Raw genomic sequence first — 57335 nt, 5'->3', positions numbered from 1 at the left:
GCCTGGCGGGTGCCGGAGCCGAGGATGCCGTCGATCTTGCCGACGTCATGGCCATGAGCGTCCAGCTTGGTCTGCAGCTGTTTCATCGCTTCGACATCGAGACCTACTTCCGGCGTGGTCTTCTGGTAGGGCGGGGCGCCCGACAGACGGGTGGCGAAATAGGCGGCCGAGGTCGTGTAGATGAACGACTGGTTCCACTGCAGGTAAATGCCGAAATTCGGATAAGCGAGGAAGGCCGGTCCCTTGCGGCCCTGCGGCAGGATCAAAGCTGCGGGCAGGTTGCCGAACTTGGTATCGCCGTCGCGGGGCGTCACTCCGTAGGAGAACCATTCGGATGCCGGGATCTCGTTGCCGAGGCCGGATTTTTCAAAGGGCAGGGTTTCGGGAAGGGTAACTTCCTGAACCCAGGGTTCACCCTTCTTCCAGCCCATGCTCTGGATGAATTTTGCAGCCGTCAGGACGGCGTCCGGCGAGCTGCCCTTCACATCGATATGGCCGCTGTTGTCGCCATCGACACCGTGGGCAATGATGTCTTCCGGTAGCATCTGAACCTGGCCGATTTCGCCGGCCCATGCACCCGTATTGGTGGACGGGTTGAGGTCGCCGTGCTGGACCATCTCGATCAGCGCGATCAGCTGCGGACGAAACAGTTCCGGGCGACGGCAATCGTGCGAGAGCGTGACGAGTGCGTTACGGGTATTGAAATCACCCTGGACGGCGCCGAAATCGGTTTCCATCGCCCAGAAGGCGGTGATGACGCCGGCCGGAACGCCGTATTCGCTGTCGGCGCGGGCGAAGACATCGGCGAATTGCTTGAGCTTCTGGCGGCCGATATCGAGGCGGGCCTGACTGACGGTGCGCTGGGAAAACTCCAGGAATGTCTGGCGGAACACGCCCTGGGCGCGGTCACGGGACAGGACCTTCGGGTCAATCTGCGCGCCGGCAAGGGCTTCGTCGGCGGCTGCTGCCGGGATGCCCTTGGAGATCGCTTCCTGCTTCACGCCGGCGAGAAAGGCGGTCAGATCACCACCGCAGGCAGGGACGGCTGCCGCGGGGGCTGTCTGGGCGAAGGCGGGGACGGACAGTCCTCCGGCAATGAGTGCTGCAAGGGCAAAGCTTCGGCTGTCGAGGAATGACATATGGCGATCCTGGCGATCTGTGGCGTGTCTGGGGATGATCTAGAATAGAGTGTGTGAAATCGCGGCGCTTATCCGGCGTCACGACCGTCGGCTATTTAGCGCACTCGCATTCACAATGCCAGTAATAGGAATGGGCCAGGCTACAAATCGCCCGAGGCTTGCATTCAGTCGTTTGCCGCTGCGACCCAGGAGTTCCAGTTCCGGGCGCTGCCGGAGAAGACGTTAATGTCCGTTTCGCCCTTGATGCCGGGGACTATGCCGGTTGCGGTATATTGCCAGAAGGTCCATTTGCGGCCGGTATAGATCTCGCTCGGGTGAGCGGCCACCGAGCGAACCCAGAAATGGTGGTCGTTGAAGGCGCCGACGAGATTGTCACGGTGGAAATCGACCGAGGTGTAGATGATCGGCTTGACGCCGTAATGGGCCTCGATACGGGCAATGTAACGCCGCATCACGTCGCGTACGGTTGCCGCATCCGGCCTCAGCTTGCAGGTCGGCGAGGCGGGGTTCCATTCCATGTCCAGGACCGGTGGCAGCATGTTGGCTTCCTTCGGCACGTTGGCAATGAACCAGTCGGCCTGATCTTCCGGTGTCGAGCAGAAATAATAGAAATGGTAGGCGGAATGCGGAATGCCGGCATTGGCCGCGCCACGCCAATGGGTCCTGAAGGCCGGATCGATGCGGTCCTTGCCTTCCGTTCCCTTGATGAAGACAAAGGCGACGTCTGACTTCTTGACCGTCTGCCAATCGATGTCGGTGCCGTTCCATTTCGACAGGTCGATGCCGTGGACTTCATGGCGGCCGGGATGGTTGCGACCGAAATTCTGCAGGTCATTGTCCTTGAACTTCGTGCCGCTGATCGATGCCGTGTCCATCAGGTCGCTGGTGGACGTGCAGGAACTCGCCATGAAGGCCGTGAGAATAAGGGCGAGAAACTTGCGTGGCATGAGGTATCCGGGTTGAGCTGCAACGATGGCGCTGTCGGCCGGAATCAGGCCGGGCGGCATTCGACGCTCCCATTTACCATAGTGCCGCCAGGATTTGGTAAGCCGAAATGATCCGAAGAGTAACGAGTGTGTCAGCCTCTCTTGCGGATCACTGCGTGCCAGGCATACCCTCGCCCGATATCCTCGAAAGTCATCTCGGCATCGGCCGCATCGAACCGGGCTTCAAGAATTTCCCGAAGATTGGCCCTCGGGGTGACATGGAACCGCCGGAGCCATGCCTGCAGCATGTGGCGGAACCAACCGGGGAGGCGCTCCTGCTGGCCGAAGTCGACGATATGTAGTGAGCCTTTCGGATTGAGCGCCGCGAGTGCTGCGGTGATCGCATCTTCCCATGCCGGGATCATCGAGACGGCATAGGAGATCATGATGCGGTCGAAGCCGTTCACACCAAAATCTTGAGGGCGAAAGGTCGTGGCGTCTGCAACGATCAGGGTTGGCTGCTGCCGGCTGCCAGCCAGATTGGCATGTGCCGTCTGCAGCATCTCGGCAGAGATATCGAGGCCGTAGAGTTTTGCCATCGGATAATGGCGGCGAGTGAGGACCAGGTTGCGGCCGGTGCCGCAACCGACTTCCAGAATGCTGCCTCCATCCGGAACATCGAGGCCGGCGATCGTACGGTCTCTGCCGAAGAGGTAGTATTTTCGTGTCAGGTCATAGATGTGCCGCTGATAGCGGTACATCCGGTCCATATGGGCGGCGTGGCTCTGCGCCGTTGCACCGGCGCTCACTGGCCGGCCTTCACGTAGATGTGGAAGCCGCCATAGATGGCCGAGCGGTCTTGCTGGTTGAGTTCGGCGGAGCGTTCCGCAAGATAGGTCCATTGCTGACGAAGCGTATCGGACAGGCGGCCTTCGATGACACTCTTTTCGGCTGCTGTTCGGAAGATGACCCGGGCGTCCGGTGCGGCGGTGCGGTTGATCTCGCTCCACAGCGCGTTCAGCTGCTCGTCGTTCATCCAATCCTGGGCATCCAGCAGCACGAACCGATCGACAGAAGCGGCAGGTTTGCGGGCCAGAAGGCCGGTGACGCTTTCATGGTGGACCGCGACGCGATCGGTATTTCGCCGGATGGCCTGATAGATTTCGGCGCGAAGATAGTCGGGCAGATTGCCTTCCTCGGGGCGCGGATAACGGCGCGCGAAGGCCTGCCAGGCGAAGTAGTTGTCGTTCAGCGGGAAATGGCAGGCGAGCTTTTCAAGACGTTCGCGCAGCACCGGTGCGATCGAACCGTTGGGCGCCAGGCTTGCCAGTTCATCATATTGCTGCGGCGGAATGCCGAGACCGAAGAGAGAGCTTTTGCGGCTGGTGACGAAGCGTATCAGAGGGCGATCGAAGAGCGGAGCAATATTGGCATCGAAGAACTGCCGCTGTTCGCGAAGCGAGCGTGCTTCCACGAATTCTTTCAGGTCGACGCCATGGAGGCGGGCAACGATGTGACCGGCGGCGATGAAGCGACCGAGCAGGCCGGTGCGATAGATGTTCCTGTTGAAGACCTCTACCCGGCGGCGACCCGTCAGCGAGCGCTTCTGCCAGTAGGTTCTTGTCTGTTCGTCGAGGTTTCCGGCAATGTGCTGATCGAATGCGGAACCGTTGGCCTTCAAGCCATGCATTCCGAGATAACGCACCACGTCGGCATGGGAGGGAAGGTGTTTGAAGGCTGCGAGCTTCAAACGGTTGAGGGCGATATGGTGGCGATTGAGATCGACCACGTCGATTGCCTTCGGCGAGCACGAAAGATAGGCGAGCATATTGCAGCCGCCGGAGCCGATCGTGACGATCGAATGTCCCTCCGCCAGTTCCATCGCTTCCATGTCGACAGCCGGGTCTTCCCAGATCTGAGGGTAGACGAGGCCCGAGAAGAGCAGGCCGAACAGACGTTCGGAAAGACCGTGCGGTGACAGTGCCTTATGCTGGAGTAGAGCGTCCTTGAGCTTGCGATTGCGCTGCAAGCCACGTTCTTCGACGATATCTGCCATGACCAAATCCTGCCTCATCATGAGTTTCGAGGCGTTTAGCCGCTTCGTGCTACAGCTTCGTGACGCGGATTGTGACTTGCCTCATCGTGAACCCGTCTATCGCCAAGGGGGCTTTCCCTTGCTCACGGATTTTGCTTTGCATGAAGTGGAGAAAAGGGAGGCGTTGGTGCTGAAACGAATTTTTCGCCGTATGGCCGTGTTTCTGCTCATTACGGCGATCGGGATCGGTTTGTGGCTCTATTTCATTCCACCCAACCTTTTGCGCGTCGGCAGCGGTTATGCGGCCAAGATCGTCTGCTCCAACGTTTTTATCGCGGATCGTGATGTTGACGACGTATTTTTCAACGACGTTCAGGCGCCCGGAAATCCACTGCTCAGGCTTATGCGGGTCAATGTCGACCGCGAGACGCAGAGTGTCGATGCTGGATTGTTCGGGCGTATTGCGCCAAGCCGCGCGGTCTATCAGCCGGGAACCGGGTGCGCGGTGGTTGGCGATGATGTGACCGTCGCGCATTCCGACATTCATCCGATAGCCGTCCCCGAGAACGACGACAGGCTTTGGCCTGAAGGTGAGAAGATCGAGTCGGACGAATCGCTTGCGGCATTACTCTCAGATGCCGGATTAACCGGGCCGGGTATGCGCGGTGTCGTTATCGTGAAAGGTGGACGGATTATCGGCGAGGCCTATGGCGACGGATTTTTCAGCGGCACGCCGCTTCTCGGCTGGTCGATGACCAAGACCGTGAATGCTGCAATCATCGGACGGCTCGTTCTGGAGGGGCGTCTATCGCTCGACGAGAAGAGCCTGTTTTGGGGCTGGAGGGACGATCGGCGTGCATTGATCCGTATTTCCGATCTCATGGGCATGGAGAGCGGACTGGCCTTCAACGAGAATTACGGCACGGTGGCCGATGTCACGCGCATGCTGTTTCTCGAACCGGACATGGCACGTTTCGTCGAAAGCCTGCCGCTTGAGGAAGAGATCGGTTCGCGTTTCACCTATTCGTCCGGGACGTCGGTGCTGCTTTCAAGGATTTGGATGGACCGGATAAGCAGCAAGGATGAAGCGCTGACCTATCCCCGGAAGGCGATATTCGAGCCGTTGGGCATGCGATCGGCAATCTTGGAGGCGGATGCGGCGGGCACGTTTGTCGGCAGTTCCTACATGTATGCCACCGCCCGCGACTGGGCGAAATTCGGGATGTTTCTGGCTCGCGATGGCGTGTGGGATGGGCAGCGTCTTCTGCCGGAAGGTTTTGTCAGGCAGATGCACGAGGCGAACAGGAGTTCGAGCGGGCGTTATTCGAAAATGCAGACATGGTTGCCGAGGCCCGATGCAGGCTTGCCTGCCGATGCATTCGTTCTGAGCGGGCATGACGGGCAGAATATTTTCGTCATCCCTTCGCTCGATCTGGTTATCGTGCGACTGGGGCTGACGCCGCGCTCCATGGGCTATGAGGCGATCGATCTTGCTGCCGCGGTGGTTCGCCAGCTTGGGCCGGAGTGACCTTTATTTCTGCAGGACGTGGAGCATGTCCTTGCGCTTGGCATCGTAATAATAGCCGCGCGCATAAAGCCGGATGGCGTTGTCGTTCTGATTGTCCGCAACAAGCCAGGCACCGCGGAGGTATTTGATCGCGTATTTCAGGTTGGTCTCTGCATCGAGAAGACCTTCCGGTGGGCCTTCGTAACCCATGGACTTTGCGGTCGAATACTTGATCTGCATGAGGCCCCAATAGCCGTTCTTGTGATAGGCCTTGGGGTCGTACTTGCTTTCCCGGTGCACAACGCGGTGAACCAGCGATTCCGGCACGCCATAAAGGCCGGCGTAGCGGTGGATCAGTTTTTTCAGATCGGAAGGCGCGCCGGATGCGGTTTCCGGCATCGGCTCGCCGGGTGCTGGCGGGAATTCCAGCTTGCTGTCTATGGCCGACAATGCGGCGACAGCCTTTGGCTGGGCTGCGTAGGCCAGAGTGGTTGTCGTCGTTTGCGGGCGCGGGATCGGGATGACCGACTGTAGCGCTACCATGTCCGGTGTCAGTTCAGGCTCATCGAGAGCAATGGCCTGGGCCGCTGCCGGCTGGATCTGTCCCGACTGCACGGCCGGAGCGACCGGCGGCGAAACGAGACGGCTGCCTTTCGCTGTGCTGTGTACGGCTGGCGAGGCGGAAGCGACGATCACCGGTGCTGCCGCTGCCGGTGTGGCTGCGGTGGCTGGCTGAAACGCAACGAACGGCGCCATGGCAGGCGAAGCCATTGCTGCGGTCTGAATGCTGGTTGCTTCGGAAACTGTCGGGACCGGAACAGGCAGACGGCTGGTCTTGACGAGCGTTACCGTGTTTTCCGAGCCTGGCTGAGCAACTGCAACACCATTTTCCGCGGTCTGAGCAATATCGGCGGTCTGCTGGACGGCTGCATCCTGCGCATCAGTTGCAGCGACGTTGTTGGAGTGGTCAACGCTGGAACAAGCGGCCAATGCGGATGACATGGCGAGAACCACGGCAGCCCTACGGCCCACAAATCGCATCATTGCCATTGGGTCGCTCTCATCAAAAATCGTTGCCCAGAACGTTAACAGGATCAGTGAAACTGCATCCCAATTAACTCATTCGAAAGAGATCGACAAGCCATCTACAGGTCGCAGCGCGTCAGGCGGCTATGCGGCGATATCCTGCGCTGACGGCGCGGCGTGCAATAAAGCGTGTTCCTGGGCGATAAGGGGCCTTGCTTCGGGCGCTGGGACGGCGGCGCTTACGGGCAAAAAGGCTGGGGAGAACAGCGTGGGCGAGGGTGGCCAACATCGCCGACGCGGCCAAGGCAGAAATCATATTCAAATACTGTTCCTGCGGTGAGAGCGACGAGTTGAAAAACTGTATGGCAATTGCCGCCGTGAGCGCGAAGTAGCGAATACTCCTGAATGTCTTCAGGATGAAATAGCCGAAGATGCGCAACGGGCGCGTTTCCGGAAGGTTGTCGTTGTCGGCCGGCCCGTAACGCAATTGCGGGTCCTGATAGGCGTAGAGGACATGCAGCATCAAATAGGAAAGTCCTATCCACGACAGGACACCGACGGCTGCCGGCCACAGGAATGCGACCAGGAATACGCCTGCCGTGACCAGAATGGCTCCCATAAGGAAGGCGAGAACGAAAGCCGGGATGGTGACGAACGCACTTGTGCGTCCCCAGGATCCTGAGAACGCTGCGGTCAGCGAAGCAATAGGATGAGGCATGAGAAGCACGGCAGTTGCCGTTGCCGCCAACGCGAGCCATGTCTCTACGGTCATCATCACCCTCCCAGGCGCCACGGCACCCGTCATTTCTCCATCAGGCAGGCTTGAAAGACTGTCCGATGGACTCCATTACATCGCCGAACCATCTTGCCGTCATATCGAACGGTTTACCACCCTTGATGCGCGGAAATTCGATTGTTCTAAGCTTCCCATTCTGTTCTTCGTCATGCCCGGTTACGCCGGAGATCTTGTTCAGCGCACTTTCGACGGCAAGATCGACCATGCCCTGGATCAATCTGAGGTCGTCGCCGTTTGCCGGTGCGGATCTGGCGAAATAACCGGACTTCTGTACCAGCGATCGTTCTGCGTCGATCCTTGCCGCAAATTGCTTCTGAAACCAGCCTCCGACGTTGATCGTGTCGAGCTTGACGTGGCCGAAGGCGTCGCGGGCAATGTTTTCGCCCGCAGCTTCCCGTTCGGCGACGATCGCATCCAGGCAAGCTCCTTCCGACACAAAGATCGTTGCAAAGCCGCGCTTGTCCATGACTTCCCTCAAGCGTGCCGCTTCCTTTTCCGCATCAAAGGCCATTTCGGGAAGATAGAGGCCGTCGATGCCCTTCATTTCCTCGTTCATCAGAAAGCCTTCGATATAGTCGTTCGATCGGCTTTTCTGAATGTAGGCGCGTGCGGTTGCGGCAGTAAGCCAGCCGCAATGGCGGCCCATGACTTCATGGATGATGAGGGTGCGCGGTGCGGCCGTCTGTTCGTTGGAAACGTTGTCGAAGAATGCTGCGCCGACTTCCGCCGCAGTCCAGGCGCCGAGCGACTGGCGGATGGGCACGATATCGTTATCGACCGTTTTCGGCAGGCCGACCACCGTCAGGTCGTAGCCATTGGCGGCAAGATAGGCTGCGAGATCGGCTGCCACGGTATTGGTGTCGTCGCCGCCGATCGTGTGAAGGATGGTGACGCCGTCTTCTGCCAATTGTTCGGCTGCGACTGCCAACGGATCCTGCCCCTGCTTGATCAGTCCGCGCTTCACGCAATCGGCGGCATTGGTCAGCTTGACGCGGCTGTTGCCGATCGGCGAGCCGCCGTAACGATGAAGGAGGTTGGCCTGTTCCCGCATTTCGGGCGTGATGCCGATTTTATCCGACAGAAGGACGCCCTGATATCCGGAGCGATAGGCGATCAGTTCCGCATCCGGAGCCACGTCGTTATAGCGCTGGATAAGACCTCCCACGGCCGACGAGAGACAGGGGGCAAGGCCGCCTGCGGTCAGCATTGCGACTTTCTGTTGGGCCATGGTTCCTCCGTTGCGCGCAAGCGCCTTCCCTGCAGTTTTAGGGGATATGGATGCGATAGACAGTAAGCCGTGTAAAGGGCATATCTTTGCCCATTTCGCCGTATGTATTGCTATCTCAGCGGGAATAACGCCACGTTTTCAAGTGGATGCTTCGGCGCAATTGGCGAGATCACATATGAAGGAAACGCGTGCCTGCTGTGGGGGCGGTGGCTTATTATGTGCGAGCTCTGTCTAGCTCAAGCCTTGCCTTCAGGAGTGTTAATCGAGCCGATTGTTCGAATAACATGAACATAGTTTAATCCACGGCTGACCACCCGATGCGTTGCATTTTTTGCTGTAATCTGGTCATTTAAGGGGATGATATTCGATTTTTCCTGTCTGCAGATTTCTTCGCTATGGGAGCGACTCGTCAGCGCAATAGGCGACGCTGCCGGTAATGCGCTGGGCCGTGTCGTCGAGGCCATCCGTACTCTGTTCGAAGGTGATCCGGAGACCCGTAGACAGGTGTCCTTCTCAGTCGCCATCATTGCGCTATCCGCGAAGATGGCGAAGGCCGATGGCATCGTCACGGAAGCGGAAGTGAAGGCTTTCCAGCAGATTTTCGACTTTCCAGATGAGGAAGCCCGTAACGTCGCGCGCCTTTACAATCTCGCGCGTCAGGACGTTGCAGGTTACGAGGCCTATGCGACGAAGCTCTCCGGTCTTTGCAGTTCAGGAGCGTCCGAGAACTGCCCGATGCTCGAGAGCGTCGTGGACGGGCTGTTCCATATCGCAAAGGCGGATGGCCTTGTGCATGAGAAGGAATTGCTGTTCCTTGGCCGCATTGCCGACATTTTCAGGATAAATGACGAGCATTTTCGCCGAATCATGGCGCGGCATGTGCATCTCGATGGTCAGGACCCGTATCTCGTGCTTGGCGTTTCGCCGGAGGATGATTTCGCTGCGATCCGCAAGCAATACCGTCTGCTGGTCTCGGAACATCATCCCGATCGTCTGATCGCCCGTGGAGTGCCCGCCACGCTGCATGCCGCCGCCAACGAGCGGATGGCTGCGCTGAACGCGGCTTATAAAGCGATCGAAAGAGAGCGCCGCGCAGCATGAGCGATTTTGTTGCGGACTATGCGGGGGCATCCGTCCGTCCCTCTCCCAATCATGGGGAGCGTGTTTCCGGCCGCAATCCCGATGCGATCATCCTCCACTATACCGGCATGCCGGATGCGGATCAGGCGCTGAATTGGCTCTGTAACGAGGAGAGCCAGGTTTCGAGCCATTATTTCGTCCATGAGGATGGGCGGGTCGTACAACTCGTGCCGGAGGGGCGGCGTGCCTGGCATGCGGGCAAGAGCGCCTGGGCCGGAGAGGTCGACATCAATTCCTGTTCCATCGGTGTCGAAATTGCCAATCCCGGTCATCCGGGCGGACTTCCCATGTTTCCGTCGGTTCAGATCGATGCGGTTATCCAATTGTGTCTGGATTGCGGCAATCGGTGGTCGATCCGACCGGAACGTGTGCTCGGGCACTCCGATGTGGCACCGATCCGCAAGGTTGATCCGGGCGAAAATTTTCCATGGAAGACCCTGCATGATGCGGGCGTCGGGCATTGGCTTGACGCCAGCCCGATAGCCGGTGGTCGGTTTTTCCAATTGGGAGAGGCGGGGCAGCCGATCGAGGCGTTGCAATCGATGCTGTCGCTCTATGGCTACGATCTTGAGATAACAGGTAATTTCTGCGAGCGGACGAAGGGTGTGGTGGAAGCGTTCCAGCGGCATTTTCGCTCGGCGCTGGTGGATGGAATCGCCGATTTTTCGACGATAGACACTCTGCACAGATTGCTGACTTCGCTGCCGAAATATAGGCAGCCTGAAAGCTGAAGCCTTGCGCGTTGTAAGGTAGAAAAAACGACGTTTTGCTGCGCCGCCACAGACTTTCCTTAATAACCGGGTTTAAGCAGTGGCTCGCGCAATCGCCTTGTAGGCGGGGATTGCAAAGAAAAACGAACAGGTTTCGTCAACAGTTGCATCGTCTTTCCGGCGGTACTTCTGAAGGATCGGTATGTGCCGCCCGCGAACCTTTCAGGTCCAAGAGTTGAAGGACCTTACCCGGAGACTGACTTACTTCATGAGAATGCTGGCTATTGCAGCCGCAGCGGGCATGGTCGTGCTTGCTGCGGGTACAGATTTCGTGCGCGCCGAAGATGGTGGGGAGACGACGAACTCTATCGAAAAACGGGTCATCAAGCCCTGGGAAACGCGCGAAACCGATACGCAGGCCAACACGCCTCAGGATCAGCTTGCCATTCGCCAGGCGCATTACGAAGGATTGATCCGTCAGTATGCCGATCAATACGATGTTCCGGTCGAGCTTGCGATGGCGGTTGTGCGGATCGAAAGCAATTTTCGTCCGACAGCGAAAGGGAGTGCCGGGGAAATCGGTCTCATGCAGATCAAGCCTGCAACGGCCAAGTTGATGGGATACAAGGGGCGTGCGTCCGGTCTCTACGATCCGGAGACGAATATCCGCTTCGGAATGAAATATCTTGCCGGAGCGCATGAGCTCGGTGATGGCAAGCTCTGCCGTACCATCCTGAAGTACAATGCCGGTCATGGTGCGAAGCGCATGAACCCGGTGTCGCAGCGCTACTGTAACAAGGTCGAGGTGGTGATTGCCTCCATGGATATTGCAAAGCCGGCAGAGGCTGCCTCCTATGCTACGGTGGCTCTGGACTACGGGCGGACCTTTCCGTTGATGTTCTGATTCCGGAAATCGACCGAAGCGCTTTGCATTGCTTGTCATTTGGATGAATTCTTTGCCTTGTGCTGTGGTCTTTGCGGATCAAACCGTTTATGGAGCCGGTGCCAGTTGGCCGGGCAGCCGCGCTTTACCAATGCCGAAAGGCGGTAGGGTGAGGAAAGTCCGGGCTCCACGGAAACACGGTGCCGGATAACGTCCGGCGGGGGCGACCCCAGGGAAAGTGCCACAGAAAGCAAACCGCCTCGCTATATGCGGGGTAAGGGTGAAAGGGTGGGGTAAGAGCCCACCGCGCCTCTGGTGACAGCGGCGGCAAGGTAAACCCCACCGGGAGCAAGACCGAATAGGGATGATGCGGAGCGCCACAAGCGCTTACAGCCTGTTTCTGGGCCAGTCATCCGGGTGGGTTGCATGAGGCGATGTGCAAGCATCGTCCCAGATGAATGGCTGCCACGTTCCGGTGCATGCATCGGAGCCATACAGAACCCGGCTTACAGGCCAACTGGCGATTCTGACTTTGCTGCGGAGGGAAGGGGAAGTCCCTGAAATCACTGAGGGGCATCCCTGCTCCTGTTTTCCTTTTTGATGATATGATATGTTTTTTATTTCAATGGCTTGACTGATATTTCTATGACGTTGTCAGGCCGCGATCTCCTGCCGTTAGATCGGGCGCGGTAATGTTTTGTTAAACTTAACGGGTCATAAATAAATGCTTGTCGGGAACGGCTTTCGAGGTCTGTTCCGCGGGCGTCTGTCTGGTCGAGCGTCAGTTCATTTTTCATGCTGCTATGGAGGCGATGCTCTGCCTCGCAACTGGGCGCTTCAGTCCCTTGCGGATGATCGGAATTGCGGGTGCGTGCCGGCGGAGAAGTTTCTGTTTTCTGCTCTAATTGCAGCGAGAGTGCGGTATGGTGAATAGATCGGGTGGTGCTGAGGTTGAGGCCGAAGGTGGGCCGGCTCGCCATGTTCCGGTTATGCTCGAGGAAGTGGTTCGTGCGCTTCAGCCTGAGGCGGGCAAGATCATTCTTGATGGCACATTCGGTGCGGGTGGCTATACGTCTGCGCTCCTTTCTGCCGGCGCTTCGGTAATCGCCCTTGATCGCGATCCGACTGCAATCACTGCGGGGCAGGCGCTGGTCGAAGCGCAGCAGGGGCGGTTGTCGCTCATTCACACTCCGTTTTCCCGGTTGGCCGATTTTGCTCCGGACGAAGGCCTCGACGGCGTTGTTCTCGATATCGGCGTGTCTTCCATGCAGATCGACGAGGCCGAGCGTGGTTTTTCGTTCCAGCGCAATGGGCCGCTCGATATGCGTATGTCGTCTTCGGGCGTTTCGGCGGCGGATGTCGTCAATCGGGCGAAGGTCGGTGACCTGATCCGTATTTTCGGATTTCTTGGAGAGGAAAATCAGCCGGGGCGTATCGCGCGTGCCATCGAGAAGCGCCGCGCTACGCAGCCTTTCGAGACGACGCGCGACCTCGCCAATCTGATCGAGAGCGTCAATCCGCGCAAAGCCAAGGACAAGATCCATCCGGCGACCCGCGTATTCCAGGCGCTTCGCATCTTCGTCAATGATGAGTTGGGTGAATTGGCTCGCGCGCTCTTTGCTGCCGAGCGGTCGCTCAAGCCTGGTGGACGTCTTGTCGTGGTGACCTTCCATTCTCTTGAGGATCGCATCGTCAAGCAGTTCTTCTCCGATCGTTCCGGCAAGGCTTCCGGATCGCGGCATATGCCGGCGGTCGAAGTTCGCTCCGCAGTCTTCGAGTTTCCGGGCAAGCAGATGATCGCGGCCAGTGAAGCTGAAACCGAGATCAATCCGCGCGCCAGGTCTGCCAAGCTGCGTATGGGGGTTCGGACTGAAGCGAAACCCGGCGCCGATGATCTGTCTATTTTCTCGCTGCCCGATCTGGCCAGCCTTGCGACCATGGGGGGCTGAGGATGCTGAGGAGTTTCGATCTCGTCCTGATCGGCGTGATGACCACGATGGCGGTCGTCACCTATACGATCAAGCATAAGGCGGACGAGAAGCTGGCCGAGGTTCGCCGGCTCGAGTCCGAGATCAGGCTTGAACGCGATACGATCGATCTTTTGAAGGCGGACTGGGCTCTCGTGACGCAGCCGAACCGCCTGCAGCCCTTGATCAAGAATTACGATTCGGAACTCGGTCTCGTTCCCACGCTACCGACACAGCTTGCCATGCCGAAGGAATTGCCGATGCACAGGTCGCAACTTCCGCAACCCGATACGACGATCGAGGATATTATTGCAGGCAAGAATGGCGAAGTCGCTGCCGCACTCAAGGGTGTCGAGCAGGCCAAGGCGACGCCGGCTCCCAAGGTTCCGCTGCCGCTGCCGCGTGGCTGGGCACCCGATAACATGTCCACTGGCTCGGTGAGGCGCTAATGTCTTTTCTTTCTAGGGTTATGGTGGTCAAGCGCCGGGCACATTTTTCGTCCGACCGCAAAGGCAGGTCTTCCGTCGGCGGGGCCGCATTCGAAGGATCGCGCAAGAAGAAGTCGGCGCAGGCCCGCAACCGTGTCGGTCTGTTGATCGCCGGTTTTGCCGTGGTCTACGTGGTGGTCGGCGGACGTCTTGTGCAATATGGCATGGCGCAGCCGGAGATAACGTCGAGCATTCTGCCTGCCGACCGTCTTATGGCGTCGCGACCGGATATCGTTGATCGTAACGGCGCTATCCTTGCTACGGATATTCGCACCGTCTCGCTGTTTGCCGAGCCGCACAAGATCGTCGACGCTGACGAGGTGGTCGAGAAGCTTTCGACCGTGCTGACGGATCTCGACGTCAGGTCGACTTATTCCAGGCTCAAGTCCAATTCACGCTTCCAGTGGCTGCGTCGCCAGTTGACGCCGAAGCAGCAGAGCCAAATTCTTGCGCTCGGCATTCCCGGTATTGGGTTCCGACCTGAAAAACGTCGCTTCTATCCGGGTGGCCGCACCGCTGCTCATATTGTCGGTTACGTGAATATCGACAATCGCGGCGTGGCCGGCATGGAACGTTACATCGACAGCCAGGGACTTGCCGATCTCGCGTCTGTCGGCATGACCTCGAACCAGCCGCTTGAGCCGGTAAAGCTTTCGATTGATCTCAGGGTTCAGGCAATCGTTCAGGACGTCGTTGCCTCGTCGATCGGCAAATATCACGCGATCGGCGCGGGCGCTGCGGTTGTCGATGTTCATACCGGCGAAATTCTAGGCCTGGCTTCTGCGCCGGATTTCGATCCGAACGACCCGAATGGCGTGGACGCCGAGAAGGGCTGGATGAACCGCATGACGAACAGCACGTTCGAGATGGGGTCGACCTTCAAGTCCTTCACGCTCGCCATGGGTCTCGACGACGGCAAGATGAACATCAACAGCACATTCGATGCGCGCTTCCCGATCCGCATCGGCGGCTTCACTATTAAGGACTTCCACGGCAAGGGGCGCGTATTGAGCGTGCCGGAAATCTTCCAGTATTCGTCGAACATAGGTACGGCAAAGATCGCGGACGCCGTCGGGATCGATGGCCACAAGGACTTTTTGACGCGTCTCGGCCTTTTGTCGAGGATGAAGACGGAGCTTCCTGAAGTCGCCATGCCGAGCCAGCCACGACAGTGGAAGAAGATCAACTCGATCACCATTTCCTTCGGACATGGCGTATCCACAACGCCGCTGCAGACGGCTGTTGCCGGTGCGGCACTGGTCAACGGCGGCAAGCTAATCGAGCCGACTTTCCTGCCCAGAACGCAGGAGCAGGCTGATCAGATCGCAACCCAGGTGCTGAAGCCGACGACGAGCCGGGACATGCGTTATCTGTTCGAGTGGAATGGAGCCAATGGTTCGGGCCGCAATGCGCGCGTCGATGGTTTCGATGTCGGTGGCAAGACGGGTACTGCCGACAAGGTCGTCAACGGCCGCTATGCGCATGACAAGAATTTCAATGCCTTCCTGTCGGCATTCCCGATGGACAATCCACGCTATGTGGTCCTGAGTTTCAGCGACGAGCCGAAGACCGACAAGGGCAATGGTGCTGCGCTTGCCGCCACATCGGCGGCGCCGATGGTCAAGGAGATCATCAGCCGCTCTGCTCCCATTCTCGGTGTAAAGCCGAAATTCGGCAATGACGGTTCTGCCCTGCTTGTGTCTTATTGAGCGACAACAACTCGAGCGGCGATTCGTGAACGCCGCTCGAAAGATGGAATGAACAGATGAAACTGCGCGATCTTGCCGGTCCGGATTTTCCGGAAGTGAACGACCTTCTCGCTGGTCCCCTCGGAGACCTCGAGATTACCGGGATTTCCTTGGACAGCCGCAAGATCAAGCCAGGCGCGCTTTTTGCGGCTCTGGCCGGCGTGAAAGCTGACGGACAGAGATTTATCGGTGACGCCGCGGCTGAAGGTGCGGTCGTTGCGATTTCTGCTCACCCGGCAGAGGCTGACATTCCGGTTCTCGTCGTGTCCAATCCACGCCGTTTTGTCGCTCTGGCTGCGGCGAGGTTCTTCTGCAAGCAGCCGGAGACCATGGTGGCCGTGACCGGCACGGCCGGCAAGACATCCGTTGCGTCATTCATTCGCCAGATCTGGGCAAAGGCTGGCCTGAGTGCGGCGCAGATCGGCACGACGGGCGTCATTTCACCAAGTCGCAATGATTACGGTTCACTGACGACGCCTGATCCGGTGGAGCTGCAGAAGCTTCTGGCCGAACTGGCCGATGAAGGCGTGACGCATGCGGCGATGGAGGCATCCAGCCATGGGCTGGACCAGTCGCGCCTGGACGGCGTGAGGCTGTCTGCAGCCGCATTCACCAACCTTGGCCGCGACCATATGGATTACCATCCGACGGTCGAGGATTACATGGCCGCCAAGATGCGGTTGTTCGACACGCTGATGCCGAAAGGGTCTCCGGCCGTTATCTTTGCTGATGATGCATGGTCGGAAGAAGCGATCCGTGTCGCCACCGCTTCCGGTCTCGATGTGCGCACCGTAGGGCGCAAGGGCGATTATCTTTGCGTCAAACGCGTCGAGCATTTTCGTCACAAGCAGATGGCCGAGGTTCATCACAACGGTCAGATTTTCGAAATCGACATCCCGCTGGCCGGTGATTTCCAGCTTGCCAATGCGCTGGTCGCAGCCGGTCTCGCAATTTCGACCGGCGTAGAGGCCAAGACCGCTTTCAAGGCACTTGAAACGCTAACCGGCGCTGCAGGTCGGCTTGAGCTTGTGGGCCATACGAAGGATGGAGCGCTTGCCTATGTCGATTATGCCCATAAGCCGGATGCGCTGGAAAAGGTGCTGACGGCGGTACGGCCATTCACCAGCGGCAAGGTGCTTGTCGTATTCGGCTGCGGTGGTGATCGTGACAAGGGCAAAAGGCCGATCATGGGGGATATCGCCACGCGTCTGGCCGATGTCGTCGTGGTGACGGATGACAATCCGCGCTCTGAGGTGCCCGAGGTTATCCGTTCCGAAATCATGGCGGCCGCACCGGGCGCGCTGGAGATCGGCGACCGGGCAAGTGCTATCCGCCATGCCGTCAACCTGCTCAAATCGGGTGATACGCTGATCGTTGCCGGCAAAGGGCATGAAGAAGGGCAGACGATCGGGGCGACTGTCCTGCCGTTCTCTGATCATGTCGAAATACGCCGTGCATTGGAGGAGAGGGTCTCGTGAGCTTTCTGTGGACATCGCAAGAGATGGTGGCTGTCATGGAAGGTCGCCCGATCGGTACGCTTCCCGAAGGCATTACCGGCATTTCGATCGACAGCCGCTCGATTGGTGAAGGCGAAGCGTTTTTCGCCATCAAGGGAGACCGTGTCGACGGTCATGATTATGCGAGCATCGCTGTTGCCAATGGCGCTTCGCTGATTGTCATCAGCGAAGGAAAGCTTCCTGCACTTGGTCGCCTGACCGTGCCGATGATCGTGGTCGAGGATGTGCTGGTGGCGCTCGGCAAGCTGGCCGTGGCATCCCGCGCCCGCAGCCGCGCGCGCATCATTGCCGTGACGGGATCGGTGGGCAAGACGACGACGAAGGAAATGCTGCGCCAGCTTCTGGTTCCATCGGGCAATGTGCATGCAGCCGTTGCCTCCTTCAACAATCACTGGGGCGTGCCGCTGACACTTGCCCGCATGCCGGCAGATACCGATTTCGGTGTTTTCGAGATCGGCATGAACCATGCAGGCGAGATCACGCCGCTGGTGAAAATGGTCAAGCCGCATGTGGCCGTCATCACCACGATCGCCGCCGCCCACCTCGGTCATTTCAGGGATCTGGACGAGATTGCTGCAGCCAAGGCCGAGATCTTCGATGGCGTGGTCGAGGGCGGCGTTGCCGTGCTCAATCGCGATATCAAACAGTTCGAGTTCCTGGCTGAACGCGCCAGAGAAGCCGGCGTGGCGCGAATCTGCAGCTTCGGACAGCATGCAAAGGCTGACTTCCGGTTGGCGGATTTTGAGGGCGACGGCGAGGGATCCACCATCTGGGCTGTTCTCGATGGCGAAACGCGTGAGATCAGGATCAGTGCTCCGGGCCGGCATATCGCTGAGAACGCTGTCGCGGCACTTGGTGCCTGCGATCTCGTCGGCGCCGATCTCGATCGGGCAATCGAAGTGCTGGCCGGGCTGAAGTCCGTCAAGGGCAGGGGAGAACGTCACCGTCTCGCGATCGGCGAGGGATATCTGACGCTGATCGACGAAAGCTACAATGCTAATCCGGCCTCGATGCGGGCTGCGATCGCTTTGCTCGCCGCGACCACACCGGAATTGACCGGCCGGCGGATCGCCGTTTTGGGCGATATGCTGGAAATGGGCTCGTTTTCGGCGCAGCTGCATGAGGAGCTGACCGGGCCGCTGCTTGCCGCCGGGATCGAACATGTCTGGCTTGCCGGCGCGGAAATGTCTGTATTGCGCGATGCGCTTCCGGAAAGCGTTCAGGTCGAATACCGGGAACAGACTTCGGAACTGGTAGACTATGTCGTCCGCTCCGTGCGACCCGGCGATGTGGTGATGGTGAAGTCGTCGCTCGGCATCGGGTTTGGCAAGATCGTTGCCGGTCTGCTTGACAACTATCCGGCATTCTCCGACACGGACCACCAACTTTGAATTTTAGCGGCTTCGAGAAAGGGCCCTCATGCTGATCTGGCTTGTCGAACTGTCGGACGAACTGCAGTTTTTCAATTTGTTCCGATACATCACCTTCCGGACTGGCGCAGCCCTGTTTACCTCGGCCCTGATCGTCTTTCTGTTCGGTCCGCGCATGATCGATTCGCTGCGTGTGCGTCAGGGAAAGGGCCAACCTATCCGCGCTGATGGTCCGCAGACTCACTTCAAGAAGGCCGGTACGCCGACCATGGGCGGGCTGATGATTCTCGCCGGTATTGTCGGCGGTTCGCTGCTCTGGGCTGATCTTTCCAACGTCTATGTCGTTGCGACCTTGCTCGTGACGCTTGGTTTCGGTGCCATCGGTTTTTACGACGACTATCTGAAGGTCACCAAGCAGTCGGACAAGGGCTTTTCCGGAAAGGCGCGCCTCGGCATCGAATTTCTGGTCGCAGGCGTGGCTGTATTCTTCATGATGCGCATGGCAATGCATGCGCAGACCTCCAATCCGGGGCTTGCTACCTCGATCGCATTCCCGTTCGTCAAGGAATACGTTCTCAACGTCGGCATCTTCTTCATCCTGTTCGGTGGCTTCGTCATCGTTGCCGCCGGCAATGCGGTGAACCTGACCGATGGTCTGGACGGGCTTGCCATCGTACCGGTGATGATTGCGGCTGCATCCTTTGGCGTTATCGCCTACCTCGCCGGTAATGCCGTCTTCGCAAACTATCTGCAGATCAACTTCGTGCCCGGTACGGGTGAACTTGCGGTTATTCTCGGTGCTGTCATTGGTGCGGGACTAGGCTTTCTGTGGTTCAACGCACCGCCCGCCGCAATCTTCATGGGTGACACGGGCTCGCTGGCGCTCGGCGGCCTGATCGGTTCCGTTGCGGTTGCCACCAAGCACGAGATCGTCATGGCGATCATCGGCGGCCTGTTCGTCATGGAAACGCTGTCGGTGATCATTCAGGTCGGCTTCTTCAAGCTGACCGGCAAGCGGGTGTTCCTGATGGCGCCCATTCACCACCATTTCGAAAAGCTGGGCTGGACGGAAAGTCAGGTCGTGATCCGCTTCTGGATCATCGCCGTCGGTCTTGCGATGCTCGGACTTTCGACACTCAAGCTTCGGTAATTTCGGTTATAATGCGATGATCCCGGTTACGACTTTCAAGGGTAAGAATGTAGCACTGTTCGGGCTCGGTGGATCGGGCCTCGCGACGGCACAGGCGCTTGTCGCGGGTGGTGCGATTGTCACCGCCTGGGACGACAACCCCGAAAGCGTAACGCGGGCGTCGCAGGCCGGAATAATCGTGTCCGATCTCAGGGGCATCGACTGGTCGAAGCAGGCAGCCTTCGTGCTCTCACCCGGCGTGCCGCTGACCCATCCGAAACCACATTGGACAGTGGATCTTGCGAACGCCGCCGGTGTCGAGATCATCGGTGACGTGGAGCTTTTCGTGCGCGAGCGCCGTGCGCATTCGCCGGATTGCCCATTGATCGCGATCACCGGCACCAATGGTAAGTCGACCACCACGGCTCTCATCGCGCATATCCTGAAAGAGAGCGGCCGCGATACGCAGCTCGGCGGTAATATCGGCACGGCTGTGCTGACGCTGGACGAACCGAAGGCCGGGCGCTTCTACGTCGTCGAGTGCTCATCCTACCAGATCGATCTTGCGCCGACGCTCAATCCGACTGCCGGGATATTGCTCAACCTGACGCCGGATCATCTCGATCGTCACGGCACCATGCAGCATTATGCCGATATCAAGGAACGGCTCGTTGCCGGAAGCGATACCGCGATCATTGGCGTGGACGACAGCTATTGCACGCTGATTGCCGATCGTGTGGAGCGGGCGGGTGTTTCGGTAAAGCGGATTTCGAAGCGCAGTGTGGTGGCCGAGGGTATCTATGCCGATGGCATGCGGCTCATGGCGGCGCATGGCGGCGTGAGCGAATTGTTCACTGATCTCGATGGCATTCCGACGCTGAAGGGCGCCCATAACGCGCAGAATGCAGCTGCAGCCGTTGCTGCCTGCCTGGCAGTCGGCCTCTCCAAGGATGAAATTCTGCGAGGCCTTCAATCCTTCCCTGGTCTCAAGCACCGGATGCAGCCGGTTGGACGCCGTGGCCATGTCGTGTTCGTCAATGACTCCAAGGCGACCAATGCGGAAGCCGCGGCACCTGCGCTTTCAAGCTATGATCGAATCTACTGGATCGCAGGTGGTCTTCCGAAGGAAGGCGGTATCACAAGCCTCGCACCACTTTTCCCTCATATAGTGAAAGCTTATCTGATCGGAGAGGCCGCGCCGGCATTTGCGGCCACGTTGGGCGAGAGCGTGCGGTATGAAATTTCCGGCACGCTGGATCAGGCTGTCGCCCATGCCGCCGCAGATGCCGCTGGTGATGAAACAGCCTCGGCAGTGATGCTTTCGCCGGCATGTGCAAGCTTTGATCAGTTCAAGAATTTCGAGGTACGCGGGGATGCCTTTGTGCAACGCGTAGCCGACATGCAGGGAGTGACGATGCTGGTCGATACCGGAAACAGGAGCTGAGACAATGGTAAGCCGCGCAGACCGAGGGCCGCTCGCAGACTGGTTCTGGACGATCGACCGTTATTTCCTTGCCGCCTTCATCCTGTTGATGGGGCTGGGCTTCATGCTTTCGTTTGCCGCTTCTCCAGCGGTTGCCGAGCGCATTGGTCTCGACAGTTTCCATTTCGTCGAGCGCCACGCGATGTTCATCATCCCGTCGCTGGCGGTCATGTTCGGCCTGTCCTTCCTCAGCCCAAGGCAGGTGCGGCGCACCGCCATTATCCTTCTCGCCGCTTCGCTGGTGATGATGGTTCTGGCGCTGTTTTTCGGCGTCGAGGTGAAGGGCGCGCGTCGCTGGATCGGCGTCGGTGTCTTTTCTATCCAGCCCTCGGAATTCATGAAACCGGCCTTCGTCATCGTCTGCGCCTGGCTGTTTTCCGAACATGCGCGGCAGCCGGAAATCCCCGGAAATCTCTTCGCCATTATCCTGTTCGGTATCGTGGCGGCACTGCTGGTCGCTCAGCCCGACCTTGGTCAGACGATCCTCACCAGCGTCGTCTGGGGCGGCATGTTCTTCATGGCCGGGATGCCGTGGATCTGGATTTTCCTGCTCGGCGGCGTTGGCGCAGGTGGTCTTGTGGCGGCCTATTACATGCTGCCGCACGTCACGGCGCGTTTCGACAAGTTCCTGACCGGCGAAGGCGACCGCTTCCAGATCGAAACGGCGCATGAGGCGATCGTGCGCGGCGGCTGGTTCGGTCAGGGGCCGGGCGAGGGGATCGTCAAGCGTATCCTGCCCGACAGCCATACCGACTTCGTCTTCTCCGTCGCGGCGGAAGAATTCGGTATCGTGTTCTGCATGGCGCTGGTGCTGATCTTTTCCTTCATCGTTCTGCGCGGACTGAACCACGCCTTCAAGGAGCGCAACGACTTCAACCGCTTTGCGGTCGCCGGGCTGGTTCTTCTCATCGGCATCCAGTCGATGATCAATATCGGTGTGAACCTTGAGCTCATGCCTGCCAAGGGCATGACGCTGCCGCTGATTTCCTATGGTGGTTCTTCTCAGGTTGCGATCTGCATCACGGCCGGTTTCATTCTGGCGCTGACACGTCATCGTCCTGAAAAGCGGGCGCAGGAGCGGAGCCTGTTCCGGGTCCCACATGGTGTTCCCGCGGAGTGAATAAATGAGCAAGGGTACGATCGTTCTTGCCGCCGGGGGAACCGGCGGTCATCTTTTTCCGGCGGAAGCGCTCGGACATGAGCTGCGGAGCCGCGGTTATGCCGTTCATCTGGTGACCGACAGCCGCGCGGAGCGATTTGCCGGAAAATTTCCTGCCGACGAAATCCATGTCGTGCCTTCCGCGACATTCGCCTCCAAGAACCCGCTCGCCATGGCCAAGACCGCATGGACCCTCTGGAGAGGACTTCGTACGGCGCGGAAGCTGATGGCTCGCCTTCGGCCATCGGCTGTCGTTGGTTTCGGCGGTTACCCGACCGTTCCGCCCCTTCTGGCATCGACAGGGCTCGGAATACCGACGCTGATCCATGAGCAGAACGCCGTCATGGGCCGTGCCAACAAGGCGCTGGCAAAACGTGTACAGGCGATTGCTGGCGGCTTTCTGCCGGAAGGCCGGGGCGAATATGCAGGCAAGATCGTCGTAACGGGTAATCCGGTACGTTCTCCGGTGCTGGATGCGGCCAGGATCGCCTATGTCGCATCGCGTGGTCAGGATCCGTTCCGGCTTGTCGTGTTCGGTGGCAGCCAGGGTGCGCAATTCTTCTCGTCGGCGGTGCCGACGGCGATCAGCCTTCTCGATCCGGCTTTGCGGGAGCGTCTCATCGTGACGCAGCAGGCGCGCAAGGAAGACAAGGATCGCGTCACATCCTGTTTCTCCAAGCTGAATGCCCCGGCGGATATCGCTCCGTTCTTCAACGATATGGCTGATCGGCTGGCTGAGGCGCATCTCGTCATCTGCCGCTCCGGCGCATCGACGGTGAGTGAACTGTCGGTTATCGGTCGCCCATCGATCCTCGTACCCTATCCTTACGCGCTCGATCACGACCAGGCGGCAAACGCTGCCGCTCTTGTCGCCGAAGGCGGTGCCCAGGTCGTGGCGCAGTCCGAGCTTTCGCCGGAAAAGTTGGCCGCTCTGCTGGCTGCGGCAATGAATGAGCCTGACCGGCTCGAAACTATGGCGGCCGACGCGAAGAAGGCCGGCAAGCCCAATGCCACCGAAGATTTGGCTGATCTCGTCATTGCTATTGCAGAAAAGCGCCCGATCGCCGAATACAAGAATAAGAATAAGAGTGGAGTTCAGGCATGAAGATGCCCCAGGCCATCGGCCTCGTACATTTCATCGGCATCGGCGGCATCGGCATGAGCGGTATTGCCGAGGTGCTGCACAATCTCGGCCACAAGGTTCAGGGTTCCGACCAATCGGACAGCGCCAACGTGCAGCGCCTTCGTGACAAGGGTATCGAGGTATTCGTCGGCCACGAAGCCAACAACCTCGGCGATGCCGAAGTCGTCGTCGTTTCGACCGCAATCAAGAAGACCAATCCCGAACTGATCGCTGCGCGTGAAAAATCCCTGCCGATCGTACGCCGTGCAGAGATGCTGGCCGAGTTGATGCGCTTCCGCAACGCAATCGCGATCGGCGGCACGCATGGCAAGACCACCACCACGTCCATGGTTGCCACGCTGCTGGAAGCCGGCGGGCTTGATCCGACGGTCATCAATGGCGGTATCATCAACGCTTACGGCACCAATGCCCGCATGGGCGAGGGCGAGTGGATGGTGGTCGAAGCCGACGAATCAGACGGCACCTTCCTGAAACTGCCGGCAGAAGTCGCGGTCGTCACCAATATCGACCCGGAACATCTGGACCATTACGGCAATTTTGATGCGGTGCGGGCAGCTTTCCGCCAGTTCGTTGAAAACGTGCCGTTTTACGGTTTCGGCGTGCTCTGCATCGACCACCCCGAAGTTCAGGCGCTGGTCGGCAAGATCGAGGACCGCAAGGTCGTCACCTACGGGGAGAACCCGCAGGCGGATGCGCGTTTCTCGAACATCCGCATGGATGGGACGAAGGCGACTTTCGATGTCGAAATCCGCCGTCGCCGGACCGGCCGGGTGTTCAATTTCAAGGACCTGACCCTGCCAATGCCGGGCCGGCACAACATTTCCAACGCGACGGCGGCGATTGCTGTCGCCAACCGGCTTGGAATTTCGGAAGAGGATATTCGCAAGGGCCTTGCAGCCTTCGGTGGCGTGAAGCGCCGCTTCACGCTGACGGGGACCTGGAATGACGTTCAGGTCTTCGATGATTACGGGCATCATCCGGTCGAGATCAAGGCGGTGCTGAGAGCCGCGCGTGAGGCCTGCAAGGGCCGCATTATCGCGGTACATCAGCCGCATCGCTACTCGCGCCTTTCGAGCCTGTTCGAGGATTTCGCAAGCTGCTTCAACGATGCAGACAGCATTATCCTTGCGCCGGTCTACGCCGCGGGCGAAGATCCGATAGAAGGCGTCAATTCGGAGACGCTTGTGTCGCAGATCCGCGCAGGCGGTCATCGTGACGCGCGCTATATGGCGTCGCCGGGCGAACTGGCACATATTGTTTCAGGCATTGCGAAACCAGGTGATTTCGTGGTTCTTCTTGGAGCAGGTAATATTACACAGTGGGCGGCGTCATTGCCGAGGGAACTGGAAAGCATATCAGGACAGTAAGTATGAAGCAGGTAGATGGGGAAAAGCTGCTGGCCTCGCTCGGGGAGGGCGTGAACCAGTTGCGTGGGCGGCTTACACCGGACGCATCGATGGAAAGGGTAACCTGGTTCCAGGCGGGCGGTCTGGCGGAACTGATGTTCCAGCCGCATGACGTGGACGATCTGGTGACGTTCCTGAAACTGTTGCCGGCTGAAGTGCCGCTGACGGTTGTCGGCGTGGGCTCGAACCTTCTCGTTCGCGACGGCGGGATTCCGGGCGTTGTCGTCCGTCTCTCCGCCAAGGGTTTCGGCCAGGTGGAGCTTGTCGGCGAAAACCGCATTCGCGCCGGCGCGATCTGCCCTGACAAGCATATCGCTGCCATGGCCATGGATAACGGTATCGGCGGTTTCGCCTTCTATTACGGTATTCCCGGGTCGATCGGTGGCGCGCTTCGTATGAATGCCGGCGCCAATGGCGGAGAGACGTCGCAACGTGTTGTCGAGGTCCATGCCGTTGATCGGCAGGGTAACCAGCATGTGTTTTCGAAGGAAGACATGGGCTACACTTACCGGCATACGTCGGCGTCGAAAGATCTTATATTCACGCATGCCGTGTTCGAAGGGTATCCGGAAGAACGGGCCAAGATTCGCGCTGAGATGGATGCCGTGCGCCAGCACCGCGAGACCGTACAGCCGATCAAGGAGAAGACCGGCGGTTCCACGTTCAAGAACCCTCCTGGCCATTCGGCTTGGAAGCTTATCGATGATGCCGGATGCCGCGGCCTGATGAACGGCGGCGCGCAGATGTCGTCGCTTCATTGCAACTTCATGATCAATATCGGCCATGCGACCGGCTATGATCTCGAATATCTCGGCGAGATGGTTCGCCAGCGGGTGTTCGAACATTCCGGCATCAAACTGGAATGGGAGATCAAGCGGCTCGGGATTTTCATGCCGGGACGTGAAGTGAAGCCGTTCCAGGGCGCGACGACGGAATAATTGCTCGGTAAGGTCCGTTCAGGAGGTGTCGGTGACGCTCGTACACAATGAACGGACCAAACTTCTTGCGAACTCGCTAGACCGCCTCTCCACAGCTTGTGTGGCTGCAGGTTTTATCGCGCCAGCAGTTTCGCTGTCGAGTGGTTCCATATCGTTCAGCATTTCGTTGTCGACGGTAATTTCCACCATGGCTTGGCTTTCAGGCGCTTTGATATTACATTTGAGTGCAAGACGTGCTCTTGGAGGGCTGATCCCATGAATGCCCCAACATTCTTCTTTCTATATATTTTGCCGTTCGTGATCGCGGGTGTTGGCTGGGTTGCGGTTCTTTTGAATGAGCGAAGCAGCCGCGCGAAAATACGCATCCAGTCCGGTAAATAACTAGCTTGATATCAAAACAAAAAAGCCCGCGAGACCAATGGCTTCGCGGGCTTTTCTTATGGTTTGATTCCGGTCTGGATCAGGTCAGACCTCTTCCTTGCCTGACAGGAAGATGCAGGCGAGCGTGATGAGCGCTGCGACGAGCAGGTAGTATCCGACATAGGCCATGCCGTAGTTCGCCTGGAGGTAAGTGGCGATATAGGGAGCCAGAGAGGCGCCGAAGATACCTGCGAAGTTGAAGGTGATCGAGGAGCCTGTATAGCGGACGGTGGTCGGGAAGGGGGCTGCGAGCGCAGTCCCGATGAGGCCATAGGTCATGCCCATCAGCACCATTGCGAGAACCACGAACAGGAAGATCATGCCTTCACCGTTGGTCATCAGCGCCGGGAGCAGGAACGAGAATGCTGCAATCAGTACGGTGGTCAGAATGAGCATCTCGCGGCGGCCGTAAAGCTCTGCGAGCTTGCCGATCACGACGATGAAGATACCGAAGACCACTGAGCCGAGAAGCTGCACTTCGAGCGCATCCAGGAACGGCATCTTCAGGACCTTGACGTTGTAGGACAGAAGATAGGCCGAGCCGATATAGAACAGGACGAAGGTGGCTAGTGCCACAAATGTTCCAAGAACGAGGCTGCGCTTATGCTTGCGGAAGAGTTCCGCGACCGGCACTTCGACGCGCTCATGCTTATCGATTGCCTTCTGGAAGGCGGGGGTTTCGGTGATCGAGAGACGAACCCACAGGCCGACAGCGACCAGAATGATCGAAGCGATGAACGGAACGCGCCAGCCCCAGCTGAGCAGAGCTTCCTGTGACATGAAGTGCAGCAGGATCCAGAACACGCCGGACGACAGGAAGAGACCTAGCGGAGCGCCGAGTTGCGGGAACATCCCGTACCAGCTGCGCTTGCCGGGAGGCGCATTTTCGGTTGCGAGCAGAACTGCGCCGCCCCATTCGCCGCCGAGGCCAAAGCCCTGGCCGAAACGGCAAATCGCCAGAAGCAAGGGTGCTATGACGCCAATCTGTTCATAGGTCGGCAGAAGGCCGATCACGACGGTGGAAATGCCCATCGTCAGTAGAGCGGCAACCAGCGTCGTCTTGCGGCCGATACGGTCACCGTAGTGGCCGAACACGATTGCGCCGAGCGGGCGTGCAAAGAACGCGATTGAAAAGGTTGCGAAGGATGCGAGAAGCGCGCTCGTCGGGTCGCTGCCGGGGAAGAACAGCGTCGGGAACACCAGAACGGCGGCGGTCGCGTAAACATAAAAATCGAAAAACTCGATCGTCGTGCCGACCACGCTGGCCGTCAGGACTTGTGCAGGAGAGTTCTTTGCAACAGGCGCTAACGGCTCAGCAGACGGCGAAGCGGATGGCATCGCGTTAGTCATACTGAATTCCAGTTCAGAGAAGTTTTTCTGTAGGCTCTTGGGAGGGCCGGCATGCGAAGTATCGTAATTTTATAGCGGCCGAAACCCTTCGCATCGCAATAAATGGAAAAAAAACGGGCCGTGAGGAGAATCATAAGACGGGTAGGGCCGCCCGTGTCTCGATCTGCGGCGACAGGAGAGGCCGCGTTCTAAAGCGGTGCGTTAACTATTTGCTTCGTAAATTTATCATATGTTTTCAGTGTGTTGGAGTGTCTCATTAAGCAAGGTAAACGATTTGTTAACTATTTTAGTGCACCAATTAGGGACGGGTTCGGTGAGAGTCGCTGATGTAGTGGGCGGTGCAGCTTCGAAATCCGGAGATTGATCTTTTTCAAGGGGTGAAGGATGACCGGCAAGCATGTGGCTGTTTTGATGGGAGGATTTTCCTCCGAGCGGCCTGTCAGCCTGTCGTCCGGCAATGCCTGCGCTGATGCGTTGGAGGGCGAAGGTTATCGCGTTACTCGCGTTGAAGTCGGGCGGGATGTCGGTGGCGTGCTGTCCCAACTCCGTCCCGATGTGGCTTTCAACGCTCTGCATGGTCCATTCGGAGAGGATGGAACTATCCAAGGTATCCTTGAATATCTGGAAATTCCCTACACGCATTCGGGTGTGCTTGCCTCGGCTTTGGCTATGGATAAGGCTCAGGCGAAGCATGTTGTCAAGGCTGCGGGTGTTCCTGTCGCTGACGCTCTGGTGATGGATCGTAAGCAATTTACGAATGTTCATCCCATGCCTACTCCTTACGTTGTGAAGCCGGTTCGGGAAGGGTCCTCGTTCGGTGTGGTTATCGTTCGTGAAGACCAGTCCCATCCGCCGCAGATCGTGACGTCGTCCGAATGGCGTTACGGCGATGAGGTGATGGTCGAGCGTTATGTCTATGGTCGTGAATTGACCTGTGGCGTCATGAATGGTCAGGCGCTCGGTGTGACGGAGGTTGTTCCTGCCGGTCCGGGCTTCTACGACTACGACGCCAAGTATGTCGCTGGTGGCTCGAAACATGTCATTCCGGCGCAGATTTCACCGAATATTTACCAAAAAATACAAACATGGGCGGTCAAGGCGCATGAGGCTGTCGGTTGCCGCGGTGTGAGTCGTTCGGATTTTCGCTTCGATGACCGGTTCTCCGACGAAGGTGAAGTTATCTGGCTTGAGGTGAATACTCAGCCTGGAATGACCCCGACGTCGCTCGTGCCTGAAATGGCTGCTCACGCAGGTTGTTCCTTTGGTGAGCTTGTTCGCTGGATGGTGGAGGACGCTTCTTGTCTACGGTGATCGGCAAAATGGCTGGTGGATCACATCGTCGCTCGGCTCCGGGTGTTTCGGGGGCGGACGATCGTCGCGTCTTGCCGCGCCCGTTGCGTCGCGCCGTGCGCTTCGCCGTCAGTCTTGCCACCGGCAGAATTGATATTCCTCCGCATGCCGGCACTCTCTCGGCATTCGCATTCTTTGCTGCGGTCGGTCTCTATGGGATGTCCCTCGGTGGGCATGGTTATGTCGTTGCGCAGTCCACCACCGCTGCCGTTGGTTTTGCGATCGAAGATGTGCGGGTTTCTGGCAACGATCAGACTTCGGAAATCGACATTCTTCAGCTTCTCGGTCTCGACGGCACGACGTCTCTGGTTGCACTGGATATCGATGCAGCAAGGCGCAAGCTGTCGGAACTGCCCTGGGTCGAATATGCTGAAGTTCGCAAGGTCTATCCGCGCACGATCGAGGTTATGCTCAAGGAGCGCAAGGCTTTCGCCATCTGGCAGCATGGCTCCGAGTTGTCGCTGATCGAAAAGAACGGCTCGGTTATCGCTCCGCTCAAGGATAACAAGTTTGCGTCGCTGCCGCTTTTCGTCGGTCGTGATGCGGAAGTTGCCGCGGCGTCCTTCGCGCAGGAAATGGACAAGTGGCCCGAAATCGCAAGTCGCGTGCGGGCCTATGTTCGTGTTTCCAGCCGTCGGTGGGATCTGCATGTCGATAACGGCATCGTTCTCAAACTGCCGGAAGAGAGGATCTCCTCCGCGCTTGCTCTTCTGTCCAGGCTCGAGAAGGAGCAGGGCGTGCTGGAGCGCGATATCGCTGCGGTCGACCTTCGTCTTGAAGACCGCACAACCATTCAATTGACTTCGGCTGCGGTGGAGCGTCGCGAGCAGGCGCTCGATGCTCGCACCAAGGCCCTCAAAAAAGCTGGAGCGAAATCGTGAGTATGTTCGGTTCCTCCCAATTCGGTATGCCGCGTATGAAGCCCCTGTCATCCAAGCGCAGCCACGTCGTGTCGGTCCTCGATATCGGATCGACCAAGGTCGTGTGCATGATTGCGCGCCTCACTCCGCGCCAGGAAAGCCAGATCCTTCCGGGCCGCACGCATCACATCGAGATCATCGGTATCGGCCATCAGCGTTCGCGTGGCGTGAAGTCCGGTGTGATCGCTGATCTCGATGCTGCCGAAAGCGTTATCCGTCTGGCCGTCGACGCTGCCGAGCGTATGGCCGGCCTCACGGTCGATAGCCTCATCGTCAATGTTTCCGCCGGTCGTCTGGCAAGCGACGTCTATACCGCGACCATCGATCTCGGTGGCCAGGAAGTCGAAAATTCCGATCTTCGCAAGGTTCTGGTGGCGGCAAGCAATCAGTCCCAGCGTCATGATCGCGCTATCCTGCATTCGCTGCCCACCGGCTTCTCGCTGGACGGCGAACGAGGCATCCGTGATCCGTTGTCGATGTATGGCGACGAACTCGGTGTCGACATGCATTTCGTCACCGCGGAACGCATCACGCTGAAGAACCTCGAGCTTTGCGTCAATCGCGCGCATCTCTCGGTCGAAGGCATGGTTGCGACGCCTTATGCCAGCGGTCTTGCGGCTCTCGTCGATGATGAAGTCGAACTCGGCTGCGCTGCCATCGACATGGGTGGCGGCACGACGACTATCTCCGTCTTCTGCGAAGGCAAGCTCGTTCATACGGATGCTATCGGTCTTGGTGGCCATCATGTCACGACAGATCTGGCGCGAGGCCTATCGACTCGGATAGAGGATGCCGAGCGCATGAAAGTCGTACATGGTTCGGCACTCGCCAATGGTGGCGATGAACGTGACGTGATCTCCGTTCCGCCGATTGGCGAGGATGATCGCGATCAGCCGACCCAGGTGCCGCGCTCGCTGGTTACCCGTATCGTTGGCGCCCGCATCGAAGAGACGCTGGAGCTTATTCGTGACCGCATCCAGAAGTCGGGTTTCAGCCCGATCGTTGGAAAGCGTGTCGTCTTGACGGGTGGCGCCAGCCAGCTGACCGGCCTGCCGGAAACGGCACGGCGGATTCTCGCCCGCAATGTTCGCATCGGTCGTCCTATGGGTGTCTCCGGCCTTCCGGCGGCAGCCAAGGGGCCGGCGTTCTCCACCGCAGTGGGACTGATCATCTATCCGCAGGTGGCGGATATGGAAACGCATGCCTCGCAGGGCGGCCTTATCGGCTCGTTCGGCAACGGAACCGGTCGGTTGGCCCGCATGGGACAGTGGCTGAAAGAGAGTTTTTGACAGGGAAGACAGCCCCTGACCTGTCAAAGTGAATTGGAAAAGAATTGGTCAGCTCGGCGATGCGACCAGAAGCAGAAGGAAAAGGTACAATGACTATCAAGCTGAAAAGCCCTGATATCACCGAGCTGAAGCCTCGGATCACTGTTTTCGGCGTGGGTGGTGGTGGCGGCAACGCTGTCAACAACATGATCACGGCCGGGCTCGAAGGCGTCGATTTCGTCGTTGCCAATACCGATGCCCAGGCGCTGACCATGACCAAGGCCGAGCGCATCATCCAGATGGGCGTGCAGGTCACCGAAGGTCTCGGCGCCGGCTCGCAGCCGGAAGTCGGCCGCGCTGCTGCCGAAGAATGCCTCGATGAGATCATCGATCATCTCAACGGTACCCACATGTGCTTCGTCACCGCCGGTATGGGCGGCGGTACCGGTACCGGTGCTGCTCCGGTTGTCGCGCAGGCCGCCCGTAACAAGGGTATCCTGACCGTCGGCGTCGTCACCAAGCCGTTCCACTTCGAAGGCGGTCGCCGCATGCGTCTGGCCGAGCAGGGTATCCAGGAACTGCAGAAGTCGGTCGACACGCTGATCGTCATCCCGAACCAGAACCTGTTCCGCATCGCCAACGACAAGACGACCTTTGCCGACGCATTCGCGATGGCTGACCAGGTTCTCTATTCCGGCGTTGCCTGCATCACCGACCTGATGGTCAAGGAAGGCCTGATCAACCTCGACTTCGCTGACGTTCGCTCGGTCATGCGCGAGATGGGCCGTGCAATGATGGGTACCGGTGAGGCTTCCGGTTCGGGCCGTGCGCTGCAGGCCGCAGAAGCTGCAATCGCTAACCCGCTCCTCGACGAAACCTCGATGAAGGGCGCTCAGGGCCTGTTGATCTCCATCACCGGCGGTCGCGACCTGACCCTGTTCGAAGTCGACGAAGCGGCTACCCGCATTCGCGAAGAAGTCGATCCGGATGCCAACATCATCCTCGGCGCAACCTTCGACGAAGCACTCGAAGGCCTTATCCGCGTCTCCGTCGTTGCCACCGGTATCGATCGCGCTCATGGCGAAGTCGACCTGCGTGCCGCTGAAATGCGCGCTGCGCAGAAGCCGATTATCCGTCCTTCCGCGGCCGTTGCTCCGGCTCCGGCCGCAGCTCAGCCTGTCATGATGCAGGCCCCTCAGGCACCGAAGGCTGCCGACCCGATCGCTGAAACCATCCGTCAGGCAGAAGCCGAAATGGAACAGGTTCTGGCCATCCCGACGCCTGTTGCTCCGGCTCCGCAGCCGCAGCAGGAAGAGTTTCGTCCGCAGAGCCGCATCTTTGCTGCCGCTCCGGTAGAAACTCCGGCTCCCGCTCCGGTCATGAGCCGTCCGGTACAGCCGGCTCCGCAGCCGGCACCGGTCTATCATCAGCCGGCAGCTCCTGCTCCGGTCATGAGCCAGCCGGCTCCGCGTTTGGCACAGCCGGTTCAGCATGAGCCGATCCATCGTGAGCCTGTCATGGAGCCGGTTCGCATGCCGAAGGTGGAAGACTTTCCGCCGGTGGTGAAGGCTGAAATGGAGCATCGCGCTCAGCCGGTAAGCCATGCCCAGGAAGAACGTGGCCCGATGGGTCTTCTGAAGCGGATCACCAATTCGCTCGGTCGTCGCGAAGAGGAAGAGCATGTTCAGTCGGACATGACGACCTCGGCTCCGGCTCCGCAGCGTCGCCCGCTTTCGGCTGAAGCCAGCCTTTATGCTCCGCGTCGCGGCAATCTCGATGATCGCGGTCGTGTCGCTCCGCAGGCGAGCCACGAGGATGACCAGCTCGAAATTCCGGCCTTCCTGCGCCGCCAATCGAACTGAGTTAAAGGCGTATAACAAAGTTGAAGAGGCCCGGGTGATCAGCATCCGGGCCTCTTTTGGTTCATTTTGCTGTTTGTGGAAAAATAGCGTTTTCGATCAGATGTTTACGCCTTGGTAATCGTGCGCTGACAGGGGATGGTGACGTTGTTAGAAAACCGTAACAATCCGAAACGAACAGTGATTTGGAAAGAGCGTATAGCATGCGTATTTAGAACGCTGACGGAGTTGGAACTTCGACTGTCGTTTCAACCGAATGCGAATACGGGCCTGCTGATCACGGGTACGCGGAATAAAGAAGGCTTACGTTAATGACCATTGGATTGCTCGGATTTCAGGCAACGATCGCTGCTCCGGTTACGTTGAGCGGCATCGGTGTTCATTCTGGAGCGCCGGTAATGATCACCTTCCAGCCGGCAGAAGCAGATACGGGTATCGTTTTCAGTCGTAACCTCGAAGATGGAACGTCTGCCGAATATCGCGCCGTCTCATCGCAGGTCGGTCCGACCGATCTCTGCACGGTGCTCGGCTTTTCCCCGGCCAAATGGGTTGCGACCATCGAGCATGTGATGGCAGCACTCTATGCCATGGGCATCGATAACATCATCGTTGAAGTCGATGGTGCAGAGATGCCGATCATGGACGGCAGTTCGTATCCGTTCATCGAAGCGATCGAGCAGGTCGGTACGGTCAATCTCGGGATCAAGCGTCGCTACATCCGCGTCGTGAAGCCGGTGCGAATCGAATCGGGCGCATCCTGGTCTGAGTTCCGGCCGTATGACGGAACGCGATTCGAGGTCGAGATCGATTTCCCGTCTGCACTTATCGGACGGCAGAGCTGGAAGGGTGACCTGACGGCTTCGACCTTTAAGGTAGAGCTTTCGCGTGCCCGTACCTTCGGTTTCATGCGTGATGTCGAGCGTTTGTGGGCGGCTGGCTATGCGCTTGGGTCTTCGCTGGAAAACTCGGTCGTCATTTCCGATGACGAAACGGTCGTGAATGTCGAAGGCCTGCGTTACGCCAAGGACGAGTTTGTTCGTCACAAGACGCTGGATGCCGTGGGCGATCTGGCCCTTGCGGGCGCACAGTTTATCGGCTGCTATCGCTCGTATCGCGGTGGGCACAAGATGAATGCGAACGCGTTGAAGGCTCTGTTGAGCGATCCGACTGCGTATGAAGTTGTCGAAGCTCCGTCTTCCGTCGCAAGCCGCGTTCGTGCAGGTGAATTCGTACCCGTCAACGTGACGGAATGTGCTCCCTGGTTTGCTTGAATATTCTGATCTCCGTCAGACTGGCCGTTCCGCAAGGAACGGCCTTTTTCTTTTCATAAAAGGCACTTGCCGGACGGGCTCGCCACAAAAATGCATTAATGCGGACCCATTGCGTTGCCCTAGCCATGCTTTTATGGCTAGTACGCCGCTGGGTACGAGTAGTTTCATGCGGGACGATCAGGGACTGTCGGATGGCTGATGGAAAGTCTGTAGAAATGCGTAGCTTGACGAGGATCGGCCTCCTGGCGGTTGCACTCATCGGGACAAGTGTTGGTTTGGCTGCTTGCCAGTCCGACAAGGACATCGACATCACGAAGCTGGGCTTCGAAGCCGAGTCTCCCGAGATGTTGTACAATCAGGGCCTGGCCAATATGAAGGCCGGCAATATGGCTGAGGCAGGACGCAAGTTCGACGCCATCGACAAGCAGAACCCGTTCACGGAATGGGGCCGCAAGGCGCTTGTGATGAGCACGTTCGTGAAGCAGCGCATGGGCCGTAACGACGATGCGATCTCGGTCGGCAACCGTTATCTCAAGCAATATCCGAAATCGCAGGATTCGGCCTATGTCCAGTATCTGGTCGGGTTGAGCTATTCGAAGCAGATTTCCGACGTGACGCAGGACCAGAAGGCTGCGGGGAATACGATTGCGGCCATGAGCATCGTCGTCAAAGACTATCCGGATTCGGAATATGTCGAGGATGCCCAGGCCAAGATTCGATTCGCCCGCGACCAGCTCGCCGGCAAGGAAATGCAGATCGGCCGCTATTATCTTGAGCGCAAGGAATACCTTGCCGCCATCCAGCGCTTCCGCAACGTTGTCGAAACCTATCCCAACACCAACCAGGTGGAAGAGGCTTTGGCGCGTCTGACCGAGACCTATTATCGTATGGGTATCGTGGAAGAGGCACAGACGGCTGCGGCAGTGCTTGGACGGAACTATCCTGACAGCCAGTGGTATGCTGATAGCTACAAGCTGCTGCATTCCGGTGGTGTCGAGCCGCGTGAAAACAAGGGATCATGGATTTCGCGCGCCGGCGCAAAGCTCATCGGCGCCTGAGAGACCACAGGTCATTAACGAGGCCACATGCTGATCCAGTTGTCGATCCGCGATATCGTTCTGATCGAGCGGCTAGATCTCGGTTTCGAGGCCGGGCTCTCGGTGCTGACGGGTGAAACAGGCGCCGGAAAATCCATTCTGCTCGACAGTCTTTCGCTGGCTCTTGGCGGTCGCGGTGATGGCGGCCTGGTGCGCCATGGCGAAGACAAGGGGCAGGTGACTGCCGTCTTCGACGTGCCCGGACAGCACGCAGCAAGAAAACTCCTCAAGGAAAACGGCATCGATGACGATGGCGATCTGATTTTTCGGCGCATTCAGTCGGCGGATGGCCGCACGCGTGCCTCAATCAACGATCAACCGGTCAGCGTGCAACTGATGCGCCAGGTCGGTCAGGTGCTTGTGGAAATCCACGGGCAGCATGACGACCGCGCCCTGATCGATACCAATGCCCACCGCATGCTGCTCGATGCATTTGCCGGCTTGTCCGACGATGTTATTCAGGTTGGCGGCCTTTACCGCACATGGCGGGACGCTGAGCGTGGCTTCAAGGCGCATCGCGCCAAGGTGGAGGCTGCGGCCCGTGAGGCCGATTACATTCGCGCTTCGGTCGAAGAACTGGAAGCGCTTTCTCCGCGTGACGGCGAAGAGGACGAACTCGCCGAACAGCGCTCGAAGATGCAGAAATCCGAGCGAATCGCCGGTGACATTTCCGAGGCTTCGGAATTCCTCAACGGCAATGCTTCGCCGGTACCGATGATCGCATCGATGGTGCGCCGCCTGGAGCGCAAGAGCCACGAGGCGCCGGGACTGTTGGAAGAGACGGTCGAGCTTCTGGATCAAGCGCTCAATCACCTTTCCAATGCGCAGATGGAAGTGGAGGCTGCGCTTCGGCGCACCGAGTTCGATCCGCGTGAACTGGAGCGTGTTGAAGAGCGTCTGTTTGCCTTGCGTGCAGCGGGTCGCAAATATTCCGTCGCCGTGGTCGATCTGCCGGCGCTGGCTGAAAAGATGGTGGCCGATCTTGCAGATCTCGATGCCGGTGAGGAAAAGCTCGGGCAGTTGGAGAAGATTGCCGCTGCGGCAAAGACAGAGTTCGATCATGCTGCTGCGGCTCTTTCGGAGAAGCGCAAGGCTGGAGCCGAATCACTTGCCGCCGCCGTCATGGCGGAACTGCCGGCGCTGAAGCTGGAGCGCGCGCGCTTCATGATCGAGGTGACGGCCGATCCGGAGGCTGCCGCCGCCGAAGGGATCGATACGGTCGAATTCCATGTGCAGACCAATCCGGGAACACGTCCCGGCCCAATCATGAAGGTTGCTTCGGGCGGCGAACTCTCGCGTTTCCTGCTGGCGTTGAAGGTTGCTCTGGCGGATCGCGGTTCGGCACCGACGCTGGTGTTCGATGAAATCGATACGGGCGTCGGTGGAGCCGTCGCAGATGCCATCGGCCAGCGGTTGAAGCGCCTGTCGTCTACCGTTCAGGTTCTTTCCGTCACTCACGCGCCGCAGGTTGCAGCGCGCGCGGCGACGCATCTTCTGATCTCGAAGGGACCGGCGGCTGACGGATCCGAGAAGATTGCAACACGGGTTGCCACGATGGAGCCTGAGCATCGCGCGGAAGAAATCGCCCGCATGTTGTCAGGTGCTTCGGTAACCGACGAGGCGAGGGCGGCTGCGGCGGCGCTTCTTTCAGGTAACGGCTGATCCGGCTCTCGGACCGTGCCGCTGTTATTCCGCCGGATGAAGCTCGCGTGTTTTTCCAGCCATGCGGTTGATGACGTCGTCCTTCCAGACAAAGCGGTGGATCAGCACCATGGCAATGTGCCCGGCGATCATCGCAAGCAGTGTCCAGGCGAAGACGCCGTGGAGCAGGTTGGCCGGTGCCACCATCCATCCAATATTATCAGTGCTGCGCGGTACGATCTCGAAGCCGAAGAGGGCAAGTCCCCATTCGGAACCGAATGCACGCAGGAATGCGACGGCGGGGATGAAGAGCATCAGGATATAGAGACAGATATGCCCGATGCGGGCCGCAGCGCCCAGCAAACCGTTTTCATGCTTCGGCCGGTTCTTGAGGTTAAGGAAGCCCCAGAGGGCGCGCAGTGCTGCGAGCAGAAGTATAGTCGCACCCAGTTCCCCATGGGTGCTGTTGAGCAGGTCGGTGAGAGCCGATCGGCCGAAAAGCCGGTTGATGACGATGCCGGAGAATTGCCAGAGCAGGATCGCGGCCATGCTCCAGTGGAACATACGGGTCACAAGGCCATAGCGCAGTCCGTTGTCCCGCCAGCCAGTTGTCATCCTCGTCATCTTCCGCCTGTTTGATAATTTGAACCTGAATGTCGCAGGCAGGTATTACGAGGTGGCAGGGGATTACGTCCAGTCGTTGGCTCCTCATATTCAGGTTCGTTTCCCCAACATGTTCGTGAGTTTTCCGCGCCATCGACCCGCCGCGGTTCTTCCAATCCACGGTGATTGCACTAGAAAAGCGATGAAGATGGAGATTCCCCGCATGGCCGCCGATCAGACCGCAATCGAAATGCTGACCGAAGAGACGGCTGCTGCCGAACTGGAGCGGCTGGCCAAGGAGCTGGCGCATCACGACGAACTCTACCATGCCAAGGATGCGCCGGAGATTTCCGATGCGGATTACGATGCTCTGAAGCGTCGCAACAGCGCCATCGAGGAGCGTTTCCCGCAGCTCATTCGATCCGACAGCCCTTCAATCACGGTTGGCGCTGCACCGCTTGCGACCTTTGCCCCGATCACGCACGCCCGGCCGATGCTGTCGCTCGACAATACGTTTTCCGATGAAGACGTGCGGGATTTCGTCAATTCGGTCTATCGGTTCCTGGGGAACCTGCCGGACAACTCGATCGCCTTTACGGCGGAACCGAAGATCGACGGCCTGTCCATGTCGATCCGCTACGAGGATGGCGTTCTCGTCAATGCCGCGACCCGCGGCGACGGTACGACGGGCGAAAATGTCACCGCGAATGTAAAGACGATCAGGGAAATCCCGCAGCGCTTGCCAAAAGGTGTGCCGGCCGTGGTTGAGGTGCGCGGTGAGGTCTATATGGCCAAAAGCGATTTTCTGGCGCTGAATGCCGAGATGGAGGCGCTGGGCAAGCAGCTTTACGTCAATCCGCGCAATACCGCCGCCGGGTCGCTCCGTCAGCTCGATGCGAAGGTTACCGAGAGCCGCAAGCTGAAATTCTTCGCTTATGCATGGGGCGAGATTTCCGAGCCGAACGACCTACCGAAGAGCCAGTACGAGATGGTGCAGACCTTCAAGCACTGGGGCTTTCCGGTAAACCCGCTGATGAAGCGGCTGACTTCTGTCGAAGACATCCTTGCGCATTACCACGATATCGGCTTGGCCCGCCCGGATCTCGACTATGATATCGACGGCGTCGTCTACAAGGTCGATCGGCTGGATCTGCACGCGCGTCTCGGTTTCCGCTCGCGCTCACCGCGCTGGGCGACTGCGCACAAGTTTCCGGCAGAGCAGGCTTTCACCACTGTCGAAAACATCGATATTCAGGTCGGCCGTACGGGGGCTTTGACGCCGGTTGCACGTCTGACACCTATCACCGTCGGTGGCGTGGTTGTCACCAATGCGACGCTGCACAACGCCGATTATATCGAGGGTATCGGCAATTCCGGCGAGCGTATCCGCGAGGAAGGCCACGATATCCGCATTGGTGATACGGTCATCGTACAGCGGGCAGGGGACGTTATTCCGCAGGTGCTCGATGTGGTAATGGAGAAGCGCCCGGCGGATGCGAAGAAATACGAATTTCCGAGCAAGTGCCCGGTCTGCGGCAGCCATGCGGTGCGTGAGAAGAACGAAAAGACCGGCAAGCTCGATTCCGTGACGCGTTGCACAGGCGGATTTGTCTGCCGCGCGCAGGCGACGGAACATCTGAAACATTTCGTTTCGCGCAATGCTTATGACATCGAGGGATTCGGGACAAAGCAGGTCGATTTCTTCTTCGAGAGCGAAGACGATGCGCTGAAAATTCGAACCGCGCCGGACATTTTTACGCTGAAAAGGCGGCAGGAGAATTCGCCGCTGACAAAACTCGAAAACATCGAGGGGTTCGGCAAGGTCAGCGTCAGGAAACTGTTCGACGCCATCGATGAACGTCGTTCGATCGCACTCAATCGCTTCATTTATGCGCTTGGCATCCGGCATGTCGGTGAAACGACGGCGAAGCTGCTCGCCCGCCATTACGGCACCTACGAGGCTTTCGATAGGGCGATGAAGGAAGCCGCGTCACTGACTGGTGATGCTTGGCAGGATCTGAACAATATCGAAGGCATCGGCGAGATCGTCGCCCGCGCCATCGTCGAATTCTTCAAGGAACCGCGCAATCTCGATGTCATCAACCGGTTGCTCGAAGAGGTGACACCGCAGGCCGCGGAGCAGGTTGCAGCTTCGGACAGTCCGGTGGTGGGCAAGACCGTCGTATTCACCGGCTCGCTGGAACGGTTCACCCGCGACGAAGCCAAGGCTCGAGCAGAAGGCCTTGGCGCGAAAGTCGCCGGTTCGGTCTCGAAGAAAACCGACTACGTCGTCGCCGGTCCCGGCGCCGGTTCCAAGCTGGACAAGGCTCGGGAACTCGGCGTCGAGGTGATGACGGAAGACGAGTGGCTCACCTTTATCGGTGGCTGATCGTCAGGTTCTGATCCGTGCCATGGAATAGGCATCGACATAGCTACCGTCACGAAAGGCAAACTCCTTCATCCGGCCTTCGGTAACAAAACCGTGGCGTTCGTAGAGCCGGATGGCGGGCTCGTTGTCGGTATAGACCGTCAGCTCGATGCGGCGCAGGTTGAACCAGTTGTCGGCAAGCGCGAGGATCTCTCCGATCAGCGCCTTGCCGATACCCTTGCCGACATAGGCATCGTGCACGCCCATGCCGATACTGCCGACATGGACGCGGCGATTGGCAAGACGCGTCAGTCCTGCATCGCCGACAATCCTGCCGTCGAGAAGGGCGATCAGACCGGTCATGCTGGCCGGCTGGTTTTCGATGCCCTTGCGGATTTCCTCCGGCGTGTGGTGCGGCGTACGCAATGTACCGTTTCGGTAACCCGGCATGTTATGCAGTGTGACGATACCGTCTGCATCCGACGGTCTTCGTGCACGGATGACAAGGCCTTTGGGCCATACCGCATCTTTTGCCAATGGTGTGGGATTTTCCAGTTCGTTCATGTCGCTCTCTCTGGTTTTGCCGAAGCAGAGCGGAACGATGCCGACCCTGCCATCATGGGGCAGGGTGGTGGACGGATGACCGGCTAACGCGCCAAAACCGCCACGCGCCCTGCAGGGCGAATGGTCACGGTCACGTGGCTAAGGGCGATAAAGCTGTTCATGACACGGATTTGGGCATGGAAATTTGATGTGGTCAAGCCGCCGCATCTGCGGCGCTTTGCCGAATCATACTGCCCGGCCTAAAAGCGTCGCACTTGTTTAATCGGAATTTCACCTTGAAGACGATCGCAATCGATTTTGAAACCGCCAACGAGCAGCGCGGGAGCGCCTGTTCGGTCGGGCTTGCCTGGATCGAGAATGGCAAAGTCATTCGCGTTGAAGAACGGCTGATCCGCCCGAAGGACATGCGGTTTTCATCGTTCAACATTGCAATACACGGAATCCGGCCCGAACAGGTGGAGGATGCAGGCGAGTTTCCCGAGGTGATGGACGAATTTGCCGATGATTTCGCCGGCGCTACGATGATCGCACACAACGCGGCTTTCGATTTCAGCGTCTGGCGTGCCTGTCTCGATCAGTACCGTCAGTGCTATCCGGAATTATCCTATCTGTGCAGCGTCAAGATGGCCCAGAAGGTTTGGCCGCATCTGATTTCGCACAAGCTCAATATCCTCGCGCAACATCTTGGCCTGAGCTTTCTTCATCACAATGCCGCCGAGGACGCGGCCATCTGCGCCGAAGCCTCGATCGCGATTGCGGCCGAATTGAACGTGTCTGAGATCAGGGATGTGCCTGCTGCTATCGGAATGAAGGCCGGTCGCCTGTTCTCCAGCGGCTACGAGGCCTGCACGCTGCGCAAGCAGCCAGCGGCGGCTCTTGGCAGGTGACCGCCGTCGTCATGTCTTGCAAGCGGCGGGCCGCACCTTATCTCTGATCCCGAATTGTTGATCGGAGATTTGCCCATGCCCCGTCTGAACCGTCGAACTCTATCGTTCGTTTCCGCTGCCGTCGTTCTGACCGGTATTGCGGCCGCTCCGGCTATTGCCGAGGTCGTCGGCAAGGTCGGCGTCGACTGGATCGGCAATGACATCATTGTCGAGGCTGTGCCTGATCCGCAGGTCAAGGGCGTCACCTGCCATGTCACCTATTTCGATCGCAGCGTGATCGACCGTCTGCGGAATGGTAACTGGTTCGAGGATCCGTCCAACAGCTCGATCGCCTGCCGACAAACGGGGCCGGTGGAAATCGGCGACATTGAACTTGGCAAGGGCGGTGAAGAAGTCTTTCGCCAGGGGCGGTCGCTCATCTGGAAGGATCTTTTGGTCAAGCGTATCTATGACAAGACCAATGACACGCTGATTTATCTCGCCCATTCCCGTCAGGTTGTGGAAGGTTCCGCCAAGATGGCCATTTCCACCGTACCGCTTTACGGTCAGCAGGTGACCTGGACAAAAGGGAAGCCGGCGCCCTGAGGTAATTTTACTCGACGATCATGAAAAAAGCCGGGCGCGATGCGTGCCCGGCTTTCCCATTCGTCTCACACCGCCTTTAGCGGATATAGACAACCTTGCCGCCATTCGCGGCGGTCTGGATCGCGATCACATTGGCCAGTTCGACATTCTGCATAGCCAACGCGTCAGCAAGGCCCGGATCAGACTGAAGCTCGGCCTGAGCATCCTGGATTACGTCAGGGCTCGGATTGCTGACGGACTGCGGCAGACGGCTGCCATTGCCCGAACTCGGGTCATTGGTCACGTTGACCACAGTCACACCGGCGGTCGATGTGGCGGGAAATTGGCTATCCATCGTCTGGGCGGATGCGCCGGCTGCAAATGCGGAGGCGGAAATGAGGGCGGCGAGTGCAATGGCCTTGTTCATGGAAAATCTCCTTGTTGTCGTTTTCTTTCACGCGACGAAAAACGTTATCGGGAGCGTTTGTTCGTTGCCTCGTGTCTGAGTTGACATCCACTAAACCGCAGGACTCTCCGGAAGGTTTCATAAAAAAATCTTTATTTTGCAATGGCTTGTTGTTCCATCACATGTGCGTGCGACACGTATTGGTGAAGTTATGCAAGATAAACGAAAACGCCCGGCGTGATGTCACGCCGGGCGTTTTGGAAATTGCAGACCGTTTAAGGAGCTTAAGCTGCTTCGCGCGAAAGTTCGTCGGCGATGACGGTGTCGAGATTGAGGAAGCAGACCATCGTCTTTTCCAGAGCCACGATACCGCGGCAGAAGTCGCGCTGTGCTTCGGGAATGATTTCCGGTGCCGGCTGCAGGTCTTCGCTCTTGATCGTCATCATGTCGGAAACCTGCTCGACCAGAAGGCCTACCAGCTTGCCGCGAATGTCGGTGACGATGATGGCCGAACGCTCGGACGGTTCCGTCATCTTCATGCCAAGGCGGCAAGCCATGTCTATGACCGGGATGACGGCGCCGCGCAGGTTGATGAGGCCGAGGACGTAAGGCGGGGTGTGCGGCATCGGCGTGACCGGTGCCCAGCCGCGAATTTCGCGGATCGCCATGATGTCGATGCAGAACTCCTGATCTCCGAGATGAAAGGAGACGATCTCGAGATAGGCGCCGGACTGCTTTATCGCATTGCTCATGTCAGAACTCTTCCATTTGGCTGAGAGGCCCGGACAGGCGGGGCTTCAGGAATCAGGTTGAGATGATCTTTGCCGTGCATAAGTGAAAAACCGGTGAATCCCTGAACAATGTCTGACCGTTTCGGTCTGCGACATACGGCAGCAGGTAAATCTGTTCAGCTCAGATCAATTCGTATAGAACAGCAGCATGCAAGCGAGCTCCAACCACCCGTTCTTCCTACCTGCGACGCTCGTTTTGGGGCTCGCCATCCTTGGCTTGTCGCTGGCGGGCTTTCTGGGGTGGATCAAATACGGCTCTTCCATCTTGCTGGCTGCGGGAGAGACGGCCTTGTCCTGGTGCTTTTGACCGCGGAACATGGCTGTTCGGCTACGGCATGTTGAATTGCGCCACTGAGCGGTTGCGTTTATCCCTGTGACATTCTTTTCCTGAATAAGAGACTGACCAATGAAAAGCCTTCGGATCGCCCTCTGGATTGCAGTCTTTGCTCTTGCGGGCGTTCTCGTATGGCTGACGCTGGAGGTCACCCGGCAAAAGCAGGATCTGGCCGAGGGGCCGTTCGGTGTGCCGTTCCGCCTCGTTGCTCAGGATGGCCAGCCGATTACGGAACAGGCTTTCCGGGAAAAGCCGACTGCCTTGTTCTTTGGCTTCACCCATTGCCCGGAAGTGTGCCCGACAACCTTGTTTGAGCTGAACGCCTGGATGCAGAAGGTCGATCCGGATGGGACGAAATTGAACGGCTATCTCGTCAGCGTTGATCCTGAGCGTGACACGCCGGAACTGCTGGGCCTTTACATCTCCAACGTTACCGATCGCATCAAGGGCATTTCGGGACCGCCGGCTGACGTTCTTGCGATGATCAAGGGCTACAAGGTCTATGCCAAGAAGGTGCCGGTGGATGAGGCTGATCCCAACGGTGATTACACCATGGATCATACGGCGTCCGTTTTCCTGCTGGATCAGAATGGCCGATTTGCCGGCACGATCGCTTACGGGGAAAATGCGGAAACAGCCGAGAAGAAGCTCGCCAACCTGATCAAGGGCTGATTGGCGGTGTTTGAGTGCGTTCCCGGTTGAACGGTGCACGGCTTCTGTGGCAATGGTCTGCGCAACAATCAGCTGAGAGAGAAGACCGTGAGCGAGATCCGCCTTTACGTGACAGTCAATGAAGTAAAGGCGGGCGAAGTGCTCGACCTCCTGTCGGATGTGTTCGGCGAGGAAGACTTTGCGATCGCCACCACAGAGGTCGATGAAAAACGCGATATATGGGAAGCTTCCGTCTACATGATGGCTGACGACGAGGAGATGGTCCGCGAGCGGGTGGCAGCCGCTTTGGCGGAGCCATTTCCGGATCTGACGATCTCTCGCGAGATCATTCCCGATGTCGACTGGATCGCGAAATCGCTTGAGGGGCTGAAGCCGGTTCGCGCCGGTCGGTTCATCGTGCACGGCTCGCATGATCGCGACAAGGTTCGCGAGAACGATGTGGCGATCGAGATCGACGCGGGGCAGGCATTCGGTACCGGTCATCATGGCACGACGGCCGGTTGCCTGGAGGTGATCGACAAAGTGCTGCGCGCCAGAACGGTCAGAAATGCGCTTGATCTCGGCACCGGTAGCGGCGTTTTGGCGATTGCCGTGCGCAAGGTCAGAAAAATCCCGGTTCTTGCAACCGATATCGACCCCGTCGCTGTCGGCGTGGCGCGAGAAAACGTTCGGCGTAATGGTATTGCCAACGGGATAAGGGTGGAAACGGCATCGGGATTTCACTCTCCGGCCTTCCGTGAAGATGGACCGTTCGATCTCATCATTGCCAATATTCTCGCCCGTCCGCTGATGAAGATGGCACCTGAACTCGGCCATCATCTGGCGCCCGGCGGATCGGTCATCCTATCAGGGATTCTGGCTGCACAACGCTGGAAAGTTATTGCAGCCTATAACGGTGCCGGCATGCGGCATCTCTCCACGATCTGGAGAAATGGCTGGGTGACGATGCATTTCACCAATCGGTGACGTCGCGCGATTGGCTTGCGCCAGGCGCATAGCAGCAATGACTGATGTCCAAGGCACTAAAAAAGGCGACGCTTTCGCGTCGCCTTTGCAGGCTTTTCGCCTGAATGTCCGCGAGCACATGGGAGGAACTGCTGCTCAAGCGGACGGTATTAACTTCGGAGCCGGTGAGCTCCAGATGATCCGCAGATCAGAAGATGTAGGTCGTTGCGCCCTTGCGACGAAGCTCTTCGCGGCTGGTGCCGAGGTTCTTCAGGGTGGTGTCGTCGAGGCTCATGAGAGCGCCGTTGACGTAACGGGAAACCTGCTTTTCGCGGGCTTCAACAACGCGGTTCATTGCATTACGGAAAAACGACTTGGCCATGGAACTTGTCCTCTGTTTCACTGTGTCACTCGGTATGGCTGAGATATAAGCGTGATCTTGCTGCATAGTGAGTAGGCTTCAATCAACGGTGATATGCGTTTGGTGCATGACTGTGTGAGGTGTGCTCAGATAATCGGCACATGGCCTCGAACCAGATCACTTGTTCCGTGCTGCTAGCCGAGTTCTGCCCGCAGCCTGACTTCTTGTTTGCCGCATGCCCTTGGCGCAAAAGCACTGCTCACTTTTTGCGCGGCATGCTTTAACATCGGCGACCAGCGGAATCACATCAGCGGAATGGCAGCCATGTTTCAGTCTTTCGACAATAAATCCTCTCCCCAATTTGGCCGTGAACGTGTCGCGGCGCTTCGCGCACGGTTTGCCGAGCTCGGGATCGACGGCTTTCTTGTGCCGCGCGCCGATGAATATCAGGGCGAATATGTTCCGATCTCCGCAGAAAGATTGTCGTGGCTCACTGGGTTTACCGGCTCTGCGGGGATCGCACTCGTCACCCAGAAGGAGGCCATCGTCTTTGTCGATGGCCGATATGTGACACAGGTTGCGGAGCAGATCGATGGCAGCGTGTTTACGCCCGGGGATCTCGTCAATGAGCCGCCGCATCTGTGGCTTCGATCGCATGTTCAGCACGGTTTTCGCCTGGGTATCGACCCGTGGCTGCATGGTGGGCTTGAGGTGAAAAGACTTGAGAAGGCTTTGGAGGAGATTGGCGGATCGCTGGTACTCCTGTCCGAAAATCCGCTGGACACGGCCTGGGCCGATCGTCCGGCCGAGCCGCTCGGTGCCGTTGCCGTTCAGCAGGAAATGCATGCCGGAAAATCTGCCGCTGAGAAGATCGCCGAGATCGCAGAGGGCCTGAAGGCGAAGAATATTGCTGCAGCCCTGATCGCAGATCCGTCTTCAGTCGCCTGGATATTCAATATTCGTGGCGCGGATGTTGCCCATACACCGCATCCGCTTTCGCGCGCGCTGATCAGCGCAGATGGCAAGGCGGAATTGTTCATCGACGAACGCAAGCTCGGCGATGAAGCCCGCGCTCATCTGCAGCCGCTCGCGGCCACAAAGACGCCTTCGTCTCTGATCGAGCGGATCAGCGCTTACGCTGCCGATGGCGGCCGTATTCTCGTCGATCCGGAATTGACGGCGCTTGCGTTGATCGCCGCCATCGAGACGGCAGGCGGCGTGGTGGTCGAGGGAACCGATCCGGCGCGTCTGCCGCGTGCCATCAAGAATGCGGTGGAGCTGAAAGGTTCGGCGGACGCGCATGTTCAGGATGGCGCTGCGATGGTGGAGTTCCTCTATTGGCTCGATCAGGCCAAGCCGGGATCGCTCACCGAAATCCAGGCCGTCGAGGCGCTCGAGGCCGCACGCGCACGCGTCGGGCAGAACCTGCAGAACCCGCTGCGCGATGTTTCGTTCGACAGCATTGCCGGTGCGGGCGAGCATGCAGCCATCATGCATTATCGCGTCACCCGCCAGAGCGACCGCAAAATAGAGGCAGGTGAGCTGTTCCTGATCGATTCAGGCGCGCAGTACATCAACGGCACGACAGACATTACCCGTACCGTGGCGATCGGTGAGGTGCCGAACGATCGCAAGCGTTTCTTCACGCTGGTGCTGAAGGGAATGATCGCGATCAGCACGGCGCGTTTTCCCAAGGGCACGCGCGGCTGCGACCTCGATCCTCTGGCGCGTATCGCTTTGTGGAAGGCCGGAGGTGATTTTGCTCACGGCACCGGGCACGGCGTCGGTTCCTATCTCTCCGTGCACGAGGGGCCGCAGCGCATTTCGCGGCTTGCCACGCAGGAATTGTTGCCCGGCATGATCCTGTCCAACGAACCGGGCTATTATCGCCCCGGTCATTACGGCATCCGCATCGAGAACCTGATCTTCGTTCGCGAAGCCGAGGAGGTTGTCGGCGGTGACATGCCCATGCGTTCTTTCGAAACGCTGACCTGGTGCCCGATTGATCGTCGTCTTGTCGTTGCGTCCTTGCTGACCGCCGACGAGCTGGATTGGTTGAACGCCTATCACGCCACGGTACGTGAAAAACTGCTGCCGCTTCTCAACCATGCCGACATCAAGGCATGGCTGGAAACGGCAACTGCGCCGATCGTCTGAAAATCAGACTCCGAAACCCAGGCCATAACGGGCGGCCATTACGGCCGCCCAGCCTACAGCGAGAAGCGTGAGGCCCGGAAAGCGCAGGCCCACGACGAGCGCCACCGCCATTGCGATCTTGATATCCCATCCGCCGTACACGAAGGGCTGAGCTACGAGCGTGGTCAGAACTGCAGCCGGTACGGCGTTAAGCGCCGATTCCAGCCTTGGCGGAATGCGCTTCATGCTGCTCATCAGCACATAACCGCCGATACGGGTGAAATAGGTTGCGATCCCTGCAATGAGGATCAGCAGCGCCGTATTCGGATCGATGGAGAAGGCTGTTACCTGGTTTTCCATATTACATCGCCTCCTTTTCCATCTCCGACACTTCCGGTTCGACATGCGCCTTGGGCGGCGGCAGGATGACCGCGACGAGAATGCCGAGAACAGCGCCGACACTGATGTGCCAGGGAGAGCCGATGAAATGGAAGGCGATGACGGAACTGACGCCGCCTGCCAGCATCACGGGAAAGAAGTTGTGGCGGCTCCTGAACCCCATGGTCAGGCCGAGAAAATAGACGGGCATCAATACGTCGATGCCATAGGCTTTCGGATCGCCGATCATGCGACCGAAATAGGCGCCGATCATGGTTGTCATGACCCAGGATACCCAGACAACCGCTCCCATGGCGAAATACCAGCGGAAAGTGACTGGCTTTCCGGTCTCTTCCCGTTTCACGGTCTCGGCAAACTGCGGGTCGACCAGCAGAAAGAAGGAGAGCCAGCGCTCGGCATGGGGGAAACGTCCGATGACACCCGCGAGCGCCGCCGAATAAAGCACATGGCGAAAGTTTACCGCGAGAATGGAGAGCACGATAATCCATGCAGCAACATGGTGGCCGAACAGTTCGATGCCGACCAGCTGGCTGGCGCCGCCGTAAACGAGCCCGCTCATCAATGCGGCTTCGGCGATGCTGAAACCGTTATCGACAGCGATGGCGCCGAAAAGAATGCCGAACGGGGCCGAAGAAATGGCGACGACGGCGCCCTTTTTCAGGCCATTGGTCAGCTGTTCGTGTCTACTCATGCGATGTTCCCGGGGATGGCGGTTCCAGGCGGGCCTGATCGAGCAGGTTTCCGCATTGACCGCGTCTTTTTCTGTAGGTTGTGCGTGTAGAAGCAGTCGCATCGACTGGCAATCGAATTGCGTTTATTCAATCCATCGATTTTGCTGATCGATGTCGAGCTTGAGCAACGTTACCAGCCTCGGGAGCAGGACGGTTTATCCGTCAATCTGCAAGAATGGCGTCGCTGGTGACAATATCGATGCCGCGCTCGTGCATTTCCGAAATCGCATTCTTGACGCCTTGCGGATCGATGCCGCGGCTTGCATCGGATATGAAGCGGACATTGACCCCAGGCAACATTTCGCGTGCGTCGATTGCCGAAAACTTGACGCAATAGTCTGTCGCCAGCCCGCAAATGTCGAGTTCGGTTATCAATTGGGCTTTCAGGTAGCCGGCGAGGCCGGTCAGTGCGGCACGATCATTGTCGCGAAAGGCGGAATAGCTATCGACCGCAGGGTTCTCGCCCTTCTGCTGAATATAGTCGATCTCGCTTACATCGAGGTCTGGGTGAAATTCTGCGTCGGTGGTGCCTTGCACGCAATGATCCGGCCACATGACCTGCGGCTGGCCGGAAAGCTCGCCCAGATCGAAAGGCTTCTTGCCGGGATGTTGCGAGGCAAAACTGCCGTGGTTGGCGGGGTGCCAATCCTGAGAAGCGACGATGACGTCATAACCGCCGTCGCTGATCAGTCGGTTGGCGACGGCGATAACCGAATCTCCGTCCGGTACTGCAAGGTTTCCGCCAGGGCAGAAACCGTTCTGCAGGTCGACCAGCAGCAGTGCTTTCATGACGCTCTCCCGCGTTTGTGCCGGCAGAATGCCAAGCCCGCACTCGGCGATCAAGAAAATTATTCAAGAAATTCATGGTCATTACAATGGTAATGTTTCGATATCTAAATTAGAAATAGCTTATTAAGTATGTTGCGAAATGATTGGTTATCCGAATTGGAGGGGTCACCATGAAGCGCCTTATTCTTCCCGCAATCGCCTTGCCCGTCACACTTGCCTCCGGCTTTTACAGTACCACCGCCCATGCGCAGTCAGCGCCGCTGGTGAATGTCTGCTCGGGCCTGAGTGTCGATCTGCCTGTTCTGCAGCCTGTTACCTCAGGCATACTGGATCCGTTGCTCAGCCCTTTGGCGTCTCTCATCAATCTCAACCTTACCGATGCCCTCAGCGGCAAGAATATCGGCCTCAACGTGCTCGATACGAATGGCCAGGCGGTGAATAGTGCGGATTGTGGTCTGGTTGCCGACTCGGTGGATATTGACGATGCGCGCGGTATCTCAATGGGTGGCGGCAGCCTTAGCGGGCTTGGCGGGGCGGGGAATGCGGCGTCCGTTGCGGGGGAGGTGAATTCGGTTGCCATCGGTAACGGAGCGACGACAAGTGCCACTGCCACGAATGCGATTGCACTCGGTTTGCGTGGCACCGTGACCGCCGCAAACGGTGTGGCACTCGGCGCTGATACGAATGTAAGCGCTGCCGGCGGTGTCGCACTCGGCTCCGGCTCGGTGGCGTCGCGTGGCGGTATGAACGGCGCGACCGAACTCTTCTCTGGAACGGCGGTCTCTTCCACCGCCGGGGCCGTTTCGATCGGCACTGCGGGTAGCGAGCGCCAGATCACCAATGTTGCAGGCGGTACGGCCGATACGGATGCCGTCAATGTTCGCCAGCTGCGTGCGGTCAACAATGCGGTCACCACCGGGCTGGGGGATGTGGCTATCGCTCTTGGCGGCGGGGCAACCTATAACAGCAGCACCAATGTCTTTACCGGGCCAAGCTATACGCTGCGTGGCAATACCTATACCGATGTCAACACGGCGCTTCAGGCGATCAATTCCTTCATCGGTGGCGCCGGGACAAACGGAGCCTTGGCGGCAAACAATACCAGCGGCCTGCCGAATGCGGTCGCGACCGGCGCGGACGCAACCGCTGTCGGTTACGGCTCAAGCGCTGCTCACGCCAACAGCACGGCGATCGGCCGCGGGGCGACCACCACCCGTGCAGGGCAGGTGATGATCGGCACCTCGACGAATACCTATACGATGCCGGGCGTGACATCGGCTGCTAGCCGGGCGGCGCAAAGCGGGCCGACACAGGTTCTGACGACCGATGCGGCGGGCAATATCGCGACGGCCAATCTTGACGTCAACCGGATCAGTTCAGACATCTCCAATCTACGCGGCGATGTTTCCAGCCTGCGCAGGGAGACACGCAAGGGCATTGCCGCGGCAATGTCGATGACGGCCGCGCCAAAACCTTCGGCGCCGGGCAAGACATCCTGGTCGACCAATGTTGCCGGATATCACGGCGAAGTGGCGACGAGCTTTGCTGTCGCCCACATGTTCGACAGCAACTACCCCGTCGTCTTCGATGCCTCGGTTGGTTATTCGCCCGGTGGAACACCCGGCGTTCGCGTCGGTCTTTCCGGCGAATTCTAGCTAGAGCGCCGAGATCCCCTGCCGAACTGGTACTCCCCCCGCCATTCGGCTCGTTCCACCCCGCGATCCCCCTCGCGGGGTGGAATGTTTTTGGTGTCGTTTTTGCCTCCATTTCGCAAATCCGGAGAAAATCATTCTCCCGTTCGTTGCTGTGGTAAAAACACCTACCTCGTCATACTTTGGCGATACCGCTACCTAAGGCGCAAATTTAGGAGCTTCATTCCATGACGATTTCGTCTTCCCTCGGTTCCGGATCGCCAGTAGCGCCATCGCTCGGAGCGCCCGGTCTTGTTTCCCTTATCGTTCTTGTCGCAGGCACGCTCGCGCTCGGCGCGGTTTATGGACCTGCGCAGGGGGCTCTGTTTCTCATTGGTGGCGCGCTGGGCATCTCGCTTTATCACGCAGCCTTCGGTTTCACCTCCGCCTGGCGGGTCTTTATCGCTGAGGGCAGGGGACGGGGTCTACGTGTGCAGATGATCCTGCTTGCGCTAGCCGTCATCCTGTTCTTCCCGTTTCTTGCGAGCGGTACGCTGTTCGGCAATGAAGTTCGCGGCAATATTTCGCCGGCCGGGATCGGTGTCATTGCCGGAGCCTTCATGTTCGGCGTCGGCATGCAGCTCGGCGGCGGATGTGCTTCCGGCACGCTGTTTACCGCCGGTGGCGGCAATGCCCGCATGCTGGTCACGCTGTTCTTCTTCATCGTCGGGTCGTTGATCGCCACTCTGCATACCGCCTGGTGGGCAGCGCTGCCGTCCTTGCCGCCGACTGCGCTGTTCCAGACGTTCGGTGCTGCCGGTGGTATTGCTGTGTCGCTGGTCATTTTCGGCGCCATTGCAGCCATCACCGTGTTTGTCGAGAAAAAGCGCAACGGTGCGCTGGAACAGACTCCACCGTCGCCGCGTCAGGGCTTTGCGCGCTATCTGCGTGGACCGTGGCCGCTGGTTTTCGGTGCGATTGCGCTGGTTATCCTGAATTTCGCGACGCTTGCCATCGCCGGCCGCCCTTGGGGTGTCACCTCCGCCTTCGCGCTTTGGGGCGCCAAGGGTGCGCCGTTGATCGGCATCGATCCGGCTTCCTGGCCCTATTGGCAGCAGCCGGGCAATGCCAAGGCGCTGGCGTCCAGCGTGTTTGCCGATGTGACCTCGGTCATGGATTTCGGTATCATCGCAGGGGCCATGCTGGCTGCCGCACTTGCCGGAAAGTTTGCCCCGAACCTCGATATTCCCCTGCGCTCCGTGCTTGCGGCAGTCGTTGGTGGCCTGCTGTTGGGTTACGGTGCGCGAATTGCCTATGGCTGCAATATCGGCGCTTATTTCTCGGGGATCGCTTCGGGAAGCCTGCATGGCTATCTCTGGGCCGTCGCAGCTTTCGCCGGTAATGTTGTCGGCGTGAAATTCAGGCCGTGGTTCTTTAGTGAAGGTCGTGCGATCCGCCGGATCGACGGCTGAAATTATCGCCAGACTCGATATCAGACGGCCACGCTTTGCGTGGCCGTTTTTCATCATTGGCGTTTTTTCTTCATCTGCCGCTTAGCGTCGCATCCCCTGCGAATTATTCCCGCTGCCTTGTATAACCGGGCTTTTGTCGCTAAACAGCAACAGTCGCCAGCTTGACCTGCCTTAATTGACGAGGCCAGAAACACAGCCTCGCCGCATTTCGGTTAAACTTCCGGCGGCATGCGCTTTTATGAGCGCCATCGAAACTGATCGGGGCGGCGTAAAGACATTGGTTACCATAATCGTTCATTCTCTCACCCATTCGCAGGGTGGTTTTGTGCGGAGTGAGTCCGCTTCTGAAATCAACTCTAGTCTGGTAGGCGAGGCGCTTTTTGCGACCTTTGCGGTGATGAGTAACGGTTCGGGTAACGAGTGATGGTGCGTAGGGTCGAAGCCTCCACAAAGCGGAAACAGGTCTCGAAGCGATCGGCAAAGCGCAAGCACGGTCGATCGATTTTCATGAATATCGCGATCGGCATCGGATTGACCGCTTCGGCGCTCATCGGCGCTTCTGCGATTACCGTTGCAACAGCCGTGAAGCCCACGAAGGATCTGCGTTTCCAGACGGCGCTTCTTTCTCCGGCTGTCGCGGGCGAACATTTCACCCGTGATCGCAGCGAGCGAACTCTCGACGTTTCGAAATTCTCCCGACTGCCGGGTAGGGCGGCCGCTGAACCGAAGGGCGCGCGTCTTGCGGGTGCCGATACGGCCGCTCTGGCTGCACTGCGTCCCGAAAATTCGACGGTTCGTCAGGCGATTCACCATGCCATGGCAAAGGCCGCACGCAAGGTTGAGACCGAGCAGCAATTCGCCGCTCTGACCACCAAGCGTCCCGGCAGTGCCGCAATACGCTCCGCGCTCGGCCAGGCGCTGGAAGGGACTGTTCTGGTCGCGCCGCGAGGCGAAGGTGCTATGCCCGACCTGATCCAGGATGCGGAAAACGTCACCAATGTCGCGGCGCTCAAGGACATGAAGCCCGTCGAGATGGCTTCGCTGGAAACGCCGGACGGCAATGACGTCTCCGCCAACCAGCCGTCTGTCGAGATCACGCAGGACGTGGTTGCGCTTGCTGTTCCTCCTGCCGCCGACACTTATGCACTTCCGACGGCCGGACCGGTTCCTGTCATCCGTCCTGCCGCTGGGATGCGTGGTGACGATGCCAAGCCAGCCGGTCGCGGGAATGCTCTTGCTGCAATCGCATCGGTCGCGCCGCAGAAGCCGGGCAAGCCGAATGCGGATGACAAGCCGACCGTGCTCGCTTTCGCCAAGCCCGATAACCCGATGCGCGAAGAACCTGCAAGGCCGTCTTCGCCTGCGCCCAAGTGGCCGGGTATCGGGACGAAGGTTGCGATCTACGACATCACCAATGGCGTCGTTCATATGCCGAACGGCACCAAGCTCGAAGCGCATTCGGGCATCGGCAGCATGCGTGACAACCCGAAATTCACGCATGTGAAAATGCGCGGTCCGACACCTCCGGGCACCTACAAACTGTCGATGCGTGAGTCCCTCTTCCACGGCGTTGCTGCCATCCGCCTGACGCCGACTGATGGCAAGCCGCCGCAGGGCCGCACCGGCCTGCTTGCGCATAGCTATCTTCTGCGGGTTCGCGGGGATTCCCATGGCTGTGTGGCCTTTGCCGACTACCCTCAATTCCTCAAGGCATTCCAGCGTGGCGAGATCACCCATATGGTCATCGTCAACAAGTGGGACGGCAAGCGCCCCGGCTCGGGTTCAGGCGGCGGCTTCCTCGCCAAGCTGTTCAACAACAACGACGCATAAGAAAAACGGAGCCTCAGGGCTCCGTTTTCGCATTTAACCAAGTGTATTGCGGATGGCGCGGAGGAAGATTTTCGCGCCGATCGGGATCAGATCATCGGGAAAATCATAGTTCGGGTTATGCGGGGCAGGGTGGTTTTCGCCGGCACCGAGAAACAGCATGGCGGATTTTGAAACCGCGCCGAAACGACCGAAATCCTCCGAGGCGCGAAACCCTTCGCCGGGTTCGTGAGTGACACCTTCGGCATCCATTGCAGCGCGCAGGATATCGGCCGCGTCGGCGTCGTTGACGCAATGGCCGAAGACTTCTTGATATTCGATCTGAAGCTCCAGTCCGCTCGCATTTGAAGCTTCACGGGCCATCGTTTCGGCCCTGTCGACGAGTGCCGCCATCTGATCGTCTGTGGATGTGCGCAGCGTCACCCAGATCTCTCCATGGCCGGGCGCGACGCCGACGGTTGGTTCGCCTATCGCCGCGTGGGTGACGGTGGCGCGCACGAGATTGCCCTCTGCGACCGTGCCAACCGACAGGGCGTTCAACGCCGGCATCAGGGTTGCGACAGCGGTGACAGGCGATGTGCCTGTTTCGGGATAGGCTGCATGTGCCGTCTTGCCCGTCAGGGTGATTTTCATGCCGCGCGAGGCGCAGTTTGCCGGGCCGTCCTTCAGCCAGACATGACCGAAAGGAACGCCCGGCATGTTGTGTTGCGACAGGCTGAAATCCGGGGTCAGCGCATCGAATTTCCCGTCGGCTATGACCGCGGCGGCACCTGCGCCATTTTCTTCCGCCGGTTGGAACAGAAGGATGGCGCGGCCGCTTTTCGGCCGATCGCGGCCAAGGACACGGCCGATGGCAGCCAGCGTCGCCATATGGCCGTCGTGACCGCACATGTGGCTCTTGCCGGGGATTTGCGACTTGTATTCCGGATCACCCAGTTCCTCGATCGGCAGAGCGTCGAGTTCGGCGCGGATCATCACCGTCTTGCCGGGAGTGCCGCTATCATAGATCACCGCCACGCCGGTGCCGCCAAGTCCCTCAATGATCGCATCCGGCCCGGTCTCCCGCATGAAGCGGACGACTTCCTTCGCCGTTTCCATCTCCTCGCCGGAGACTTCCGGCATGGTGTGAAGACGGCGGCGCCAGGCGGTGGTTTCAACGATGTCGTGATTGGTGAGGGACATGGGACTAATAATCGTCATTTTAAACAGCTTTCCAAAGCGTTGGCAGTGTCTTTTCCAACGGAGACATTTTTGATCAACCACTCAACCCCATCTGAGACGTATGGATCATCCCACGAAGATGGGCTCTGGAGATACTCCCAAAGAAGATAGAGATAAGAGTTTCGCATCGGTCCGAAGGGCGCCGACAAAGAAATCGGTGCAAGACGTTCTAAATCGCGATCAGATCTCGCCCATGCGAAATTCCAAGAATAAAGGGCATCTGATACCCTCTCTCCAGCTACGTTTGACGGAGTTTCGGGCACTTCAATAGCACTACGTATTTGGATGTTTGCTTCCTGCTCTAACGCAGCCCGAAATGATTGTCCTTTCCACGGCAAAAGACGCTCGGGTGCGACCCAGTCGTCGCCAACGATCCAGTCGAGCCCAATGGATAAACGCCGCAGAGAGAAGACCAGTTGATCTAGCTTGAATAGGTCATCCGAAAAGCAGTACCAAGAAACAAGTCCATATCGACTATCGGGTGCGCCACACGAATTTATTCGTCTTATAAAGGCCGGGACGCTTTCTTTTCTCCAACGCTCAATCGGCAATCGATCAGGTTTTTCAAAATTTTCTAGAGCGAGGCTACCAAAGGTATCGACGTGTGTCTCATATAACAATGATAGATCATGCTTTTGTTTCTTTGCCGGCACGTCATTTACGATCAGCGATGCCTTTAGATATTTCTCCAAGGCTTGTTGGCACTGCCAGAAAAAATCCTCGCTAAGCCCATTAATTCTGGTCCACCGCGCTAAGTAGTAGTTATTGTCCGCCGGTTTGACAAAGAAGTTGAAGGCGAAAATGCTCTTGAAATGATTCAAGCTGTTTGAGCGCATTTATCTCTCCGTTGTGCGCCATCTCACGCCTTCTCCACAAACCCGTCCAGCACACGCTTTTGCCCAGCTCTATCAAACTCGATCGTCAGCTTGTTGCCTTCGATTGCAGAGACATTGCCGTTGCCGAACTTGATGTGAAAAACGCGGTCTCCGACCGTGAATTTCGATGGCGTGTCGGCCACGGATTTGGCCACGAGCTCGCCGTCGATCGTGCGTCCGCGCGGGCCGCTTTCGCCGTAACCGATGCGTTCCACCGCGTGGCCGGAGCGGTTGCCCCAGTTGTCGCGGGTGGCGTCGGTCTTGTTGGCCTGCGCGCGTTTCCAACCCGGTGTAGAATAGTTGTTGGCGAAGGGATCCGCCTTGTCGAAGCGCGACTGGCCGTAACCACCGCGCCCGCCATAACCGCCGTAGTTCGACGAATCGGATGCGGCGACATCGACATGGTTCTGCGGCAATTCTTCAAGGAAACGCGACGGCATGGTTGATTGCCAGAGGCCGTGAATGCGGCGGTTGGAAACGAACCAGATATGGCAGCGTCGCTTGGCGCGGGTGATGCCGACATAGGCGAGGCGACGTTCTTCCTCGAGGCCCGAGCGGCCACCTTCGTCGAGCGCGCGCTGATGCGGGAACAGGCCTTCTTCCCAGCCGGGCAGGAAGACGGTGTCGAATTCCAGGCCCTTGGCGGAATGCAGCGTCATGATCGAGACCGCGTCGAGGTTCTCGTTCTGCTCGGCATCCATGACAAGAGAAACATGCTCAAGGAAGCCGCGCATGCTCTCGAAGGCTTCCATCGAGCGGATGAGTTCCTTCAGGTTGTCGAGACGGCCAGGTGCTTCCGCCGACTTGTCGTTCTTCCACATGTCGGTATAGCCCGACTCTTCGA

Annotated in this window: 51 protein-coding genes and 1 other RNA gene (2 of these 52 cut by a window edge); 33 read left to right on the top strand and 19 right to left on the bottom strand. The window is 58.5% G+C overall.

Annotation, left to right across the window (positions count from 1 at the left end):
- The 4 genes from JNB91_RS07510 to JNB91_RS07495 all read right to left on the bottom strand — a co-directional run.
- Positions 1-1139, bottom strand: partial view of a lytic murein transglycosylase gene (locus JNB91_RS07510; RefSeq protein ID WP_220324886.1) — the 5' portion only. Its footprint begins 76 nt before the window's first position; only the first 1139 of its 1215 coding nucleotides appear in the window; its start codon is at positions 1137-1139; its stop codon lies beyond the left edge, outside the window.
- 164 nt (positions 1140-1303) lie between these two features.
- A complete protein-coding gene (locus JNB91_RS07505) occupies positions 1304-2086 on the bottom strand; it encodes a glycoside hydrolase family 25 protein (RefSeq protein WP_220324926.1) in 783 nt (260 codons plus the stop codon).
- Positions 2087-2217: 131 nt separating this feature from the next.
- On the bottom strand, positions 2218-2835 hold the full coding sequence (locus JNB91_RS07500; protein WP_220324925.1) for a class I SAM-dependent methyltransferase: 618 nt from the start codon (positions 2833-2835) through the stop codon (positions 2218-2220).
- A 35-nt stretch (positions 2836-2870) separates the two neighbouring features.
- Positions 2871-4121, bottom strand: a complete 1251-nt coding sequence (locus JNB91_RS07495; RefSeq protein ID WP_220324885.1) for a BtaA family protein — start codon at positions 4119-4121, stop codon at positions 2871-2873.
- A gap of 166 nt (positions 4122-4287) precedes the next feature.
- Between JNB91_RS07495 and JNB91_RS07490 the strand changes: the two genes are divergently transcribed.
- Positions 4288-5628, top strand: a complete 1341-nt coding sequence (locus JNB91_RS07490) for a serine hydrolase domain-containing protein (RefSeq protein WP_346269285.1) — start codon at positions 4288-4290, stop codon at positions 5626-5628.
- 3 nt (positions 5629-5631) lie between these two features.
- Here the strand turns inward: JNB91_RS07490 and JNB91_RS07485 are convergent, their stop codons facing one another.
- From JNB91_RS07485 to JNB91_RS07475, 3 genes are all read right to left on the bottom strand, one after another.
- Positions 5632-6651 carry a transglycosylase SLT domain-containing protein gene (locus JNB91_RS07485; RefSeq protein WP_430736256.1) on the bottom strand — a complete coding sequence of 340 codons (1020 nt, stop codon included), beginning with the start codon at positions 6649-6651 and terminating at the stop codon, positions 5632-5634.
- A gap of 118 nt (positions 6652-6769) precedes the next feature.
- A complete protein-coding gene (locus JNB91_RS07480) occupies positions 6770-7405 on the bottom strand; it encodes a hypothetical protein (RefSeq protein ID WP_220324884.1) in 636 nt (211 codons plus the stop codon).
- A 40-nt stretch (positions 7406-7445) separates the two neighbouring features.
- On the bottom strand, positions 7446-8657 hold the full coding sequence (locus JNB91_RS07475) for a pyrophosphate--fructose-6-phosphate 1-phosphotransferase (protein ID WP_220324883.1): 1212 nt from the start codon (positions 8655-8657) through the stop codon (positions 7446-7448).
- 357 nt (positions 8658-9014) lie between these two features.
- Here JNB91_RS07475 and JNB91_RS07470 point away from each other — a divergent pair, with 357 nt between their 5' ends.
- The 15 genes from JNB91_RS07470 to murB all read left to right on the top strand — a co-directional run bounded on the left by JNB91_RS07470 (position 9015) and on the right by murB (position 25739).
- On the top strand, positions 9015-9758 hold the full coding sequence (locus JNB91_RS07470; RefSeq protein ID WP_220324882.1) for a J domain-containing protein: 744 nt from the start codon (positions 9015-9017) through the stop codon (positions 9756-9758).
- On the top strand, positions 9755-10528 hold the full coding sequence (locus JNB91_RS07465) for an N-acetylmuramoyl-L-alanine amidase (protein WP_220324881.1): 774 nt from the start codon (positions 9755-9757) through the stop codon (positions 10526-10528). The genes JNB91_RS07470 and JNB91_RS07465 overlap by 4 nt, the downstream gene beginning before the upstream one ends.
- A 247-nt stretch (positions 10529-10775) precedes the next feature.
- Positions 10776-11411 carry a lytic transglycosylase domain-containing protein gene (locus tag JNB91_RS07460; protein WP_220324880.1) on the top strand — a complete coding sequence of 212 codons (636 nt, stop codon included), beginning with the start codon at positions 10776-10778 and terminating at the stop codon, positions 11409-11411.
- Between the two features lie 101 nt (positions 11412-11512).
- Positions 11513-11915, top strand: an RNA gene (gene rnpB, locus JNB91_RS07455) — RNase P RNA component class A.
- Positions 11916-12313: 398 nt separating this feature from the next.
- Positions 12314-13339, top strand: coding sequence for a 16S rRNA (cytosine(1402)-N(4))-methyltransferase RsmH (rsmH, locus tag JNB91_RS07450; RefSeq protein WP_220324879.1), 1026 nt, complete (start codon positions 12314-12316; stop codon positions 13337-13339).
- 2 nt (positions 13340-13341) lie between these two features.
- Positions 13342-13806 carry a cell division protein FtsL gene (gene ftsL, locus JNB91_RS07445; protein WP_220324878.1) on the top strand — a complete coding sequence of 155 codons (465 nt, stop codon included), beginning with the start codon at positions 13342-13344 and terminating at the stop codon, positions 13804-13806.
- The gene (locus JNB91_RS07440) at positions 13806-15554 is read left to right on the top strand and encodes a peptidoglycan D,D-transpeptidase FtsI family protein (RefSeq protein ID WP_220324877.1); all 1749 of its coding nucleotides are present in this window, start codon (positions 13806-13808) and stop codon (positions 15552-15554) included. The genes ftsL and JNB91_RS07440 overlap by 1 nt, the downstream gene beginning before the upstream one ends.
- A gap of 56 nt (positions 15555-15610) precedes the next feature.
- Positions 15611-17071 carry a UDP-N-acetylmuramoyl-L-alanyl-D-glutamate--2,6-diaminopimelate ligase gene (locus JNB91_RS07435; protein ID WP_220324876.1) on the top strand — a complete coding sequence of 487 codons (1461 nt, stop codon included), beginning with the start codon at positions 15611-15613 and terminating at the stop codon, positions 17069-17071.
- Positions 17068-18501, top strand: coding sequence for a UDP-N-acetylmuramoylalanyl-D-glutamyl-2,6-diaminopimelate--D-alanyl-D-alanine ligase (locus tag JNB91_RS07430; protein ID WP_220324875.1), 1434 nt, complete (start codon positions 17068-17070; stop codon positions 18499-18501). Before JNB91_RS07435 ends, JNB91_RS07430 begins: the two co-directional genes overlap by 4 nt.
- Positions 18502-18529: 28 nt before the next feature.
- Complete coding sequence (gene mraY, locus JNB91_RS07425) at positions 18530-19630, top strand: phospho-N-acetylmuramoyl-pentapeptide-transferase (protein WP_220324874.1); 1101 nt, start codon at positions 18530-18532, stop codon at positions 19628-19630.
- Between the two features lie 16 nt (positions 19631-19646).
- Complete coding sequence (murD, locus tag JNB91_RS07420; RefSeq protein WP_220324873.1) at positions 19647-21053, top strand: UDP-N-acetylmuramoyl-L-alanine--D-glutamate ligase; 1407 nt, start codon at positions 19647-19649, stop codon at positions 21051-21053.
- A 4-nt stretch (positions 21054-21057) separates the two neighbouring features.
- Positions 21058-22212, top strand: a complete 1155-nt coding sequence (gene ftsW, locus JNB91_RS07415) for a putative lipid II flippase FtsW (protein ID WP_220324872.1) — start codon at positions 21058-21060, stop codon at positions 22210-22212.
- A 4-nt stretch (positions 22213-22216) separates the two neighbouring features.
- Positions 22217-23356, top strand: coding sequence for an undecaprenyldiphospho-muramoylpentapeptide beta-N-acetylglucosaminyltransferase (gene murG / locus JNB91_RS07410; RefSeq protein WP_220324871.1), 1140 nt, complete (start codon positions 22217-22219; stop codon positions 23354-23356).
- A complete protein-coding gene (gene murC, locus JNB91_RS07405; RefSeq protein ID WP_220324870.1) occupies positions 23353-24762 on the top strand; it encodes a UDP-N-acetylmuramate--L-alanine ligase in 1410 nt (469 codons plus the stop codon). Before murG ends, murC begins: the two co-directional genes overlap by 4 nt.
- A gap of 2 nt (positions 24763-24764) precedes the next feature.
- A complete protein-coding gene (murB, locus tag JNB91_RS07400) occupies positions 24765-25739 on the top strand; it encodes a UDP-N-acetylmuramate dehydrogenase (RefSeq protein WP_220324869.1) in 975 nt (324 codons plus the stop codon).
- Between the two features lie 465 nt (positions 25740-26204).
- On the opposite strand, the gene JNB91_RS07395 is transcribed toward murB, so the two are convergent.
- Positions 26205-27509, bottom strand: coding sequence for an MFS transporter (locus JNB91_RS07395; protein ID WP_220324868.1), 1305 nt, complete (start codon positions 27507-27509; stop codon positions 26205-26207).
- 384 nt (positions 27510-27893) lie between these two features.
- On the opposite strand from JNB91_RS07395, the gene JNB91_RS07390 reads away from it, so the two are divergent.
- The 7 genes from JNB91_RS07390 (at position 27894) to recN (ending at position 36936) form a co-directional block, all read left to right on the top strand.
- On the top strand, positions 27894-28820 hold the full coding sequence (locus JNB91_RS07390; RefSeq protein WP_220324867.1) for a D-alanine--D-alanine ligase: 927 nt from the start codon (positions 27894-27896) through the stop codon (positions 28818-28820).
- Positions 28821-28828: 8 nt separating this feature from the next.
- Complete coding sequence (locus tag JNB91_RS07385; RefSeq protein WP_220324922.1) at positions 28829-29740, top strand: cell division protein FtsQ/DivIB; 912 nt, start codon at positions 28829-28831, stop codon at positions 29738-29740.
- Entirely contained in the window at positions 29737-31068 is a 1332-nt protein-coding gene (gene ftsA / locus JNB91_RS07380; protein ID WP_220324866.1) for a cell division protein FtsA, read from the top strand. Before JNB91_RS07385 ends, ftsA begins: the two co-directional genes overlap by 4 nt.
- Positions 31069-31157: 89 nt before the next feature.
- Complete coding sequence (gene ftsZ, locus JNB91_RS07375; protein ID WP_220324865.1) at positions 31158-32909, top strand: cell division protein FtsZ; 1752 nt, start codon at positions 31158-31160, stop codon at positions 32907-32909.
- A 308-nt stretch (positions 32910-33217) separates the two neighbouring features.
- Complete coding sequence (gene lpxC, locus JNB91_RS07370; RefSeq protein ID WP_220324864.1) at positions 33218-34177, top strand: UDP-3-O-acyl-N-acetylglucosamine deacetylase; 960 nt, start codon at positions 33218-33220, stop codon at positions 34175-34177.
- 215 nt (positions 34178-34392) lie between these two features.
- Positions 34393-35235 (top strand): outer membrane protein assembly factor BamD, encoded by an 843-nt coding sequence (locus JNB91_RS07365; RefSeq protein WP_220324863.1) that lies wholly within the window; start codon positions 34393-34395, stop codon positions 35233-35235.
- 27 nt (positions 35236-35262) lie between these two features.
- On the top strand, positions 35263-36936 hold the full coding sequence (gene recN, locus JNB91_RS07360) for a DNA repair protein RecN (protein WP_220324862.1): 1674 nt from the start codon (positions 35263-35265) through the stop codon (positions 36934-36936).
- Between the two features lie 24 nt (positions 36937-36960).
- Here recN and JNB91_RS07355 read toward each other — a convergent pair whose 3' ends face one another.
- A complete protein-coding gene (locus tag JNB91_RS07355; RefSeq protein WP_220324861.1) occupies positions 36961-37530 on the bottom strand; it encodes a cytochrome b in 570 nt (189 codons plus the stop codon).
- A 211-nt stretch (positions 37531-37741) separates the two neighbouring features.
- Here JNB91_RS07355 and ligA point away from each other — a divergent pair, with 211 nt between their 5' ends.
- Complete coding sequence (gene ligA / locus JNB91_RS07350; protein WP_220324860.1) at positions 37742-39907, top strand: NAD-dependent DNA ligase LigA; 2166 nt, start codon at positions 37742-37744, stop codon at positions 39905-39907.
- Positions 39908-39910: 3 nt separating this feature from the next.
- Here ligA and JNB91_RS07345 read toward each other — a convergent pair whose 3' ends face one another.
- On the bottom strand, positions 39911-40450 hold the full coding sequence (locus tag JNB91_RS07345) for a GNAT family N-acetyltransferase (RefSeq protein WP_220324859.1): 540 nt from the start codon (positions 40448-40450) through the stop codon (positions 39911-39913).
- Between the two features lie 275 nt (positions 40451-40725).
- Here JNB91_RS07345 and JNB91_RS07340 point away from each other — a divergent pair, with 275 nt between their 5' ends.
- A complete protein-coding gene (locus JNB91_RS07340; RefSeq protein WP_220324858.1) occupies positions 40726-41337 on the top strand; it encodes a 3'-5' exonuclease in 612 nt (203 codons plus the stop codon).
- 75 nt (positions 41338-41412) lie between these two features.
- Complete coding sequence (locus JNB91_RS07335) at positions 41413-41922, top strand: CreA family protein (protein WP_220324857.1); 510 nt, start codon at positions 41413-41415, stop codon at positions 41920-41922.
- 76 nt (positions 41923-41998) lie between these two features.
- Here the strand turns inward: JNB91_RS07335 and JNB91_RS07330 are convergent, their stop codons facing one another.
- Positions 41999-42328 carry a hypothetical protein gene (locus JNB91_RS07330; protein ID WP_220324856.1) on the bottom strand — a complete coding sequence of 110 codons (330 nt, stop codon included), beginning with the start codon at positions 42326-42328 and terminating at the stop codon, positions 41999-42001.
- 263 nt (positions 42329-42591) lie between these two features.
- The gene (locus JNB91_RS07325; RefSeq protein WP_112457808.1) at positions 42592-43059 is read right to left on the bottom strand and encodes a chemotaxis protein CheW; all 468 of its coding nucleotides are present in this window, start codon (positions 43057-43059) and stop codon (positions 42592-42594) included.
- 445 nt (positions 43060-43504) lie between these two features.
- On the opposite strand from JNB91_RS07325, the gene JNB91_RS07320 reads away from it, so the two are divergent.
- Complete coding sequence (locus tag JNB91_RS07320; protein ID WP_220324855.1) at positions 43505-44104, top strand: SCO family protein; 600 nt, start codon at positions 43505-43507, stop codon at positions 44102-44104.
- 87 nt (positions 44105-44191) lie between these two features.
- Positions 44192-45070 (top strand): 50S ribosomal protein L11 methyltransferase, encoded by an 879-nt coding sequence (locus tag JNB91_RS07315; RefSeq protein ID WP_220324854.1) that lies wholly within the window; start codon positions 44192-44194, stop codon positions 45068-45070.
- 187 nt (positions 45071-45257) lie between these two features.
- Here JNB91_RS07315 and JNB91_RS07310 read toward each other — a convergent pair whose 3' ends face one another.
- Positions 45258-45431 carry a hypothetical protein gene (locus JNB91_RS07310; RefSeq protein ID WP_220324853.1) on the bottom strand — a complete coding sequence of 58 codons (174 nt, stop codon included), beginning with the start codon at positions 45429-45431 and terminating at the stop codon, positions 45258-45260.
- A 303-nt stretch (positions 45432-45734) separates the two neighbouring features.
- Here JNB91_RS07310 and JNB91_RS07305 point away from each other — a divergent pair, with 303 nt between their 5' ends.
- Positions 45735-47567 carry an aminopeptidase P family protein gene (locus JNB91_RS07305; protein WP_220324921.1) on the top strand — a complete coding sequence of 611 codons (1833 nt, stop codon included), beginning with the start codon at positions 45735-45737 and terminating at the stop codon, positions 47565-47567.
- Between the two features lie 3 nt (positions 47568-47570).
- Here JNB91_RS07305 and JNB91_RS07300 read toward each other — a convergent pair whose 3' ends face one another.
- The 3 genes from JNB91_RS07300 to pncA all read right to left on the bottom strand — a co-directional run bounded on the left by JNB91_RS07300 (position 47571) and on the right by pncA (position 49465).
- Entirely contained in the window at positions 47571-47906 is a 336-nt protein-coding gene (locus tag JNB91_RS07300; protein ID WP_220324852.1) for an AzlD family protein, read from the bottom strand.
- Position 47907: 1 nt separating this feature from the next.
- The gene (locus tag JNB91_RS07295) at positions 47908-48636 is read right to left on the bottom strand and encodes an AzlC family ABC transporter permease (RefSeq protein ID WP_220324851.1); all 729 of its coding nucleotides are present in this window, start codon (positions 48634-48636) and stop codon (positions 47908-47910) included.
- Between the two features lie 202 nt (positions 48637-48838).
- The gene (gene pncA / locus JNB91_RS07290) at positions 48839-49465 is read right to left on the bottom strand and encodes a bifunctional nicotinamidase/pyrazinamidase (protein WP_220324850.1); all 627 of its coding nucleotides are present in this window, start codon (positions 49463-49465) and stop codon (positions 48839-48841) included.
- Between the two features lie 170 nt (positions 49466-49635).
- On the opposite strand from pncA, the gene JNB91_RS07285 reads away from it, so the two are divergent.
- The 4 genes from JNB91_RS07285 (at position 49636) to JNB91_RS07270 (ending at position 54398) form a co-directional block, all read left to right on the top strand.
- Positions 49636-51120, top strand: a complete 1485-nt coding sequence (locus JNB91_RS07285) for a hypothetical protein (RefSeq protein ID WP_220324849.1) — start codon at positions 49636-49638, stop codon at positions 51118-51120.
- Positions 51121-51344: 224 nt separating this feature from the next.
- Positions 51345-52568, top strand: a complete 1224-nt coding sequence (locus JNB91_RS07280; RefSeq protein ID WP_220324848.1) for a YeeE/YedE family protein — start codon at positions 51345-51347, stop codon at positions 52566-52568.
- 238 nt (positions 52569-52806) lie between these two features.
- Entirely contained in the window at positions 52807-52992 is a 186-nt protein-coding gene (locus JNB91_RS07275) for a hypothetical protein (protein ID WP_220324847.1), read from the top strand.
- An 83-nt stretch (positions 52993-53075) separates the two neighbouring features.
- On the top strand, positions 53076-54398 hold the full coding sequence (locus JNB91_RS07270) for a DUF2778 domain-containing protein (protein WP_223218083.1): 1323 nt from the start codon (positions 53076-53078) through the stop codon (positions 54396-54398).
- Positions 54399-54431: 33 nt separating this feature from the next.
- Here JNB91_RS07270 and JNB91_RS07265 read toward each other — a convergent pair whose 3' ends face one another.
- The 3 genes in view from JNB91_RS07265 to JNB91_RS07255 are tightly spaced (at most 23 nt apart) and all read right to left on the bottom strand, a layout consistent with a single transcriptional unit that may run on beyond the window.
- Positions 54432-55577 (bottom strand): amidohydrolase, encoded by a 1146-nt coding sequence (locus tag JNB91_RS07265; protein ID WP_220324919.1) that lies wholly within the window; start codon positions 55575-55577, stop codon positions 54432-54434.
- A 14-nt stretch (positions 55578-55591) separates the two neighbouring features.
- Entirely contained in the window at positions 55592-56452 is an 861-nt protein-coding gene (locus JNB91_RS07260; protein ID WP_220324846.1) for a HEPN domain-containing protein, read from the bottom strand.
- Between the two features lie 23 nt (positions 56453-56475).
- A protein-coding gene (locus JNB91_RS07255; RefSeq protein WP_220324845.1) for an ATP-dependent helicase crosses the window boundary here: on the bottom strand, positions 56476-57335 show its 3' portion. The gene runs 1654 nt beyond the window's last position; the window shows 860 of its 2514 coding nt (coding positions 1655-2514); the start codon falls outside the window, past its right edge — the gene reads right to left on this strand; its stop codon occupies positions 56476-56478.

Source organism: Aliirhizobium wenxiniae, from assembly GCF_019511445.1.
Lineage (GTDB): Bacteria > Pseudomonadota > Alphaproteobacteria > Rhizobiales > Rhizobiaceae > Neorhizobium > Neorhizobium wenxiniae_A.
Note: the sequence above shows the minus strand (reverse complement) of the source record. Positions and strands in the feature narration are given on the sequence as shown.

Excerpts from the sequence above, each read along its gene's own strand:
- JNB91_RS07275 (WP_220324847.1), top strand. The coding sequence starts at position 52,807 with ATGAGCGCCATCGAAACTGATCGGGGCGGCGTAAAGACATTGGTTACC.
- JNB91_RS07385 (WP_220324922.1), top strand. The coding sequence starts at position 28,829 with ATGGCTGGTGGATCACATCGTCGCTCGGCTCCGGGTGTTTCGGGGGCG.
- JNB91_RS07285 (WP_220324849.1), top strand. The coding sequence starts at position 49,636 with ATGAAGCGCCTTATTCTTCCCGCAATCGCCTTGCCCGTCACACTTGCC.
- murD (WP_220324873.1), top strand. The coding sequence starts at position 19,647 with ATGATCCCGGTTACGACTTTCAAGGGTAAGAATGTAGCACTGTTCGGG.
- murG (WP_220324871.1), top strand. The coding sequence starts at position 22,217 with ATGAGCAAGGGTACGATCGTTCTTGCCGCCGGGGGAACCGGCGGTCAT.
- JNB91_RS07470 (WP_220324882.1), top strand. The coding sequence starts at position 9,015 with ATGATATTCGATTTTTCCTGTCTGCAGATTTCTTCGCTATGGGAGCGA.
- JNB91_RS07435 (WP_220324876.1), top strand. The coding sequence starts at position 15,611 with ATGAAACTGCGCGATCTTGCCGGTCCGGATTTTCCGGAAGTGAACGAC.
- JNB91_RS07270 (WP_223218083.1), top strand. The coding sequence starts at position 53,076 with ATGAATATCGCGATCGGCATCGGATTGACCGCTTCGGCGCTCATCGGC.
- JNB91_RS07280 (WP_220324848.1), top strand. The coding sequence starts at position 51,345 with ATGACGATTTCGTCTTCCCTCGGTTCCGGATCGCCAGTAGCGCCATCG.
- JNB91_RS07505 (WP_220324926.1), bottom strand. The coding sequence starts at position 2,086 with ATGCCACGCAAGTTTCTCGCCCTTATTCTCACGGCCTTCATGGCGAGT.
- JNB91_RS07390 (WP_220324867.1), top strand. The coding sequence starts at position 27,894 with ATGACCGGCAAGCATGTGGCTGTTTTGATGGGAGGATTTTCCTCCGAG.
- murB (WP_220324869.1), top strand. The coding sequence starts at position 24,765 with ATGAAGCAGGTAGATGGGGAAAAGCTGCTGGCCTCGCTCGGGGAGGGC.
- ftsW (WP_220324872.1), top strand. The coding sequence starts at position 21,058 with ATGGTAAGCCGCGCAGACCGAGGGCCGCTCGCAGACTGGTTCTGGACG.
- JNB91_RS07310 (WP_220324853.1), bottom strand. The coding sequence starts at position 45,431 with ATGGCCAAGTCGTTTTTCCGTAATGCAATGAACCGCGTTGTTGAAGCC.
- JNB91_RS07465 (WP_220324881.1), top strand. The coding sequence starts at position 9,755 with ATGAGCGATTTTGTTGCGGACTATGCGGGGGCATCCGTCCGTCCCTCT.
- JNB91_RS07475 (WP_220324883.1), bottom strand. The coding sequence starts at position 8,657 with ATGGCCCAACAGAAAGTCGCAATGCTGACCGCAGGCGGCCTTGCCCCC.
- JNB91_RS07325 (WP_112457808.1), bottom strand. The coding sequence starts at position 43,059 with ATGAGCAATGCGATAAAGCAGTCCGGCGCCTATCTCGAGATCGTCTCC.
- JNB91_RS07265 (WP_220324919.1), bottom strand. The coding sequence starts at position 55,577 with ATGTCCCTCACCAATCACGACATCGTTGAAACCACCGCCTGGCGCCGC.
- JNB91_RS07330 (WP_220324856.1), bottom strand. The coding sequence starts at position 42,328 with ATGAACAAGGCCATTGCACTCGCCGCCCTCATTTCCGCCTCCGCATTT.
- JNB91_RS07485 (WP_430736256.1), bottom strand. The coding sequence starts at position 6,651 with ATGATGCGATTTGTGGGCCGTAGGGCTGCCGTGGTTCTCGCCATGTCA.
- JNB91_RS07355 (WP_220324861.1), bottom strand. The coding sequence starts at position 37,530 with ATGACAACTGGCTGGCGGGACAACGGACTGCGCTATGGCCTTGTGACC.
- JNB91_RS07500 (WP_220324925.1), bottom strand. The coding sequence starts at position 2,835 with ATGGACCGGATGTACCGCTATCAGCGGCACATCTATGACCTGACACGA.
- recN (WP_220324862.1), top strand. The coding sequence starts at position 35,263 with ATGCTGATCCAGTTGTCGATCCGCGATATCGTTCTGATCGAGCGGCTA.
- murC (WP_220324870.1), top strand. The coding sequence starts at position 23,353 with ATGAAGATGCCCCAGGCCATCGGCCTCGTACATTTCATCGGCATCGGC.
- JNB91_RS07480 (WP_220324884.1), bottom strand. The coding sequence starts at position 7,405 with ATGACCGTAGAGACATGGCTCGCGTTGGCGGCAACGGCAACTGCCGTG.
- pncA (WP_220324850.1), bottom strand. The coding sequence starts at position 49,465 with ATGAAAGCACTGCTGCTGGTCGACCTGCAGAACGGTTTCTGCCCTGGC.
- rsmH (WP_220324879.1), top strand. The coding sequence starts at position 12,314 with ATGGTGAATAGATCGGGTGGTGCTGAGGTTGAGGCCGAAGGTGGGCCG.
- JNB91_RS07320 (WP_220324855.1), top strand. The coding sequence starts at position 43,505 with ATGAAAAGCCTTCGGATCGCCCTCTGGATTGCAGTCTTTGCTCTTGCG.
- JNB91_RS07260 (WP_220324846.1), bottom strand. The coding sequence starts at position 56,452 with ATGCGCTCAAACAGCTTGAATCATTTCAAGAGCATTTTCGCCTTCAAC.
- lpxC (WP_220324864.1), top strand. The coding sequence starts at position 33,218 with ATGACCATTGGATTGCTCGGATTTCAGGCAACGATCGCTGCTCCGGTT.
- JNB91_RS07365 (WP_220324863.1), top strand. The coding sequence starts at position 34,393 with ATGCGTAGCTTGACGAGGATCGGCCTCCTGGCGGTTGCACTCATCGGG.
- ftsZ (WP_220324865.1), top strand. The coding sequence starts at position 31,158 with ATGACTATCAAGCTGAAAAGCCCTGATATCACCGAGCTGAAGCCTCGG.
- JNB91_RS07305 (WP_220324921.1), top strand. The coding sequence starts at position 45,735 with ATGTTTCAGTCTTTCGACAATAAATCCTCTCCCCAATTTGGCCGTGAA.
- JNB91_RS07345 (WP_220324859.1), bottom strand. The coding sequence starts at position 40,450 with ATGAACGAACTGGAAAATCCCACACCATTGGCAAAAGATGCGGTATGG.
- JNB91_RS07440 (WP_220324877.1), top strand. The coding sequence starts at position 13,806 with ATGTCTTTTCTTTCTAGGGTTATGGTGGTCAAGCGCCGGGCACATTTT.
- JNB91_RS07335 (WP_220324857.1), top strand. The coding sequence starts at position 41,413 with ATGCCCCGTCTGAACCGTCGAACTCTATCGTTCGTTTCCGCTGCCGTC.
- JNB91_RS07395 (WP_220324868.1), bottom strand. The coding sequence starts at position 27,509 with ATGACTAACGCGATGCCATCCGCTTCGCCGTCTGCTGAGCCGTTAGCG.
- JNB91_RS07495 (WP_220324885.1), bottom strand. The coding sequence starts at position 4,121 with ATGGCAGATATCGTCGAAGAACGTGGCTTGCAGCGCAATCGCAAGCTC.
- mraY (WP_220324874.1), top strand. The coding sequence starts at position 18,530 with ATGCTGATCTGGCTTGTCGAACTGTCGGACGAACTGCAGTTTTTCAAT.
- JNB91_RS07300 (WP_220324852.1), bottom strand. The coding sequence starts at position 47,906 with ATGGAAAACCAGGTAACAGCCTTCTCCATCGATCCGAATACGGCGCTG.
- JNB91_RS07295 (WP_220324851.1), bottom strand. The coding sequence starts at position 48,636 with ATGAGTAGACACGAACAGCTGACCAATGGCCTGAAAAAGGGCGCCGTC.
- JNB91_RS07460 (WP_220324880.1), top strand. The coding sequence starts at position 10,776 with ATGAGAATGCTGGCTATTGCAGCCGCAGCGGGCATGGTCGTGCTTGCT.
- ftsL (WP_220324878.1), top strand. The coding sequence starts at position 13,342 with ATGCTGAGGAGTTTCGATCTCGTCCTGATCGGCGTGATGACCACGATG.
- ligA (WP_220324860.1), top strand. The coding sequence starts at position 37,742 with ATGGCCGCCGATCAGACCGCAATCGAAATGCTGACCGAAGAGACGGCT.